The organism is Lachnoclostridium phytofermentans ISDg (assembly GCF_000018685.1).
In the GTDB taxonomy this organism is placed as follows: domain Bacteria; phylum Bacillota; class Clostridia; order Lachnospirales; family Lachnospiraceae; genus Lachnoclostridium; species Lachnoclostridium phytofermentans.
In genome coordinates, this window is sequence record NC_010001.1 from 1084387 (window position 1) to 1142057 (window position 57671).

General features: G+C 35.0%; 42 protein-coding genes (1 of these 42 running past the window's edge). 34 read left to right on the top strand and 8 right to left on the bottom strand.

All coding sequences use genetic code 11. The features are described 5' to 3' along the window. On the bottom strand, positions 1-1022 hold the 5' portion of the coding sequence (locus tag CPHY_RS04555) for an immunoglobulin-like domain-containing protein (RefSeq protein ID WP_012198881.1). It extends 265 nt beyond the left edge of the window; 1022 of the gene's 1287 nt are visible here — the first part of the coding sequence; the start codon lies at positions 1020-1022; its stop codon lies beyond the left edge, outside the window. Between the two features lie 712 nt (positions 1023-1734). On the opposite strand from CPHY_RS04555, the gene CPHY_RS04560 reads away from it, so the two are divergent. The 19 genes from CPHY_RS04560 (at position 1735) to CPHY_RS04650 (ending at position 31235) form a co-directional block, all read left to right on the top strand. Next, entirely contained in the window at positions 1735-2385 is a 651-nt protein-coding gene (locus CPHY_RS04560) for a response regulator transcription factor (protein ID WP_012198882.1), read from the top strand. 121 nt (positions 2386-2506) lie between these two features. Further along, positions 2507-3199 (top strand): hypothetical protein, encoded by a 693-nt coding sequence (locus CPHY_RS04565; RefSeq protein WP_012198883.1) that lies wholly within the window; start codon positions 2507-2509, stop codon positions 3197-3199. Positions 3200-3214: 15 nt separating this feature from the next. After that, positions 3215-4933 carry a sensor histidine kinase gene (locus tag CPHY_RS04570; protein WP_012198884.1) on the top strand — a complete coding sequence of 573 codons (1719 nt, stop codon included), beginning with the start codon at positions 3215-3217 and terminating at the stop codon, positions 4931-4933. Between the two features lie 278 nt (positions 4934-5211). Beyond that, entirely contained in the window at positions 5212-5661 is a 450-nt protein-coding gene (locus CPHY_RS04575; protein WP_012198885.1) for a MarR family winged helix-turn-helix transcriptional regulator, read from the top strand. A gap of 2 nt (positions 5662-5663) precedes the next feature. Then, entirely contained in the window at positions 5664-7931 is a 2268-nt protein-coding gene (locus CPHY_RS04580) for an ABC transporter ATP-binding protein (protein WP_012198886.1), read from the top strand. After that, a complete protein-coding gene (locus CPHY_RS04585; RefSeq protein ID WP_012198887.1) occupies positions 7928-9808 on the top strand; it encodes an ABC transporter ATP-binding protein in 1881 nt (626 codons plus the stop codon). Before CPHY_RS04580 ends, CPHY_RS04585 begins: the two co-directional genes overlap by 4 nt. 251 nt (positions 9809-10059) lie before the next feature. Then, positions 10060-12762 carry a GH36-type glycosyl hydrolase domain-containing protein gene (locus CPHY_RS04590; protein ID WP_012198888.1) on the top strand — a complete coding sequence of 901 codons (2703 nt, stop codon included), beginning with the start codon at positions 10060-10062 and terminating at the stop codon, positions 12760-12762. Between the two features lie 27 nt (positions 12763-12789). Next, positions 12790-12999, top strand: a complete 210-nt coding sequence (locus CPHY_RS21615) for a hypothetical protein (RefSeq protein ID WP_041703196.1) — start codon at positions 12790-12792, stop codon at positions 12997-12999. Positions 13000-13270: 271 nt separating this feature from the next. Next, entirely contained in the window at positions 13271-14608 is a 1338-nt protein-coding gene (locus CPHY_RS04600; protein WP_012198889.1) for a glycoside hydrolase family 30 protein, read from the top strand. A 147-nt stretch (positions 14609-14755) separates the two neighbouring features. After that, on the top strand, positions 14756-15382 hold the full coding sequence (locus tag CPHY_RS04605) for a hypothetical protein (RefSeq protein ID WP_012198890.1): 627 nt from the start codon (positions 14756-14758) through the stop codon (positions 15380-15382). 115 nt (positions 15383-15497) lie between these two features. Then, positions 15498-16439 carry an ABC transporter permease gene (locus tag CPHY_RS04610; RefSeq protein WP_012198891.1) on the top strand — a complete coding sequence of 314 codons (942 nt, stop codon included), beginning with the start codon at positions 15498-15500 and terminating at the stop codon, positions 16437-16439. Between the two features lie 11 nt (positions 16440-16450). Then, positions 16451-17359 (top strand): carbohydrate ABC transporter permease, encoded by a 909-nt coding sequence (locus CPHY_RS04615; RefSeq protein ID WP_012198892.1) that lies wholly within the window; start codon positions 16451-16453, stop codon positions 17357-17359. 22 nt (positions 17360-17381) lie between these two features. Further along, positions 17382-19088: a type 2 periplasmic-binding domain-containing protein gene (locus CPHY_RS04620; RefSeq protein ID WP_012198893.1), complete on the top strand. Its 1707-nt coding sequence runs from the start codon at positions 17382-17384 to the stop codon at positions 19086-19088. A gap of 190 nt (positions 19089-19278) precedes the next feature. Next, entirely contained in the window at positions 19279-21078 is a 1800-nt protein-coding gene (locus tag CPHY_RS04625; protein ID WP_012198894.1) for a sensor histidine kinase, read from the top strand. 15 nt (positions 21079-21093) lie between these two features. Further along, on the top strand, positions 21094-22605 hold the full coding sequence (locus tag CPHY_RS04630; protein WP_012198895.1) for a response regulator transcription factor: 1512 nt from the start codon (positions 21094-21096) through the stop codon (positions 22603-22605). 50 nt (positions 22606-22655) lie between these two features. Next, positions 22656-25748: a hypothetical protein gene (locus CPHY_RS04635; RefSeq protein ID WP_012198896.1), complete on the top strand. Its 3093-nt coding sequence runs from the start codon at positions 22656-22658 to the stop codon at positions 25746-25748. A 638-nt stretch (positions 25749-26386) separates the two neighbouring features. Beyond that, positions 26387-27535, top strand: a complete 1149-nt coding sequence (locus CPHY_RS04640; RefSeq protein ID WP_012198897.1) for a serine hydrolase domain-containing protein — start codon at positions 26387-26389, stop codon at positions 27533-27535. 433 nt (positions 27536-27968) lie between these two features. Further along, positions 27969-28679 (top strand): response regulator transcription factor, encoded by a 711-nt coding sequence (locus CPHY_RS04645; protein ID WP_012198898.1) that lies wholly within the window; start codon positions 27969-27971, stop codon positions 28677-28679. Between the two features lie 21 nt (positions 28680-28700). Continuing rightward, the gene (locus CPHY_RS04650) at positions 28701-31235 is read left to right on the top strand and encodes a sensor histidine kinase (RefSeq protein ID WP_012198899.1); all 2535 of its coding nucleotides are present in this window, start codon (positions 28701-28703) and stop codon (positions 31233-31235) included. Between the two features lie 237 nt (positions 31236-31472). On the opposite strand, the gene CPHY_RS04655 is transcribed toward CPHY_RS04650, so the two are convergent. After that, complete coding sequence (locus CPHY_RS04655; RefSeq protein WP_012198900.1) at positions 31473-32336, bottom strand: DegV family protein; 864 nt, start codon at positions 32334-32336, stop codon at positions 31473-31475. A 598-nt stretch (positions 32337-32934) separates the two neighbouring features. On the opposite strand from CPHY_RS04655, the gene scfA reads away from it, so the two are divergent. The 4 genes from scfA (at position 32935) to CPHY_RS04675 (ending at position 36488) form a co-directional block, all read left to right on the top strand. Next, positions 32935-33075, top strand: a complete 141-nt coding sequence (scfA, locus tag CPHY_RS04660) for a six-cysteine ranthipeptide SCIFF (RefSeq protein WP_012198901.1) — start codon at positions 32935-32937, stop codon at positions 33073-33075. A 369-nt stretch (positions 33076-33444) separates the two neighbouring features. Continuing rightward, the gene (scfB, locus tag CPHY_RS04665) at positions 33445-34857 is read left to right on the top strand and encodes a thioether cross-link-forming SCIFF peptide maturase (protein WP_041703986.1); all 1413 of its coding nucleotides are present in this window, start codon (positions 33445-33447) and stop codon (positions 34855-34857) included. A gap of 60 nt (positions 34858-34917) precedes the next feature. After that, the gene (locus CPHY_RS04670; RefSeq protein ID WP_012198903.1) at positions 34918-35538 is read left to right on the top strand and encodes a class I SAM-dependent methyltransferase; all 621 of its coding nucleotides are present in this window, start codon (positions 34918-34920) and stop codon (positions 35536-35538) included. Between the two features lie 311 nt (positions 35539-35849). Then, the gene (locus CPHY_RS04675; protein WP_012198904.1) at positions 35850-36488 is read left to right on the top strand and encodes an RCC1 domain-containing protein; all 639 of its coding nucleotides are present in this window, start codon (positions 35850-35852) and stop codon (positions 36486-36488) included. A gap of 301 nt (positions 36489-36789) precedes the next feature. On the opposite strand, the gene CPHY_RS04680 is transcribed toward CPHY_RS04675, so the two are convergent. Further along, positions 36790-39072, bottom strand: coding sequence for a glycoside hydrolase family 95 protein (locus CPHY_RS04680; RefSeq protein WP_012198905.1), 2283 nt, complete (start codon positions 39070-39072; stop codon positions 36790-36792). A gap of 347 nt (positions 39073-39419) precedes the next feature. On the opposite strand from CPHY_RS04680, the gene CPHY_RS04685 reads away from it, so the two are divergent. The 3 genes from CPHY_RS04685 to CPHY_RS04695 all read left to right on the top strand — a co-directional run bounded on the left by CPHY_RS04685 (position 39420) and on the right by CPHY_RS04695 (position 43896). Then, entirely contained in the window at positions 39420-41330 is a 1911-nt protein-coding gene (locus CPHY_RS04685) for a family 43 glycosylhydrolase (RefSeq protein WP_012198906.1), read from the top strand. Positions 41331-41569: 239 nt separating this feature from the next. Then, positions 41570-43348, top strand: a complete 1779-nt coding sequence (recJ, locus tag CPHY_RS04690) for a single-stranded-DNA-specific exonuclease RecJ (RefSeq protein ID WP_012198907.1) — start codon at positions 41570-41572, stop codon at positions 43346-43348. Positions 43349-43581: 233 nt separating this feature from the next. Further along, entirely contained in the window at positions 43582-43896 is a 315-nt protein-coding gene (locus CPHY_RS04695) for a hypothetical protein (RefSeq protein WP_012198908.1), read from the top strand. A gap of 124 nt (positions 43897-44020) precedes the next feature. Here the strand turns inward: CPHY_RS04695 and CPHY_RS04700 are convergent, their stop codons facing one another. Then, entirely contained in the window at positions 44021-44881 is an 861-nt protein-coding gene (locus CPHY_RS04700; RefSeq protein ID WP_012198909.1) for an ECF transporter S component, read from the bottom strand. 466 nt (positions 44882-45347) lie between these two features. Between CPHY_RS04700 and truA the strand changes: the two genes are divergently transcribed. From truA to CPHY_RS04725, 5 genes are all read left to right on the top strand, one after another. Next, on the top strand, positions 45348-46094 hold the full coding sequence (gene truA, locus CPHY_RS04705; protein WP_012198910.1) for a tRNA pseudouridine(38-40) synthase TruA: 747 nt from the start codon (positions 45348-45350) through the stop codon (positions 46092-46094). Positions 46095-46303: 209 nt separating this feature from the next. Beyond that, positions 46304-46702, top strand: coding sequence for an NUDIX domain-containing protein (locus tag CPHY_RS04710; RefSeq protein ID WP_012198911.1), 399 nt, complete (start codon positions 46304-46306; stop codon positions 46700-46702). A 75-nt stretch (positions 46703-46777) separates the two neighbouring features. Further along, complete coding sequence (locus tag CPHY_RS04715; RefSeq protein WP_012198912.1) at positions 46778-48058, top strand: dihydroorotase; 1281 nt, start codon at positions 46778-46780, stop codon at positions 48056-48058. A 261-nt stretch (positions 48059-48319) separates the two neighbouring features. Further along, a complete protein-coding gene (pyrF, locus tag CPHY_RS04720; protein WP_012198913.1) occupies positions 48320-49249 on the top strand; it encodes an orotidine-5'-phosphate decarboxylase in 930 nt (309 codons plus the stop codon). Between the two features lie 19 nt (positions 49250-49268). Next, complete coding sequence (locus CPHY_RS04725) at positions 49269-50624, top strand: MATE family efflux transporter (RefSeq protein WP_012198914.1); 1356 nt, start codon at positions 49269-49271, stop codon at positions 50622-50624. A gap of 329 nt (positions 50625-50953) precedes the next feature. On the opposite strand, the gene CPHY_RS04730 is transcribed toward CPHY_RS04725, so the two are convergent. Next, positions 50954-51565, bottom strand: coding sequence for a DedA family protein (locus CPHY_RS04730; RefSeq protein ID WP_012198915.1), 612 nt, complete (start codon positions 51563-51565; stop codon positions 50954-50956). Positions 51566-51717: 152 nt separating this feature from the next. Between CPHY_RS04730 and CPHY_RS04735 the strand changes: the two genes are divergently transcribed. Continuing rightward, positions 51718-52767 carry a competence protein CoiA gene (locus CPHY_RS04735; RefSeq protein ID WP_012198916.1) on the top strand — a complete coding sequence of 350 codons (1050 nt, stop codon included), beginning with the start codon at positions 51718-51720 and terminating at the stop codon, positions 52765-52767. 30 nt (positions 52768-52797) lie between these two features. Continuing rightward, positions 52798-53766: a glycoside hydrolase family 113 gene (locus CPHY_RS04740; RefSeq protein WP_012198917.1), complete on the top strand. Its 969-nt coding sequence runs from the start codon at positions 52798-52800 to the stop codon at positions 53764-53766. A gap of 138 nt (positions 53767-53904) precedes the next feature. On the opposite strand, the gene CPHY_RS04745 is transcribed toward CPHY_RS04740, so the two are convergent. From CPHY_RS04745 to CPHY_RS04755, 3 genes are all read right to left on the bottom strand, one after another. Beyond that, the gene (locus tag CPHY_RS04745) at positions 53905-54174 is read right to left on the bottom strand and encodes a hypothetical protein (protein WP_012198918.1); all 270 of its coding nucleotides are present in this window, start codon (positions 54172-54174) and stop codon (positions 53905-53907) included. A 42-nt stretch (positions 54175-54216) separates the two neighbouring features. Then, the gene (locus CPHY_RS04750; protein ID WP_012198919.1) at positions 54217-55434 is read right to left on the bottom strand and encodes a hypothetical protein; all 1218 of its coding nucleotides are present in this window, start codon (positions 55432-55434) and stop codon (positions 54217-54219) included. 153 nt (positions 55435-55587) lie between these two features. Next, a complete protein-coding gene (locus tag CPHY_RS04755) occupies positions 55588-56067 on the bottom strand; it encodes an S-ribosylhomocysteine lyase (protein ID WP_012198920.1) in 480 nt (159 codons plus the stop codon). A 225-nt stretch (positions 56068-56292) separates the two neighbouring features. Between CPHY_RS04755 and CPHY_RS21165 the strand changes: the two genes are divergently transcribed. Then, positions 56293-57534, top strand: coding sequence for an HAD-IA family hydrolase (locus CPHY_RS21165; RefSeq protein ID WP_081428497.1), 1242 nt, complete (start codon positions 56293-56295; stop codon positions 57532-57534). Positions 57535-57671 lie beyond the last annotated feature (137 nt).

Sequence of the window (57671 nt, forward strand, 5' to 3'; positions counted from 1 at the left end):
GATTGTTTTATAGTTATCGTATTCTTAACATAAGTTCCGAGGACTTCAAGATTAAATGTTTTCTTAACACTAATCCCAAAGAACGATAAAGTAGCTGTTAACTTTACTTTCGTATCATATAACGGCCTTGTAACAATTCCTTGAGAGTTGATGATGGATGGATGAGAGGATTGCCATGTTATAGTACATCCATATTTTCCTAATACAGGAAGTATAATATTTGAAATAACACTACTTGATTTATCATTATTTGAGAAGATAATGGAGAGTATATCGCGCTCGTCATCCAATAAATCTTTCTTATCTTTGGTTACCGTTAAAGTACATACTTTTAGTGGAGTAGAAGTATCGAAGTAATTTTCTGATGCTACGAAAATCTTTATTTGATAAGTACCTTTCGTTAAATTTAAATAGTTCGGATCAAAAGATATACTATTTAAATTAAAACTGGTTGCTTGCGGATTCACCTTGGTTTCAGAAATAACTTTGTTATTGTTTTTAAAAAGCTGTACGGTGACATTTGTTAATTTTGAAGTTGCATATATCATACCACTTAAATATACTTTTTCATTCTCTGTAACTACATAGTTATCACTAATGCCAGTTAAGTTGGGTACGATAATTTGAGTACCTTTTACAAGTACATAAAATTGCTTAACCCTTGTTTGATTGTTGTTGATTAAGATTGCTGTTAAGGTTACTATAGTGTCTGATCCAGTTGGCCTTGTAACTTTACCGTTGGAACTAATGATTGCTTCATTATCGGAATACCAGATTACAGTGGATTGATTCATACATACAGTTGGGAGAGTAATTGAGGAAGTAACGGAATTAGTATTATCATTCGCACTAAAAATTGGGTTTAATTGTTGATAATCTAGTTCTAGTTTATAGGCTGTGTCAGTAGCTACATCAAACTTACTAGTGGTTAGACTGCTTGCATAGACGGTATTGTGTGGGATACTAATCAGTATAGTAAGAAAAAGAATGAATAAATTCTTAAGTAATTTCTTTTGTTTCATGTCATACCTCCTAAATTATAATTCTAGCTTGAAATTAATCATATTGTAAATAATTGACAAAACAATGACATAGATGTGTCAAAGATAAGTTATTTTATGTAAAAATTACTAGTCGATTAATATTAATAGCCAAAAGTCATTTTCTGTTAGTCATGTGGCACTGGAAGTAAGAACGTCAACATGGTAGAATTATGTCATATTAAGTAATTAACTTGGTATTTCTAGTCGCATTATGTCGTGACTTTGTAATACAAAAGAGTGTCTGGTATAACATTCTATATAAAGTTATGATAAACAATTCGCCCCCTTAACCGAAGGTTTATCATAATCGCATATAGAATGATATGACAGGCATTTTTTATCTATAAAGATAAGATAGATCTTGAACTGCATATTTTTTTTGGATTTTGTTATGCAATATATATTAAAGATTAACTATTTTTTATGCATGTATAGTCTTATTGACCTAGATTATAAAATGTGCTAAATTTAATATATAATAATAAAAAAGTAAATATTGATACTTAATATTTTGATAATAATTTTATTTTTATACATTCAAGGAATAATTCGTGAAGCGTACTTTATTATTACGAGATTATGTAGTAAAATTTCATTATATAGTACTATCAGAGCATAAGGATGTAAAAGTTGCAAGAACCTAGTTAATCCTAGGCTTCTATTGCTTGGATTACTTAAGGGGTGAATTAAATTGATTAGAATAGCAATAGTTGAGGATCAAAGTCTATTAAGAGAAATGCTTGCCAAGGTATTGTCTCAAGAAGAGAGCTTTGTAGTTACTGGAAGTCTTGGTGACGGAAGAGATGTGATTAAACTTTGTGAAGAGACGAATCCAGATGTCATATTATTAGATATTAAAATGCCCAATATGGATGGCATTCATGCTCTTTCTAAAATAAAGGAACGGTTTCCAAAGATAAAATGTATCATGCTAACTACATTTGAAGAAGAGAAATTTATCTATCCAGCTCTAGCTTACGGGGCGGATGGTTATATACTAAAGGATATTAAACCTGATGTTTTAATACATATGATACAGTCTGTTTATGATGGACTGTTTGTTGTACATGACAGTATTAAAGAATATATATTGCTTCAAATGCAGAGAAGTAGTAATGAATATAAAAAGATTTCCTTAAGCACGAAAGAATTAGAATTTGATTCCACTGATTTGGATGTTTTAAAACTATTGACTAGGGGAAAGAGTAATAGTGAGATAGCTTCTGAGATTTGTTACTCCGAGGGAACGGTGAAAAATAGAATATCACGAATGTTAGAGATGACAGGAACGAAAGACAGAACACAACTGGCTATATTTGCATTACAAAGCAGCGTTATTTAAAAGCAGGTGAAGCTTCTGATGCTAAAGATTAATAGCATCTGATATATGATTTAGATCTAAATAAAAGAGAAAGTTATTTACAACTTTTTTTTTACTCTTAGAGAGGAGAGATATTATTATCATGGCTTTACGGCGTAAAAAAGGTCTATTTTATTTGTTCACGCAATTATCTTCTAATCTTACCATGCCAAGTGATTTGAGAAGCATTTTTATTTCGCTTGAGGAAGGTTTTTTTTTATTTAATTCTAAGGATGAAATCATAGAAGCAAATTCAAAGGGAAAGAAAATATATCAGTATAAGGATTTTAAATTGTATGACATAATTTTTTATCTGCTTCATAATCAAACACATGGAGAACGTGAAGAAATTTTAACAAATATAAAGAAACGAAAGGATGAAGTAACTTTTGAATGCTTATTAGAAGGTAGAGCGTACTTAGTTACGATTTTTTTTGTCAATAATATAAAAGATCTGCTATTATATACGAATGTTATTATACATGAAACTACGAACGAAAAACAATTAGAATTACAAAAGCAAAACGATACATTATTTCAATCCATTGAATTGTATAAAAAGCAATTACAGATTATAAATACATTAGAGGAAGAGAGAGCGCGCCTTCAATTACTCCAAACAATCCAAAATTCTATATTAGTAAGAGTAGAAGATGTGATGAATCAGGTCCATGAGCTACGTGAGGATGAGAATTTTGATGAGAAGACGTGGCAATTACAATTAAATAATCTTGCTGAAGAGATTCGTAAAATAATTTTGGAAGTGAGAACGTCTGTGGTAAATTTAAAGGTGTAAGAAAGGAGAGATGCAATGCTGCTTTTCGCACAGTATTCACAGGAAAAGTATCATACGATTTTATTCTTATTATTCTCTATCTTGCTATTATTTTGCTATACTATCTATATCTCCTTTAAAGTTTCAAAATCCATAATTCGTGATAAGTTTTATTTCTTTTTAGCTTCGTTATTTTTTTGGATGATTGCTAAAGCTTGCAGACTCGTTGTTACTGAAAATTCTTTAATCTGGTTAGTTATCATAATACAATATATTGGTTATTTTGGGTTTCAATATTCACTTTTTATATTCTCCTTAAATTTTTATGGTGGAGAAGAAATGGCTAGAAAAGCCCAGTGGGTTGCTGCTATTTTACCTATCCTAGGTCTTATCATTGTACTTACAAACCCAATTCATCATATGTTTTTTATTTCGCTAGATATCGATCATGAAAAACGTGGAATGTTTTATTACTTTTCATCCGTGATACATCATGTTTATATTATAGCCTCCATCTTTATATTGATTTGCGCGATGCACATTCGTATTTTTTGTAGAAGAAATAAAAAGATTCAAATTATATTACACATAACAGCAGCAATTTCAGTATTTTTTATGTTCTTATTTTGGTTGCAGACAGTAGGGATTTTGCCAAAGCTTAGCTTTTTGAAAATAGATGGTTTAGTTTTAAAAATCTGTTTAGCCTTCTTTCTTATTATTCTGCCAACACTTGGTTTTCAGTTTTTAGATATAAATCCGGTATCTTATCAGGTTTTATATCAAAAGTTTCCGCGGGGTATTGCCTTTATGAATAAGAAAGGAGTCATAAATACTCCGAATGAATTATTTGTACAAATGTTTCCCGTAATGAAGGATGGAATTTGTAACATCTCCTACTTCGTAGATAGTTTGCTAGAGATAGAACCTAAAGAGAAGGAACAATTGAAAGTATTTTTATTATCCGAATTATCAGACGAATATCTATTATCCTATAAAGATAGTAAGCTTGTAGTGAAAAAGTATCGGTCAAAATCGAATAGGTATTTGATTTATGTGGAAGATATCACTGATACGGTTGATACGATGCTAGAACTAGAGAAAAATAATAAATATTTAGCAATCATGAACCAGAACCTAAAGGAATCTATCAAGGCGAAGAAAGATTTAGTTTCAACAAGTGCAAAGGCAGCAGTTGCTCAAAATGTTCACGATATATTAGGGCATAGTTTAACGGTTGCTCTATGTACCACCGAGCTAGCTGTAAGAGACGGGTGTAGGGAAGATGCAATTGAAAAACTTGCAATGCTTGAGGAGTTATTATCGGAAAGTGTGCAAGATTTAAAAAATTCAATTCAAGGGAATGAGTTTGATTTTCAGCAGACAAGCTTAATTAAAGCAATTAAAAATTTAAGCAAATTAAAAATGCAATTAGAGATAACAACACAAGGTAGACCATATGAGCTTAACTCAGCACAAAATGAAGCTGTTATTCGAATATGTCAAGAAGCTGTAACAAATGCGATTAAGCATGGAGATGCGAAAACTGTTCATCTCATTCTGCGATACTATCAAAAATTTCTTGAAATCTACATAATTGATGATGGAAAGGGTTGTAATCAAGTAAAAGTAGGTTATGGTTTAAGCGGTATGGAGGGAAGAGTAAAGAAACTTGGTGGTTCCTTTGAGTTTGGTTCGGATGGAGAGAAGGGGTTCCATATTCATTTAGAAATTCCCATCATAAGAGCGGATAAATAAATTAAACTTGTAAATACTAAGGTAATCTAAAAAAAATATAAAATTAGAAAAAAATCTGTTGACGGCTCAACAAAATGGTGCTAGAATAGCAATCTGTTGAGCAGTCAACATTTTTAATTCTCAGAATATAGCGTTTATTAAATAAAATATTCTACTTAGGAAATTTTTCACGCTTCTGAAAATATAATGTTTTTATCGATTGCACTCTTTATTCATGAAAGAAAAAGTTTTCAAAGTATGCTTTTTCTTGTTTATATAGGGATGTTAGGAGGATTATTATGTATGATCATAAGTCAGAAAACTTCATCTGGTTTGATAAGGTTAAAAAAATGGCGCAAAGGAGACAACAAGAGGCCTTAAAACCTTATGGACTTTCTAGTATTCATGCCATGTATCTTGTGATATTGTTGGATCAACCAGATGGTTTGACATTCAAAGAACTTTGTGAAAAACTATGTGTGGATAAGGCGAACACCTCCAGAGCTGTAAATGTTCTAGAAGAAAAAGGATATGTTTTTAGAGACTATACTAGTGCTGGAGTTTTAAAATATAAGCTTATTTTAAGTGAGGAGGGAAAGAATATTGCACAGGAGGTAGGGCGTACGATGAAAAAATTTCATCGTCAGCTTGGTGAATCATTGACGGAAGAAGAGATAAAGACTGTGCGAAGGGTAATGTTTAAAATTGCGAAAGCAGTAGATGATATGGAAAATGACAAGGAGGAATAAGCATGAAATTAATAATGAGATACCTAAAACCCTTTGCAGGGATTGTGGTTCTTTGTATTGTGCTATTATTTGGGCAAGCGATGAGTGACTTAAGCTTACCAACCCTAATGAGTGAAATTGTAACGAATGGTATACAAAATGGTGGTGTTGAAGAACCAGCACCAAAGGCAATTAGTGAAAATGGAATGACCTTTATCACAACCTTTATGACAGAGGATAACAAACAACAATTTCTTAACGCTTATCAACTCATCGATAAGGATTCCGAAGATGCAAGCAAATATCGTAAAGATTATGAGCTATTAAATCAAGAATCCATATATGTAAGAAAGAGTTTAAGTAAAGAAGAATTAGAACCAATAGAAACTAGTTATGGTAAGGCTGCTTTAGCATTTGTAACCATGATTCAAAAGCAGATGGAACAACAGGATGGACAGACGAATGAAGCGACCACTTCAGATAATGCAAAAGAAAATTTTGCTGGAATGACAACAGATAAGCTTTATGAGCTTCTTCCTATGATTCAGGCTATGCCAAAAGAAGCTGTGGGAACATTTATACAGACTGCTTCGGATAGTGATTCTTTTCTTCATGCTCAGATGGGTGTTTTATTTACAAAAATGTTTTATGAAGAACTTGGTATGAATCTCAATCATATTCAAAGAACTTATATTATAGTTACTGGTTTAAAAATGCTTGCTATTACATTTGCTGGTGTTGTTGCTGCAATTGCAGTTGGATTTTTAGCTTCTAGAATGTCTGCTAGAGTGGCACAACGTATGAGAAGAGATGTCTTTTCTAAGGTAGAGAGTTTTTCAAGTGCCGAGTATGATAAATTCTCAACAGCATCTTTGATTACTAGAACTACAAACGATATACAGCAAGTTCAGATGCTAATTGGTATGGGTGTACGAATGATGTGCTATGCACCAATCATGGGTATCGGTGGTATTATCTTTGCAGTTAATAAATCTGTATCCTTAAGCTGGATTATAGCAGTGGCTGTTATTATTTTACTTGGTCTCATTGCAATTATCTTCTCCATTGCATTACCGAAGTTTAAATCATTACAAAAATTAATTGACCGACTTAACTTGGTTAGCCGTGAGAACTTAGGTGGTATGATGGTAATTCGTGCCTTTGGTAATGAAGGTTATGAAGAAAATCGTTTTGAAAAAGCAAATAGTGAGTTAAGTAAAACAAATCGTTTTGTGCAAAGAACAATGGCATTTATGATGCCAGCTATGATGCTTATAATGAACTGTGTCACCTTAGTTATTGTGTGGAGTGGTAGTCATGCAATTGCAGATTCTACTTTACAGATTGGTGATATGTTAGCATTTATGCAGTATGCAATGCAAATCATCATGGCATTTTTAATGATAGCAATGATGTTTATTATGGTACCAAGAGCTTCTGTTTCTGCAGTTCGTATTCGAGAAGTATTGGATACTAAACTTGAGATAAACGATAAAAAGAATACAGTTAGTTTAGTGGAAGACGCGAAGAAAAACGGAACCAATGTTAAGGGTAGGGTTGTATTCCGTGATGTATCCTTCCGTTATAATAACGCAGAGTCAGATGTATTAGAGAATATTAATTTTACTGCGAAACCAGGAGAAACAACAGCATTTATCGGTTCTACTGGTTCTGGTAAATCAACACTGATTAACTTAGTTCCTAGATTTTATGATGTTACAAAAGGAAGTATTGAAATCGATGGTGTTGACATTCGAGATTTAAAACAAGAAGAACTTAGAGATTTAATAGGATATGTTCCGCAAAAGGGTGTTTTATTTACTGGTGATATTGAATCTAATATTCGTTACGGTAAAGATCATGCCGAAATATCAGAAATAGAAAAAGCAATTGAGGTTGCTCAGGCGAAGGATTTTGTTGATTCTACAGAAGAAGGATTAAAAACCTCAATTGCACAAGGTGGTACCAATGTTAGTGGTGGACAGAAACAGCGTTTATCCATTGCAAGAGCATTAGTGAAGAAACCACCAATTTATATCTTCGACGATAGTTTTTCAGCATTAGACTTTAAGACAGATTCCGCACTTCGTGCTGCTTTAAAGAAATTCACATCTGATGCTACCGTATTAATTGTTGCACAGCGTGTTAGTACAATTATGACTGCAGAACAAATTATTGTGTTAGATGAAGGTAAAGTAGTTGGTATTGGTACACACAAAGAGCTTTTGGCTAATTGTAAAGAGTATCAAGAAATTGCGGAAAGCCAGTTATCAAAGGAGGAATTAGCATGAGTCAAGAATCAAACGTAACTCCTAAGGTACCGCAGCGCCAGAGAGGACCAATGGGTGGTGGTCCGATGGGCGGCATGGGAATGGGTGGTGAGAAGGCAAAGAACTTTAAGGGTAGTTTAAAAAAGTTAATGTCATATCTAGCACCGTTTCGTATACAAATTTTCGTTGTTATTGTGTTTGCAGCTATCTCCACGGTATTTACAATTGTAGGACCAAAGATATTAGCAAAAGCAACCGATGAATTAACGAGTGGTATCATGGGGAAAATCACTGGAAAAGGTGGAGAAATTGATTTTTCCTATATAGCGACTATCATGTTGTGGTTAGTATTTCTTTATGTAATAAGTGCCATATTCTCTTATATGCAAGGGCATTTAATGTCTGGAGTATCCACAAATATAGCTTATAATCTTAGAAATGCTATCATGAAGAAGATGAATAAGCTGCCATTTAGCTATTATAACAAGACCAGTCATGGAGAAGTATTATCAAGAATTACAAACGATGTAGATACCTTAAACATGACCTTAAATCAAAGTATTACCCAATTAATTACCTCAGTTACCTCTGTTTTAGGTGTATTAATTATGATGCTCTCTATCAGTTGGAAACTAACCATCATAGCGGTATTAATCTTGCCACTTTCTGTACTACTGATTATAGGGGTAGTAAAGAAATCTCAAAAATATTTTAAAGGTCAGCAAAAATACCTTGGACGTGTCAATGGACATATTGAAGAGATGTATGGTGGACACTTGGTAGTAAAAGCATTTAATGGAGAAGAAAAATCTCTTGAAAAGTTTGACCAAGAAAACGAAAAGCTTTATGAGAGTGCTTGGAAATCAAACTTCCTTTCAGGATTAATGATGCCAATCATGAATTTCGTAGGTAATCTTGGCTATGTATTAATATGTATTGTTGGTGCATCGATGGCAGCAGGTGGAACCATGACAATTGGTGGAATTCAAGCATTTATCCAATATGTTCGTTCCTTTACTCAGCCAATCTCACAGATTGCTAACATTTCAAATCAAATTCAACAGATGGTAGCAGCTGCAGAGCGTGTATTTGAATTCTTAGATGAAAACGAAGAAAGCAAAGATGTAGTAAAAGTTACTATGGACGATATTGATCTAAAGGGTGATGTAACCTTTGATCATGTACGCTTTGGTTATGAGGATACTGATCAAATAGTTATTAAAGATTTCTCTGTGAAGGTTAAAGCAGGACAGAAGGTTGCGATTGTTGGTCCAACAGGTGCTGGTAAAACAACGCTGGTTAAGTTGCTGATGAGGTTCCATGATATTAATAGTGGTGATATCTATGTAGATGGTTATAATACCAAAGACTTCTCTCGGTCTGATCTTCGTACGGAGTTCGGTATGGTTCTTCAGGATACTTGGTTATATAACGGAACCATTATGGATAACATCCGATATGGTAAGTTAGATGCAACAGATGAAGAAGTAATAAAAGCAGCGAAAGCTGCACAGGTTGACCACTTTGTTCGTACTTTACCAGATGGTTACCAGATGGTTTTAAACGAAGAGGCAAGCAATATATCACAAGGTCAGAAACAGCTATTAACTATAGCAAGAGCTATACTTGCAGATTCTAAGATTCTTATTTTAGATGAAGCCACAAGCTCTGTTGATACCAGAACAGAAGTATTGATTCAAAAGGCTATGGATAACTTAATGAAGGGTAGAACTAGCTTTATCATAGCTCACCGTCTCTCAACGATTCGAAATGCAGATATTATCCTTTGTATGAAGGATGGCGATATTGTTGAGCAGGGTAATCATGATGAACTTATGAAACTTGGCGGTTTCTATGCAAATCTATATAACAGCCAGTTTGAGAAGTTACCGGCATAAATGATATAATTATAACAAGGAGCTTTTGCAAAATAGATAAGAATTTATCTATGGAGCAAGAGCTCCATTTTTTATTACGAACGAAACATTGAAAAGAAAAATATTACTCCAAAAACTAAAAATATTACACCAAATAATAAAATTGTTGGATTTTTATTTCTAGAAAGAACTTTATAATAGATACAAGGGGACGATACCAACAAAAGTATGTTTCGATTTAGAATAACAGATATCTTGGAGGAGAGAGCAAAATGAGACAATATCATTACTTAAATGAATCTGCAGATTTTATTCTAGAAGATCCAGAATTAACAAGTTACCTCTACTTTCCGATTGCGAATGAAAACGGAGTAATGGCATCTGTTACACCATCCCTTCATGGAGATAATAAGATGGGACAGAATACTTATCTTTTAGCACCCGTAAGTGTAGAGGAATTACATAATAGTAAAGCATCAAGAAATTTCTGGTGTATCATGGAAGGGAAAAATCCTTGGTCTGTGGTTGGTAATTCAAGCAATCAACAGGCGAACCTATATAAAGAAGAGAAAGAGAAAACCTATTTAAGAGCAGGCATTATGTGGCAAGAGGTTGAGAGAATTTCTGCGGTTTATGGACTAAAAGCGAAAGTGCTATCGATAGTGCCTGCATCAGGAGAAACAGTTGAACTTATGAAGGTAACGATAGAGAACATTGGTGTTGATAGTGTAACATTTACACCAATAGCAGCGATTCCATTATATGCACGATCTGCAGATAACTATAGAGACCATCGTCATGTTACTTCGTTATTACACCGGATTCATACTACAGACTATGGTGTGATAGTGAATCCTACGCTTACATTTGATGAGCGTGGGCATAAGAAAAATGAGGTGATTTATGGAGTATTAGGTACTGCCAGAGGGGCTAATCCTCCTGTATCTTTTTATCCTACCGTGGAAGGATTTATTGGAGAAGGTGGAAGCCTAGAACAACCAAGAGCTTTTTATTCAAAGAATTTAATACCGATGGCAGCAGGTGAATCCGTTGCAGGGTATGAAGCACTTGGTGGACTTGTATTTGAGAATGTAACCTTAAAGGGTGGAGAAGAAGCCTCTTATACCATTGCGATGGGATATGGTAACACCGAGGAGGATTTTAAAAAGGAGGCTAAGAAGTTCCTTCTATCAGATAAGGCTTTTGATGATGAAGTTCAATATACAAAAAATTATTGGAATCAAAAGATTAATATTCATTATCGTACAGGAAATCAGGAATTTGATTATTTTATGTACTGGGTTAATTTTCAACCGATGCTTCGAAGAATCTATGGTTGTTCCTTTCTACCACATCACGACTACGGAAAAGGCGGGAGAGGATGGCGTGATCTTTGGCAGGACTGCTTAGCACTACTTATGATGAACCCTTCCGGAGTCCGAGGTATGTTACATGATAATTTCTCAGGAATACGTATGGATGGTACGAATGCTACTATCATAGGGACTAAACAGGGAGAGTTTATAGCAGACCGTAATAATATTACAAGGGTCTGGATGGACCATGGGGTTTGGCCTTTACTAACGACCAATTTGTACATAAATCATAGTGGAGATATTCGTTTCTTATTAGAGGAAATAACCTACTTTAAGGATATGCAGGCGGTAAGAGGAGAAGAAAAGGATACAAAATATGACGAAGGTCTTGGAAAAAGAGTTAAGACCATTCAGGGGGAACAATACCAAGGAACAATATTAGAACACCTATTACTGCAAAATTTAACGGCATTTTACGATGTTGGTGAACACAATCACATCCGTTTACGTGGTGCGGATTGGAATGACGCGCTTGATATGGCAAAGGAACGTGGAGAAAGTGTGGCATTCACAGCTGCCTATGCGTTAAATCTTATGACACTAGCCGAGCTTTTAGAAAAGCTTGAGGAACATGGAGTTACAAGTGTATTACTAGCAAAAGAAATGCAAATTTTATTAACAGAGGATATTACTTGCTTTAACGATATAGAGCGTAAAAAGGATATTCTTTATACGTATTGTAAACAAGTGAAGGAGAGTGTGAGTGGACAAAAAGTAGAGGTATTCGTAACCAACTTAGTTCGTAATTTAAAGAATAAGTCTGAATGGATAAAAGATCACATTCGTAACGAAGAATGGTTAACCAATGCAGAGGGATTTCATTGGTTTAATGGTTATTATGATAATCATGGGCAGAGAGTAGAAGGTGATTTTGCACAGGGAGTACGTATGATACTAACTAGTCAAGTTTTTACGATTATGTCTGGGGTTGCAACAAAGGAGCAAGTAAAAGATGTAATTCGTGCAGCAGACCACTATCTATATGAAGAAAAGATGGGAGGCTATCGATTAAATACTGACTTTAACGAAGTGAAACTTGATTTAGGTAGAATGTTTGGGTTTGCTTATGGACAAAAAGAAAATGGAGCGGTATTTTGTCATATGGCAATCATGTATGCCAACGCTTTATATCAAAGAGGTTTCATAAAAGAGGGATATCATGTGATAGATAGTTTATTCCGTCATTGTAATGATTTCTCTGTAAGTAGAATATATCCTGGAATTCCAGAATATATCGCAGAAAATGGTCGTGCACTATATCATTATCTGACAGGCTCAGCAAGCTGGCTATTACTCACGGTACTTACAGAAATGTTTGGTATCAAAGGAAGATATGGTGATTTATACTTTGAACCAAAGCTATTATTAGAGCAATTTAGGCAGGATGGAACAGCAAAGGTTGAATTTATATTTGCAGAGAAATCCTTTGAAGTTACCTATCAAAACAGTAAGAGATTAGAAGTATCAGAGTATCAAGTTTCTAAGATTATACTAGATGGAATGGTTTACGAGTCAAAGGATTTAAGATGTATAAGACGAAGCGATATACTTAAACTTTCCAATAATCAAATGCACTTAATTACGGTCGTATTATGTTAGTGGGTGAGAGTAACACTATGAAAAAGAATGCATAGAAAAGAATGCTATGAAAAAGAATGCATAGTAAAAGAATGCATAGAAAAAGAATGCTATGAAAAAGAATGTATAGAAAAAGAATGCAAAGAAAAAGAATGCTATGAAAAAGAATGTCATGAAAAAGAACGCATAAAAGTGATTGACTTGCATTTACGAAAATATCCTGAAAAAATCACTATAAACATCGAAGATATGATATAATATTTGTAACATTATACTAAAAATTTAATAGTTCCAGTTTCTGCACATTAAAATTCATTTACCTAAATATTTAAACTTATTAACTAAAAAAATGACACCATATTAGAAATAAAGATATGATACAGAGGTGTGATTTTCGTTATGATATAAAGGGGTTTGTAAATTGTAGACTTTATAAATAGTTACGTTACAAATACCCTTTTCTTTATTTCGCTATTAAGAAAATTAAAAACAATTATTCATAACATCGAAGAGAAGGAGATATGTAGGTATGAGAATTAGGACAGTAACTACAGATTATCATAAGAATCTATTTTTACTAGAATCAGAGAGATTCATTGCAACTGAAGTAGGATGTAATCAAGTTGTTGCCATATATCCAGAATTGACCTACCAGACCATTCGAGGATTTGGCGGCGCTTTTACGGAGTCTTCCGGCTATAATTTTTCAAAGCTTAGCAAAGAAAAGAAAAACATTGTTCTGAATGCTTATTTTGGTAAGGATGGAATTCATTATACCTTAGGAAGAACTCATATCAATAGCTGTGATTTTTCACTTTCTAACTATTCTTATCTTGAAGAAGATGAGGACATCAATCAAAAGTTTAACCGTGATCGAGACAGAGAATACATTGTCCCAATGATAAAAGCTGCAATCGAACTTAGTGAAGACAATATTACTTTCCTAGCATCCCCTTGGTCGCCTCCTTCGTTTATGAAGACAAACCTCGATATGAATCATGGCGGGGAATTAAAAGAGGAATATAAAAGAGATTGGGCAAAATACATAGCAGCTTATATAAAGGACTGTAAAAAAGATGGAATTACGATTTCCATGCTTACTGTACAAAATGAACCGGAAGCAACTCAGGTTTGGGATTCCTGCCGCTACAGCGCAACGCAGGAAATGGAATTTGTCAGAGATTATCTGGGACCAATCTTAGCAGAAGAAGGTTTAAGTGACGTAAAAATCTATGTTTGGGACCACAACAAAGAACTATTGTATGAGCGTGCAAAGGTAATCCTTTCTGATAAAAATGCAAGAGAATATATAAGCGGAGTTGCGTTTCATTGGTATACCGGGGATCATTTTGAAGCTCTTGATTTAGTAAGAGAACATTTTCCAGAACAAGAACTATTATTCACAGAAGGTTGTGTTGAGTATGGAAGATTTTTTGATTCCTCCGAGGTTTGGAAGGCAGAAATGTATGCTCATGATATCTTAGGTAACCTAAATCATGGGATGCATGGATATATGGACTGGAATCTATTACTTGATGATAAAGGTGGACCAAATCATGTAGGAAACTTCTGTCAAGCTCCAATCATGTGCAATGCAGAGGAGGATAGTATACAGTTTAATCTTTCTTACTATTACATAGGTCACTTTAGTAAATACATTATGCCTGGTGCTAAACGTATTGCTTATACTAAGTATTCGGATTTAGTAGAGGTAGCAGCATTTATTAATCCAAATAAAGAACGGGTTGTTGTTTTACTTAATAAATCAGAGAAAGAGGTAACAGTAGTACTAAAGGAGAATGGAATTGGTCAGGAAATTAAGGTGAATTCTCATAGTATTGTTTCAGTGATTTGTTCAGAAGAGTAATTTAACCTCATCAGGGAAGTATTGGATTGCGAATTTCCGATTTGATAACTTTGGAGTTTATAAAAGATCTTATGGTAAAGTGTCTGATGTGGATGGAGTGTAAGAAAGCCCTATGTTTGCAGATTAAGGAAAGGCAAGGTTTTGAAAATGAATCATTACAAAAAGTTAATAGTCCTTCTACTTAGTTGTCTCCTATTTGCCCTTAGCAGTTGTAGCAAAACTATATCCCTTACAGCTGATTCAACTGTAGTTTCTGTGGGAGAAACAACCATAACATTAGATGAAATGATGTATCATGTTCTCCTTGCTAAGATGCAAGGAGAACTCTATGCCTCATTTTTAGGAGAGAAAGATTTTTGGACGAAAGAATATGAGCCCTCTGTAACAATGGCAGATCAGATGAAACAATATGCATTAGATAATGCAATCAAATATGAAATTCTTTACGAGATGGCGGAAAATAAAGATTATTCCTTAACAGAAGAAGAACTATCAGTAAGTGAAGCTCAGGCAGAGGATATTGAAAAAACAATACCAGAAGAGGAGTTAAAATCTTTAGGTTTAACGAACGAGTTAATAGAAAAAATACAAAGGAAGATATCGCTTTCAACAAAATATTATGAGGACTATCTTCTTACCCTATCAGCAGATGAGAAAGAAGCGAAGCTACGCTTTGAAGAAAAATTTGAAGAGCTAAAAAAAGAGTATCAAGTGAAGGTAAATAATAGTATTTGGGAAAAAGTAGATATAACAAATCCTTCGATACCAGGGTAATAGCGAATATAAAAGTGCTCAGACTAAAAAAATGACACCTTTTCAAAATACGGTTCCTTATAAACAAAGTCGATGGTCTTTATAATAAAGATAAACAAGAAACGGAGGACTGACCATGACAGAGAAGAGTGTACAAGAGAAAAGAAAAAAATCGGTAACCATGCGTAGATTAATGAATCAGAAATATCTTCAGCTTATGGTTATCCCGGGAATTATATGGATGTTAATCTTCAATTATATTCCTATGGGTGGTATCATAATCGCTTTTAAAAAATTTAAAATAACGAAATCTATTGCAGAAGCACCTTGGGTGGGGTTGAAATATTTCGAGGAATTCTTTCAGGATTCCAATTTTAGTAACATTATGGTAAATACACTTGGAATTAGTTTATTAAAATTAATTATAGGATTTCCGCTCCCAATCATCTTTGCTTTATTAATTAATGAAATAAGAAATCTTAAATTTAAGAAAATAACTCAAACTATTTCTTATTTACCACACTTTTTATCATGGGTTGTACTCGGCGGAATTTTGACAACTTGGCTAAATAGTACAGGTGTTATAAATGTATTATTTCAGGCATTACATATTACAAGTGGACCAGTTTCCTATCTTGGTGATCCAAAATATTTTTGGGGAGTAGCGTTAGTCTCGGATAGTTGGAAGGAGCTAGGATGGTCAGCAATCATATATTTAGCTGCCATTTCTTCGGTAGATCAACAGCTCTATGAAGCTGCAACGGTAGATGGAGCAACGAAGATACAAAAGATATTTAAGATTACATTGCCTTCGATTAAAGGAACCATTGCCATCATGTTGATTTTACAGGTTTCTGGATTATTAAATGCTAATTTTGATCAGATTATGATACTAAAAAATCAGATTAATATTTCCAGAAGTCAAGTAATCGATACTTATGTATATCAAGTTGGTATGTCACTTGGCAAATATTCGTATGCAACAGCAGTTAGCCTGTTTAAGTCAGTTATCGCTTTATTTCTTTTATTAATTGCGAACTTTTCCAGCAAGAGACTGCTTGGCAGGTCATTATACTAGGAGGTTGCAGCATGAAAAGAAGCGTATCATCTAAAATCAAACGATCCAAAGGAACTTTAATCTTCGATATCCTAAATACGATATTAATGCTTTTTATCTGCTTTGTATGCATCTATCCTATTTGGTATGTCATTGTTAATTCCTTTAATGATGCAAATGATGCATTAATGGGAGGCATCTATTGGTGGCCAAGACAGTTCTCCTTACAAAATTATAAGACAGTGTTCAGTGACAACAGTGTATTGCAAGCATTTAAGATAACAATTGCAAAGACTTTAATTGGTACCACAGTCAATGTACTATTTACTGCTATGGTAGCTTATCCTCTTTCAAAAAAATATCTGATTGGAAGAAAGTTTTACATGGCAATCGGAACAATTACGATGTTCTTCTCCGGAGGCTTAATACCAACGTTCCTTCTATTCAAGGGGCTTGGATTATTAAATAATTTCTGGGTTTATGTTATTCCAGCAGCGTTTAACTTTTTTAATCTACTCATAATGATTAACTTCTTTCGAGAGATTCCAGATGCTTTAGAGGAATCTGCAAAAATTGACGGCGCCAATGATTTTACTATCTTTCGTAAGGTAATTCTTCCGTTATCAAAACCTGTATTAGCAACCATTGCTTTGTTTGCAGGAGTTGGACAATGGAATGATTACTTTGGAGGATTAATGTATATTACAGATAACCGTTCCTTAGAACCAATTCAGACATATCTTTATCGACTGGTAGCACAGGTACAGTCATCGCAGATGGCGAGTTCAATCTCAGCCTCTAATATCAGTGCGAAGGACAGTACTTCAACCGCGATAAAATTGGCTGCCATGGTTATCACAACATTGCCTATATGCTGTGTTTATCCATTCCTTCAAAAATATTTTATAAAAGGAATGATGATAGGTGCAGTTAAGGAATAAAATATAAAGGGAGGATTTTTCAATGAAAATGGGTAGCAAAAAATGTATTGCGCTTCTACTTTGTTTCATCATGCTGTTTTCTCTCGCTGCTTGCGGTAAAGGGAAAACAACCGATACAACAGTAGGGGCTACAACGGGACCAACAAAAGCAGTAGTACCTACAGATGGAACGAAAGAAGGAACGAAAGAAGGAACAAAGGATAATAACAATCAGGGAGAAGTAGTTCCTGGTTGGCAGACAAACGCATCCGATAAGGTTGATTTAACATGGTACATAAACTTTTCTTGGTTTACTACTCCTTGGGGTGAGAACTTAATATCCAAGACGATTACAGAAGAAACTGGCTGTAACATTAATTTTGTCGTTCCAGCAGGTAACGAAGCTGAGAAACTAAATTCTTTGATTGCATCAGATTCTTTACCAGATTTATTAACGATTGGTTGGTGGGAAGGCCAAGTAAATCAGATGATCGAAGATGGAATGGTTTATGCTTTAGACGAACTAGCAACGAAGTATGACCCATACTGGTTTGAAGTAGCAGATAAAGGTCGTGTTGGCTGGTTTACAAAAGAAGATGGACACGTTTACGGATATCCAAACTCTTCTTTCTCTCCACAAGATTATGAAAAATATGATAACATCTCTTCCAATCAGACCTTCCTTGTAAGAAAGGATATGTATGAAGCAATTGGAAGTCCAGATATGACAACACCGGAAGGTTTTATTGCAGCAGTAAAAGCAGCAGCGGCTAAGTACCCAGAAGTGAATGGACAGCCAATCATTCCAGTAGGTGCACATGAATTTATTTCAACTGGTAATAATTCTTTTGACCTGTATTTATCTAACTTCTTGGCAACCCCTTATGAAAAAGATGGTAAGTACTACGATAGATATAGCGATCCTGAATTAGTTCGTTGGTTAAAAGCTTTTCGCGAATTAGGTGCAGAAGGATATCTAAAAGAAGATATCTTCGTTGACAAGAGAGCTCAAATGGAAGAAAAGATTGCTCAGGGACGTTACTTCTGTATGTTATATCAGAGAACTGATTTAGCAGATCAAGAGAAGGTATTATACAAGAATGATCCAAACAGTATTTATATCGCAATCGATGGACCAAAGAATTCCAAAGGAGATGCTTACACCTTACCAGGAACCGGTATCAATGGTTGGTGTGTAACTATGATATCTAAGAAGTGTCAGCGTCCAGATCGTGCGATCCAATTATGCTCTTACTTAATGAGTGAGCATGGGCAGCATATGACTTGGTTAGGTGTAGAAGGTGTTACTTGGGATTATGTAAATGGTAAAGAAACAATGAAACCAGAAGTGAAAGAAATTTTAACAACTGATCGTAGTGCTTACGATAAACAGTATGGTGCAGATTCCTGTTACTGGATGTTCCAAGACAATGCAATGTCATTAAAATGGGCGGTGGAAACACCAGAACCTCTAGGACAGATGGAACGCTGGACCTTCCCATATGTTATATCAGTATCCCAGTATGATGTTAGCTTAGCAGCAGATTCTGATGAATTCGATATTCAGAGTAATGTAGATAATGAATGGGGTGTTGTATTACCTCGACTATTATTAGCGAAGACAGAAGCAGACTTTGATACTATCTGGAATGCATTTATTCAGAAGAAAAAAGATTTCGGTTTTGATAAAGTTCTAGCAACGAAGACTGAGATGATGAAGGAAGCAAAAGTGAAATTAGGAGTTAACTAATTAGAGTAAAATATTTTTATCAAATTATTTGATATAGTGTAAGGAAAAACAGCCTGTTTTAAGAAATAACTACAGGTTGTTTTTCCTATATCAAGTTTTAGCTAGTGACTGTATGTCACACTTTTTTATGGGGCCGAATTTTTACATAAACATAACATGCACAAGCTAAAGTGCAGGAATAGGTGTTGCTATGAGAAAACTAAGAAAGCTTTTTTCAGCTATGAAATTAAATCATAAAATAACTATATTAATTATTGGAACCATAGTAATTCCTATGGTTATTTTATCTGTCCTTCTTTTTCAAAATATGAGGGAATCTGTCATAAAAGAAAAAGTTAAAAATGTTGAAATCAGCATTAATCAAAGTTATAACCATATTCAAAAAAATGTGGAGCTATGTCATATGTCAACACAGGTTATCTTAAACAGCGAAGGCTTTTGGGATAAATTAATAGAGTTTCAGAATTCCGAAGATGTCGACAAGAATGAAATCATAAAATTCTCAAAGAACGATGTTCGGAATATTGAACGACTGGTAAACAGTAACCCATATCTTTATCAGATAAGAATCTACATTGGAACTAAAAAAGTACCGGAAATGATGCCGGTTCTTTATTATATGGATCGACTTGAGGTTTTCGATTGGTATGATGAAAATGATACGCGAAAGATTTTCTGGAATTTTGATTATGATGGCACTATTTTTCCTTACTATGTATTAAAACCCTCAAAACATATCGTATCACTTACAACACGTGTTATAGCTACCAAGAAAAAAGTAGATGCCCTGATTGAAGTTGCAACGAAGATGGATGTTATATTTCCGGATATATATGAAGCGAACGAAGAACAATGGACTTGCTTTGTAGATGAACATGGAACTTACTTTTATGGAGAAGGGGACTCAAATCAAAAGTGGTTAGAATTTGCGGAGGGTGTATTTAAAACAATCCAAAAGGATACCAAGGAGTCTTATTATCACAATATGTATCTTGATAAAGAACCAGTCGTAGTTGGGTACATACCGTTAGAACAGTTTAATGGTCATCTGCTAAAGATTGTATCTTTAAAAAAGGCATTCAGGGATATCAATGACAAAAGAAATGTATTTCTCGTTGGTTTTTCTGGAGCTGTAGCAATTTTAATCGTTGCAGCGAACTTCTTGGTTAAATTGGTACTTCGCGATTTTTATCGGGTAATTCATACCGTTACGAAGGTAAAAGAAGGTGATTTAGCGATACGAGTTCCAGTCTGCTCCTCGAACGAAATAGGACAATTAAGCGGTCAAATTAATGATATGATGGACACCATAACCGATTTGATGGAGGGGCAATTAAAAAGAGAACTTTTAGTAAAAGACAGTGAGATTAGAGCACTACAAAATCAAATCAATGCTCATTTTATCTATAACGTATTGGAATCGATTAAAATGATGGCTGAGATAGAAGAACGATATGATATTTCAGATGCAGTTACCTCACTTGGAAAGTTACTACGATATAGTATGAAATGGGTATCAAAGAATGTAACGGTAAGAGAAGAAGTTGACTATATAAAAAATTATTTGGCGCTCATAAATCTTCGGTTTGATTATGAAATCTATTTAAGTATCAATATGCCAGATATCATTTGGAGTCAAGAGATACCAAAGATGTCATTACAACCAATTATTGAGAATGCAATCTACCATGGAATTGAAGAAATTGCGGAGGATACGAGTATCTATATGAAGGGCATCCTATTTGAGGATTATTGTACGATAGAAATTACGGACTCAGGCAAGGGAATGACAGAGGAAGAAGTAAGAAAACTTCAGCGTAAAATTTCTGGAGAGATTGAAACTAGTGGAAGTTCCGGGAATGGGATAGGGCTAAAGAATGTACAAGATCGTATCAAAATCAGTTTTGGAGAACCATACGGAATCAGCGTAGCATCAAGGAAGGACTGTTATACAAAGGTTATCGTTAAGATACCATTGATCCTATCATAGGGAGGAGGGAATTCCATGAAGAAGCTTTTGATTGTAGAGGATGAAAAAATGATCAGGCAGGGCATAAAAAGTATCGCAATGCGTGCACCTGTTCCAATCGAAGAAATTTTAGAATGTAAAAATGGGGAAGAAGCATATGAAGTAGTAAAAAATGAGGTAATCGATGTCATGATTACTGATATTCGCATGCCCGGAAAAGATGGAATAACTTTAGTAAAAGAAATTCAAGTTTTACCTCATATACCTAAAATAGTCGTAATTAGCGGGTATGATGATTTTAATTATGCAGTTGAATTACTGCGTTGCGGAGCTAAGGATTATTTATTAAAACCAATTGAGCGTGAAAAAATATTCGATGTGTTAATAAAATTAGAAAAGGAACTGTGTGAAGAGAAGGAAGAAGCAGAAAAAAGGAATCTTGTATGGCAGCAGCAGTTACGTTATTGCATGTTAGGAGAAGCAAGTTTAGATAGTTGTAAGGTAACCTTTGAAGAATTCTTACAAAATGAAAAATATCTTTTATGCTGTACGAATATATGGAGAGAAGATTGGCTAGAGGAAACGAATATTTTAGGATTAACGAAGATGCAACATCAGAATATCTATATAATGAGGGTCTCGCAAAAGCAGCTTGTACAAAAAGTTTTTTGTGAAGATTATGTCGGATTTAGCGAAGAACATGCACAATTTGAAGAATTAAAGATTGCTTTCAAAGAAGCATTATGTGCAAGAAAGCAATCCTTTTATCAGGAGAGTCACCAGATTGACTATAAAGATTGTAGTAATAATCTAATTAAGATTAAGGAGAAGGAAAAGCAGAGAGAAGAAAATGAAACTAATTCTTCTAGAGATTCAGTTATTGAACTGACACAAAATGAGATTGACCAATATGTTCAATTGTTTGGAACAAGCAAGTGGGAACAAAATGATAAATTCATCAAGAATCTTTACTACAATGTGAAATGTGGAAAGATTGCACCGGAAGACTTTGAGCATACGATGCAATGTTTTGTCAAAGGAATTGAGGATAATTACCAAAGCGTTATAGATTTTAGCGATACCAGAGTTCTACATCATAAAAGTATCTATGAATATGATTCAGGCTCAAAATATTTAGAAAATTTAATGGAGTGGCTGGTTGAACTTCATGAAAGAATTCTATCTGAATTTTCTGATTTTAAGAATAAGCAGAAGATTCAAACAGCTTTGATTTATATTAAGGAAAATTATAATAAAGATTTAAATATGGCAGTGGTATCTAATTACATATCAATGAATTATTCTTTATTTTCTTTTACTTTTAAACAATATACAGGAACTTATTTTGTCCAATATTTAAAGGATCTTCGGATTGCAAAAGCGAAAGAATTGCTAGAGAAGACTGAGAAAAAAATAGTGGAAATCAGTAATGAAGTCGGATATGAAAATGAAAAACATTTCATGAAGATATTCAAGAATCACTGTGGAGTGTCCCCATCGGAATTTCGAAAAAACTCTTATGTGGGGAAAGCAAAACCGGTGCATTAACGGCTTAAAATTAGCAAGAACCTCGGATATACAAGATTGGAGGAGAAAATATGTTTGACAACAAAGGAAGATTTGTCATAAAAAATTACTTGAAAGAGAGTACTTTTGCAAGTTTCTTACCTGGAATTAGCGGGAAATACGGAATTCCAATTTGGTGTTTTTATGTGAACCGGGGACAGGCGGTTACAAGTTTTGGAGTTCTAGATAAGGATCATTCCATTATGGAATTTTATCCTGCTCATCAGGCTTATCAGATGACGAAAACCAATGGATTTCGTACATTTTTAAAGATTGACCACTCCTATACAGAAGCATTCTCTGATGCGGAACGAGAACATGCGATGTACATCGGAATGAATGAATTAGTATTAGAGGATAGAATTGATGATAAGATATGTGTTACTGTTACCTACTTTACTCTTCCAAATGTTGCTCTAGGTGGATTAGTTCGAAAAGTGACTGTTAAGAACATTGGTAATACGGAGCATATGGTGGAATTACTAGATGGAATGCCTTCTCTAATTCCTTATGGAGTAAGTCTTAATTCTATGAAAGAGATGGGGCAGACAACCAAAGCATGGATGCAGGTTGAGAATTTATCAGAGCGTTTACCATTTTTTAAAGTGAGAGCCAGTATGGAGGATTCCGCCTGTGTACAGGAAGTAATTGGAGGTCATTTTTCCTTTGCTTATGATGGCGAAGAGTTTTTACCGGTACTGGTTGATCCCTATGTAGTTTTTGATTACGATACTTCTCTTACGAATGCAATTGGCTTTCGAGAGGGAGAATTAAATGATTTGCTTGGGAAGAACCAGGTAGTAACAAATAATCTTCCTTGTAGCTTTTTTGCAAAGCAGAAATTATTAATGCAGGGAGAAGAATTTACAATTCACGAAGTAATTGGGCAAGCTCAGAGTATTAAGATAGTTAGAGATTTTGCTGCTCGCTGTGAGACAAAAGGATATTTTAAAAAGAAATACGAAGAGGCAATCTCCTTAACAGACGAACTTTGTAAGGGAATTGAGACAAAAACTGCATCGCCTGCGTTTGATGCCTATTGTAAACAAACATACCTAGATAATATCTTACGTGGTGGTTATCCAATCAAGTTAGGAAAGGATAAAATATTTTATCTTTATTCTAGAAAACATGGAGATATCGAGAGAGACTATAACTTCTTTAGTATGCTACCTGAGTACTATTCACAAGGAAATGCAAATTTTAGGGATGTTAACCAAAACAGACGTTGTGATGTGTTGTTTTCACCGTATGTTGAAAAAGAGTGTATTAAAACCTTTTATAACCTAATTCAAATGGATGGTTATAATCCACTTGCTGTACAAAAAGCTACGTTTTATGTTCCAATTGATAAAATAGAAGAGGCCATCTCAATGCTACCAATGAAGGAAAAGGAAAATGGTTACAACTTCTTTCAAAACTCTTTTACTCCGGGAAGTTTCTTAGGATTTCTAGAACAACATGGTTGTTCAGATAGGAAAACGCTAGAGGATACTTTAGCGTTTGTAATGGAGTTATCCGAAAATGAAATCGCAGCTTCCTTTGGAGAAGGATACTGGGTAGATCATTGGACTTATAATTTGGATTTGATAGAAGCTTACCTTTTAATCTACCCAGAAAGGGAAGAAGAGTTATTTTATAAAGATAATACCTATACATATTTTGAATCGAAGGCAATCGTAAAAAGAAGACAAAACCGTTATGTGGAGACTAAAAATGGACTTCGCCAATATCAATCATTAGATAAGTTAAGTAAAAAAGATGTGGAGCATAAGCAATTACGTTGCGAATATGGAAAAGGACCTGTGTATGAAACCTCCTTAATTGAAAAACTTCTATTATTAGTCTCTATAAAATTTGCGACCCTTGATAGTGAAGGAATGGGAATTGAGATGGAAGCAGGGAAACCTGGATGGTATGATGCCCTAAATGGTTTGCCGGGAATCTTTGGTTCTTCTATGTGTGAGACAATAGAACTGGAAAGAATGATTTCGTTTGTTTTAAATATTGTGAAACGTTACCCTAATAATATTCCAGTAGCTTTGGAAATAAAAGAACTGATGGAAAAACTTTATGAAGTATCAAGTAGAGATATCACTTCCATGGAGGTATGGAATTTAAAGAATAATATCAAGGAAGACTATAGAGAAAAAACGAAATTAGGTGTTGAGGGTACAAAAGAGATTTTATCGGTAGAAGATATCAGAGCTATGCTTACTTCTTGGTCTTTCACAGTAAAGAATGGTATAAAGAAAGCAGTAGAACTTGGAAAAGGAATCTGTCCTACATATTTTTACTATAAGGTAAAAGAGTATGAAAAGACGGAGGATGGAATATTCGTCAAAGCGTTTGAACTTATTACTATGCCTTATTTCTTAGAAGGTCCAGTACGTTTTTTAAAGTTAGAACATAGCAAAGAGGAAAAGAAGGCTTTATATAATGTTGTAAAATCGAGTAATCTGTATGATCGTAAGCTTAAGATGTATAAGGTGAATGAATCACTACATACAGCATCGTTTGAAATAGGTCGTTCCACCGCATTTACACCGGGTTGGCTTGAAAATGAATCTATCTGGCTTCATATGGAATATAAATACTACTTAGAGTTATTAAAATCTGGACTATATGAAGAATATTTTGAAGATTTTAAGAATGGGCTAATTCCTTTTCTTGATGAAAAGATGTATGGAAGAAGTATCTTAGAGAATTCTTCTTTCTTGGCAAGTAGTGCAAATCCGGATGAAAAGATTCACGGGAAGGGATTTGTAGCAAGACTTAGTGGTTCAACCGCTGAATTTATTCATATGTGGCAGATCATGATGTTTGGCCATAAGCCATTTCGCTTTGAGCAGGATGAACTTCATCTGGCATTAGAACCAATCCTTCCGGAGTATTTAATTGGTGAAGATGGTGTAGTAGAGGCAACACTTCTTGGTACGATACCAATAAGTTATAAGCTATCAAAGAAGAAAGCATTAATACCTGGAACTTATCAAGTAGAAAGCTATACCTTACAGTATCAAAGTGGTGAAACAGCACAGATTTTAGATTCCAAGCTTCCAAGCAAAGAATCGTTTGATGTTAGAGAAGGAAGAGTAAAAAGCATCTGCGTTTCTATTCGATAGAAGAGCATGTACAGGGAGTAGGTTAATAATTTGTACTTAATTCATAGTATAATTAGCTAACCCAATCGAATGAAACAAGAAAAAGTAAATCACGGACTTTTCTTTGCCATGAATAAAATGAAATAGGATAACAAAAAGGGGTTAGGTATACCTTTTTTGTTGTCCTATTTTTCTTATATTGTTGTGTAGTTTGGTTTATACTTTTAAATATGGTGATATTCTATGTGAATTCATTAATTCATATATTGCAACATTCCTTTAAAATTCAAAAAAGCATACATAACGAAGCTTTAACTTGTAATTTCCCCTAAATTATTTATAATATAGTTTATCGGAATTTTGCGCTGCAAGTTTCGATAAAAAGCGCATTTTATGCTTTATGTGCTGCAATTCTAACGAAAAGATTTGAAAGGGGGCATAAACGTTGCTTCAAATTTATAAAACCATGGAAGGTACGTTAAAGCAGTTAGAAGACTTTGAAGAAAATGTATGGGTGAATTTAACAAACCCTTCCCCCGAGGAGATAGCATTTTAAAATATACCTTTTTCTGCATTTTTGAAAAAAGTCGAGCACAAGTTTACTTTAAATCCTCAAGAAAACTTCAACTATGCGAAAAGCCGCATGATAGGGAGGTCATATGAATACTAAGTGTTTAGAGCAATTGACAGAAATTTTGGAAAGTGAAGTTTCAAGTGGTAAGCTAAAAGGGTGTTCCCTCTTAGTACAACACAAAAATGAGAGAGTGTTTCAACATTCCTTTGGTACGGATCAATGTGATTCCATCTACCGTATCTTTTCTATGACAAAGCCAGTTACTGCAATCGCAACCATGATATTGTATGAACGAGGATTACTTGATTTATTTGATCCGATATCGAAGTATCTAAAAGGGTTTTGTAATCAGACCGTTCTTGATACAGAGGGGGAGAGACCTGTAAAGAAAGAGGTAACCATACAACATCTCCTTAATATGACATCTGGCATTGTGTATCCTGAAAAGCTGTATCCTGCTGGTGCTAAATTTGAAGAGCTTGTAGAACAATTTAAAAAAGATAATACGCATCCGACCACTATACAAATATCCAACTTGGTAGGTCAAGCACCATTAGCCTTTGAGCCTGGTCAGGAATGGGCATATGGCGCATCTGCTGATGTACTAGGCGGTATTGTGGAAACTATTAGTGGTATGAGGTATGGAGATTTTTTAAAGAAAGAGATATTTGAACCACTTGGTATGAAAGATACCGGGTTTTATTTAGAGGACGATAAAAAAGAACGACTTGTTCCTATGTATAAGAAAGATGCAGATGGTAACTTAGTGGAGATAACCAAAGATGATTTAACAAATCATTTTGTAGTAAACCCAGATTCAAAACCATCTTATGAATTAGGTGGCGCAGGACTTTATTCCACAGTAGAGGACTACAGTAAATTTGCTGGAATGCTACTTAGTTATGGTACTTATAAAGGGGTAAGAATACTTGGAAGAAAAACCATTGAATTTATATCTCAAAATCAATTGACTAGTAATCAACAAAAATCTATTTGGTTTGATAGTATGTATGGCTATGGTTATGGTAACTTGATGCGGATAATGATGGATCAAAGCCTAGCAGGTAGCAATGGAAGTATTGGAGAATACGGTTGGGACGGGCTACCTGGAACCTATTTTATGGTAGATCCAACAGAGGAATTAACACTTATCTATATGCAACAGAATTTACATGGAGCTGACCAAAGCCTAAGGAGAAAGATGCGTCAGATTGTTTATGGTTCGCTCCTCTAAGTACTATTAATAACTTATACAATCGCATTTTATAAAACACTCAATATAAACTTTCCTTCATTAATTCGTGTGAAATACTCTTTATTTCACACAAATTTAAGGGAGATACATAGAAAGCCAACACTGTTTTACTTGCCTTTATTTTTAAGTTATTCTATTGTTTACTTAATTCTTTGGTAAACTATAGATAAGAGCTTCTATTAAGGCAAGGAAAGCTATGTGTTGGCTTAATTTTTAATCAAAATACTAAAAATATTAAGAAATTCTTTCGTTTTACAACAAGGTGTTTTATCGACTTATCTAGTATGATAAGCTTAATGAGTAATCGAAAGGGTATAACAGTACCACATCTGCAGGTAGAGGTGGAAGGTTATGGGGCTAGATTTTATGAGATAGAAAGAAATTCGTTAGATTAGAATTGGAGGAATAGAACATGGAATCATATCACGTTTTAATCGTTGAAGATGATAGAGAAATACTAGAAGGAATAGGAATCTATTTAAGAAATCAAGGCTACACCGTATTTCAGGCTGAAAACGGTAAAAAGGGGTTGGAAATTATGCAAAATGAAACCATCCACCTTGCGATTGTAGATATTATGATGCCTGTTATGGATGGTATCACCATGACCATGAAGTTAAGAGAAAATTTTGATTTTCCTGTTATTATGCTATCTGCAAAATCTGAGGAAATTGATAAAGTGACAGGACTAAATATTGGTGCAGATGATTATGTGACAAAACCCTTCACGCCAATGGAGTTAATGGCTAGAGTTAATTCACATCTCCGTCGTTATTCGAGATATCTAAAGGCGGTAGATTCCAAGGAAGAGAAAGAACCTGAGAATTATTATGTTGTAGGGGGACTGGAATTAAATGAAGATACGGTAGAGGTATCTGTAGATGGAAGAGCTGTGAAGTTAACACCGATTGAGTTTAAGATTTTACTACTCTTAATAAAAAATCCAGGTAGAGTATTCTCACCGGATGAAATCTATGAGCGAGTATGGAATGAAAAACCAATCACTACCGACACCATTATGGTACACGTTAGAAGAATTAGAGAAAAAATTGAAATTAATCCTAAAGAACCAAAATATCTAAAGGTTGTATGGGGAGTTGGCTATAAAATCGAGAAATATTAGAAATATCAGTGGAGGTATGTAATGGACTCAATAAATAATAAAGAAAGTGAAGAACAAGTAACACAGGCAAATGGTAAATCTCCGTTACTTGGAAATGTTATCGGTGTCTTATTAGTGATTGTTTTACTGCTTGGAGTAAGCATCACTGCTGTAGATGTTGTAAAGCAGCTCTGGGAAAATAGAAAAGAACAGATGGAAGACATTCGTTTTGATGCTCTGTTAGAATCGGGTTATGGTCTTTACTTAAGCGTCATGGAACAGAGAAATAATACTTATTCGGTAGAACCTATCGAAATATATCTTCCAAAACTAAAACAGTTAAGAGAAGAATATAGAATAAAGCAAGAAGAGATAGAGAAGAATCAAAAATTAGATCAGAAAGAAAGTTCAAATAGTAAAGATGGTTCAAATAATAAAGAAAGCTCAATTAATAAAGAAGATATCAATAATAAAGAAGGTTCCAACAAAGTAGACTTAAGTGAGGGCAATGACTCTAAAACCAATGAAGATTTAACGGATAGAACACAACAGGATGTTTATATTGATGAATCCTTCGACGATTATCCAGAGGATTATTTTGATTACAATACAGAAGAATATACGAATAATGAAATTTCAGAATATGATTTTCATGGAAATGAAATATATAGTTTTAATGAGAATATCTATGCCTTAAGAAATAATCTATATTATAGCCACTCCATCGATTTTGCAATCATTGATAGAAACAATAATCGCTATCGAGAAATCTCAGGCGATGAAGATTTATTAACCTATTTATTAGAAAGTACCACTGTCGACTCTGCGATGGAAGAGAAATTAAAGGATACCTATGCTGGATATCTTGTGGTTGAGTATGATAGTAAAGGGATTGCTTCGATTCAAAAATCCTATGAAATTGATGCAGAAAAAGTATCGGGCATTCTTAAGAATGTAAGATTAGAAAATAATTCTTCTTACCTTTATCGTGACAAAACGTATCTTGATCTAAAGCCAGAAGATATTTCGTTCGTTGAGCCGACGAATGTTACTATGGTTTATGCAATAGAAAAGAATTATCAGGGGTTATTTGATTATCAATATAATTTTTTTGTGAATTATAATGGAAGTCAGATGCATGGATTAGTTATATTAATATGCGTAGCGATTGGTGTTGTGGTTTTATTTGGAATTATCCTTTTTTGTATTCGCCCATTAGGGATTGGAAATGGTATCTTAAGTAGAATACCTCTTGAAATTAACGCGTTATTTATTATTGGAATTGCATTTGCGACAATTGGGATAGCTTATCTTAGTTCGTATTATCCAAGCGGCATTATTGAAGATTATCTTGAGAATGTTAACTTCTCTCCTTTTTTTGCAAGACTGTTAACCAATATTGCAATGTATGGAGGTTGGTTTCTTTATCTTGGAAGTATCTTTTTAGTACTGATATCCGTCCTACAAGTATTTCGTAAAGGTTTGAAACGTTATCTAATAGAAAATGCGTTATTCATTCGTTTCTTTACATTTATAAATCGTAAAATTGGACGTATGGTAAAGTCGATTCTTTCAGTAAAATCAAGTGATGCTGTGAATAAAACAGTATTAAAATATGTTTTAGTTAACTTTTTAGTTATCTTAATTATGTGTAGTATCTGGTTTTTTGGTATCCCGGTACTTGTACTATACTCGATTCTCTTATATTATTTTATGAAAAAATATCTGACAGATTTAAAAGATAAGCATGACTATCTACTTTATGTTACTCATCAGATGGCACAAGGTAACCTTGAAGTACCAATTGAAAATGATATAGGTTTATTGAAACCACTTGGTGATGAGCTTAGCAAAATACAACATGGATTTAAAAGAGCGGTTGATGAAGAGGTAAAAAGCCAGAATATGAGAACAGAATTAATCACGAATGTCTCACATGATTTAAAGACACCATTAACGGCAATTATCACTTATATAAATTTGTTAAAGGAAGATAACCTAACAAAGGAACAACAGATGGAGTATATTGATACCCTTGACCGTAAGTCGTTACGTTTAAAGCAATTAATTGAAGATTTATTCGAAGTTAGTAAAATTAACAGTAATAATATAACCTTAAATCCGGTGGAAGTTGATTTAGTAGAATTAATAAAGCAGGTTCAATTTGAACTAAGTGATCGTTTTGAAGAGACCGGAATCGATGTTCGTGTTCAGTTTCCAGAAGAGAAAGTTATCTTGAAGCTTGATAGTCAAAAGACATATCGAATATTTGAAAATCTATTTGTAAATGTAATAAAGTACGCAATGCCCGGGACAAGAGCATATCTTACCGTACAATTACAGGAGGCTTCCGTTCAGATAACATTAAAAAATATTTCTGCGTCAGAACTTAATCTAACGCCAGAAGAAATTAGTGAGCGATTTATTCGAGGAGATAAATCAAGAAATACGGAAGGTTCTGGCTTAGGGCTTGCAATTGTAAAAAGCTTTGTAGAAATTCAAGGTGGACAAATCCAGATTGTTATGGATGGTGATTTATTTAAGGTGATAATTCGATTTGCTAGAAGTAATAGATAATTAGTAGGTAATTTAATTTTACCTTAAACAAGAAAAAAACTTTGCATACTTTTCCATGTCATAAATAATAATGCCAACTTTAAGTCTTATCTACATTTTTATAGATAAGATCTAAAGTTGGCATCGATTTTTTATTAGAAATTGCTTTTCAATTTTCTATATATTTAAATATCTCCGAGGTATGTGTACCTTGCGATGAATTATGTTCTTAGCAACGCGCTTGGGAGCATTCAGTACTTACTTCTCACTACCTACAAAGAATAGTGCAACAGTTCCAGGACCAGCATGTGTTCCAATGGTTGGACAGATGTAATTTACCATGAAATTTGTGATTCCAAGTCGTTCCTTAATTAAATCTGCAACGAAATTTGCATCTTCAATGCAATCGCCATGACTAATGAATACAACGTCATTTTCATATCCTTTAGATCTTTGTTCCATATTATCAACCAAGGTGGTTAAAGCCTTTTTACGACCTCTAACATTCGTAAGTGGAATTAAATGACCTTCGTTATCCACATGAAGTACTGGTTTTACATTGATTAAAGTACCAATGATTGCAGTGGTTTTGGATACACGTCCTCCACGATGTAGGTGAAATAGATTATCTACTGTGAATTGGTGACAGATATGATTTTTATTTTCTTCAATAAAGTTAACAACTTCGTCTAATGATTTTCCAGCTTCTTTTAATTGAACTGCTTTATATACCAAAAGTCCTTGTCCCATGGAGGCACAACAAGAATCAACGACTACAATTTTAGCATCAGGGTTTTCATCGCATACTTCACGAGCAGTCACTGTAGCATTACTACAACTTCCGCTAAGAGCAGAAGAAAAACTAATATGAAGAACATCGACACCGGACTTTACTTGCTTTGTAAAAGATTCTAAAATAAATTCTGGATTAGAAGCCATAGTTGTTGGCATAAGACCATTTCTCATTCTATCATAAAAATCTTTTTGATCAAGATTCTTATCACCACCGTAAATCTCTCCATCTAGATTATAGTATAATGGATGTATAAAGATATTATGTTCCTTCACGTATTCTAACGGAAGATCTGCAGTAGAATCAGTAGAAATAATAAAATCTCTCATAATGAATTCTCCTTTATATAAAATATTACTTTATTTATTGGTTACAGTATTTTTAGACATAATATAACTCAATACTGTAATATACCCCTAAAAACTTATAATCTTGCAAAAAAATAAAAATCTTTTTAGTATTGTTTTAGTTTTCTATAACAATATTTAGATTTAGTTTAGACTATTTACGTATACAGTTCTTGTTATTCATGACAAAGAAGGGGCATCGAAACGTGTTTTTTTAGTATTGCATATTAACATTAGAATCAGATTACGATTCATTTTAGTAAACGTTAAAATTTACTTAAATTTGCTCGTTGCAGAAAAAATATCTGCACCGAAACAAAATAAAAAACTACATTGTATTAAATAAAATAACAAGTGGTTTTTAATACCATATAACGTATTATACCATTCTGCTTTGGACAGTTCAAGTAAGAACGAAAATAAAATAGTAGTAATTCACTATTAAGAAAATTTTATTGTCGGAAAATCACAGGAACAAAAATACCGTTTGTCAGAAAATTTCATATGTCTTAAAAAAACACTTTGCTATTTTACCAAACTATGATATAATATGATAAGTTAATTTTTAGGAGGCTACATAATGAAGCACATTAAGACTTTAAACACAAAGAATCTAAAAGATACGATGAAAAACGGCGGATGCGGCGAGTGCCAGACTTCTTGTCAATCTGCTTGTAAAACATCTTGTACAGTAGGAAATCAGAGCTGCGAGCATAAATAATAACAGTCCTGATGCCATATCCGATAAGGACAGTATTTCGCTGTCATTATGGAATAAAAATGGAAAAGTGATGAATTAATAAGCAGCGCGTATGTCGCTGCTTATTCCATGTTAAGGACATATAAGACTAGGAGTGGTTCATTGTATAAATGAATCAGTCCTGGCCTTATATGAGGTTGTTTTGCTTTAACTTATTCATAATTAGTGACTTGCAAGCTTAACATAATCATTATGATAGAAAGTTTATATAAGTACTTTTTATTATTTTAAGGTCCTTTGTTTTTTTGACATAAATGAAATGGCATAAGACATATGATGGAAGAAGAGGCTTTGTCCTTATTAGGACTTACATTGAAAGGAGTAACAAAAGTGGTTCACCAGTACAAAAATAATGGATACAACATAGTACTTGACGTGAATAGCGGAATGGTACATGTTGTAGATGATCTTGCATATGATATTATTGCTCTTTATAAAGAGGAGAGCAAAGAGAATATTGTTGATATGATGTGGGATAAATACAGCAAAGAGAATAACTTTGACGTTTTAGCGGAGGATTATCCTGGGCTTACGAAAGATTCCTTAAAACAAGAAATCAGCAATATTTATGATGAAGTAACAAAGATGAAGGAAGATGGTAATTTATTTACCGAAGATATTTATGAAAATTATATCGGAAGCTTCAAAAAAAGAGAAACAGTTGTAAAAGCGTTATGTCTTCATATCGCACACGATTGTAATCTTGCTTGCCGCTACTGCTTTGCAGAGGAAGGCGAGTACCACGGAAGACGTGCTTTAATGAGTTATGAAGTTGGAAAGCAAGCCCTTGATTTCTTAATTGCTAATTCTGGTAGTCGTAAGAACTTAGAAGTAGACTTTTTTGGTGGAGAGCCATTAATGAACTTCCAGGTAGTAAAAGATTTAGTAGCATACGGAAGAAGTCAGGAAGAAATTCATAATAAAAAATTCCGTTTTACATTAACAACAAACGGTGTTTTATTAAATGATGACATTATAGAATTTGCTAACAAAGAAATGAGTAATGTAGTACTTAGTATCGACGGAAGAAGAGAAGTCAATGATACCATGCGTCCTTTCCGTAACGGAAAAGGTAGCTATGACCTCATTATCCCTAAGTTTAAGAAATTTGCAGACAGCAGAAATCAAACGAATTATTATGTTCGTGGTACCTTTACGCACAATAATTTAGATTTCTCTGAAGACGTTAAACACTTAGCTGAGCTTGGATTTGAACAAATTTCAGTAGAGCCTGTAGTAGCACAAGATGGCGAAACCTATGCAATTACAGTCGAAGACCTCCCAATCTTAATGGAGGAATACGATAAATTAGCGAAATACATTATTGAAAGAAGAAAAGCAGGACACTGGTTTAACTTCTTCCATTTCATGATTGACTTAAGCGGCGGACCATGTGTTGCGAAACGTTTGTCTGGCTGTGGTTCAGGAACAGAATACCTTGCGGTTACACCATGGGGTGATTTATATCCATGTCATCAGTTCGTAGGGGAAGAAGAATACTTAATGGGTACTGTATTCGATGGTGTGAAAGCTACCGATATAAGAGAAGAGTTTAAGAGCTGCAATGTATACTCCAAAGAAAAATGTAAGAATTGTTTTGCAAAATTCTACTGCAGCGGCGGATGCTCTGCAAATTCTTTTAAATTCCATGGTAATATCAATGATACTTATGATATCGGTTGTGAGTTACAAAGAAAACGTGTAGAATGTGCAATTATGATTAAGGCTGCTGAGGCGGAATAAGAATAATATACCTATTTCTTTGTATGTTTATCATGATGCTTATGTGGAGGGTATCAATTCGTGAATGTCGTAAAATCAACCGTAGAACACTATGATTTATTAATAGAGTCAGATAACGATCCAGTTCATGATCCTAGTTTGCTGCAGGAGTATATGAACAGATGGGACGGCGACAAATTCTTAAGTGAATTAAAGCTTAACCAAACACTTTCTGTTTTAGAAATCGGTGTCGGAACGGGCAGGCTTGCGTTAAGAGTACTAAAGCTTGGTTGTAAACGGTTTATTGGAATTGATTTATCACAAAAGACAATTGATAGAGCCAAAGATAATCTAAGAGATTATTCTAACTACACCCTCATAGTCGGAGACTATCTGGATGATTGCCTTGATTGTAAAGTTGATTTGATTTATAGTTCACTAACATTTTTTCATGTGAAAGAGAAGGCAGCAGCAATTAAGAAAACGAATGAGTTACTAAATCCAGGTGGCAGATTTGTAGTGTCGATAGAAAAGGATACTCAAGAGTATTTTGACTATGGCGACTATAAAGTTAAGATGTATCCGGATAATAGAAAACATATAATCGGACTATTAGAAAGCTATGAATTTACCATTGAGAACATTTCAGAAGTAGATTTTGCTTATATAATATCGGCGGTTAAAGAAAACGATATTTCTTAATAAAAATAAGCTTAATAGATAGGTGCATCGGTAGAAGTCATTAGTTGACTAGCTCGGATGCACTTTCTGTTATAAAAGATACAATATATCAAGCTCTTCATTTAAAATGCTTTGGCTAGGTTCTTTTAGAACTCACTTAGATACTTGGGCAGAACTATTATTATTGATTTAATTGATTTGGGCCATGTCTACTTTAAAAGTAACAGTTACTATTTACCTATGGTTGGATAAAAAGAATAAGTAAGATTGACATAGATTTTCTATTATGGGATAATAAATTGGAAGGGAATGTAAATGTTTCTTAACGAAAGATGTCGAAAGGGAATCTTTTCTACGATAGCTTGCAATATCTTTTAACACTCAACAAGGAAGAACCTTTTGTCTACATCAATGAAAATATAAGTTATTTAGGTTTCCGAGCATTGCTGCAAAACGGTGATATCCTTTATCAGGGATTAGGTGAATACAATCGTTATCAAATGAAAGAGGAATCTCCCGTATTTCTATCAGGTTCATATATTCTGACAGATCAAGGGAACGTTTATTATCTGAAGACAGACATAGATGGCGATAGTGATATTATGAATATAGATTTGAAGTGCGTGTATAACGGTGGAGACATAGCTGTGATAAATGCTAGTGAAACAGCTGCACGGTGTCTGGGCTTACGGAAGAATGGAAGAGTGATTTCGTGGAGTGATATTGCACCGCTGGAGGTTACGGATTGGAAAAATGTGATTGCTATAGAGCAAGGCTTCAATTACGCAGTGGGACTTACAGCCAAAGGGAAAGTATTGTATGTCGATTACAGTGCAAGTAGCACCGAAGCAGTTACGAAAGTATTGGTATCATGGACAGAGGTCGTTCAGATAGCTACGTATTCCGATACTATTGTAGGACTTAGACAGGACGGCAGTTGCCTCTTTTTGGATATTGCAGCATATAAGTAGCAGGAAGAGAGAATGAAAAGATATAGCACAGGGAATATCTAATGTCGGAATTTGAAATCAAAGAATAAGTACAAGGAATTACATTAACTAAGAGTTAAAATACAAAAGTGCATCGGAAGAAGTCATTAGTTGACTAACTCCGATGCACTTTTAGCTATAAGAAATACAAGATACAAGTTTTTCATATGAAATGTTTTAGCTAGGTTCTAGCTTCCAAAACCTTTGGAACCAAAATCAAACTAATGATTATTTAAAAAGCCGCCTATTGTCAAAAACTCTAATGCACTTTTTGAAGCCTTGATTATTCCATTATTAAGGAAAATATATTACAATCCACGTCATTTTCACCCTTAGTCAAGTTAATTTTCACGAGTTTATTCCTATAATTTAATAGAATGCTCCGTGGCTCTTTTGACGTAAGAACAACCGACTTTAATTCTCCATTTGTATAGGATAAGTCAGCGGTTAGCCCATAGGTCGCTTTATACCCTAGGAATGTCACATCCTTAATCTCATCAGGAAAGGCAGGTAGCAAAAATAAGGTGTTATTTCTATACTGAAATATCATCTCACAAAGCCCCGAAATGCTGCCAAAGTTACCATCAATCTGAAATGGTGGATGATTATCGAACAGATTTGGCAGAGTACTTCCAGTAAGAAGTGCTTTGACATTTTGATAAGCTAAATCACCATTACCTAATCTTGCCCAGAAATTGATAATCCAAGCACGGCTCCAACCGGTATGCCCACCACCGTGTTCTAACCTTCTTTCAAGCGTCTTCTTAGCAGCTTCTGAAAGCTTAGGAGTTTGTTCCGGAGTAATTTGATTACCAGGAAATAATCCAAATAAATGAGATATATGGCGATGGCCTAATTCTAATTCCTCATATTCTTCATTCCATTCCTTAATGGTGCCATTGCTATGTACTCTTGTCTCAGGTAATCGGCTAAGACAGTCTTTTACTGACTTGGTGAGCTTCTCATTCAGAGCTATTGGAACTTCTTTATTCTCGGTAGAATTCTTTGCATCTAACAGGGTATGATATGCATCAATATAATGATGGAATAACTCTCTCATAATTTGATGATCCATCGTACATCCAGCGCAGAGGTATCCGATTCGTCCATTTGGATGGCGGTATTTATTTTCCGGACTGGCAGTTGGAGATAGAATCAACTTACCATTCTCATCTTCAGTCAAAAATTCAGTTAGGAATAGGCAGGCATCTGAGAGAACCGGAAACATATTGATTAAGAAATTGATGTCTTTTGTATACTCATAATGCTCCCAGATATGAAGGCAAAGCCATGCACCGCCTAGTACCCAGTAGGTCCCAGGAAGCCAGTAATCCTGTGGTGCACAATCACCCCATAGATCCGTATTATGATGAGCAACAAATCCATGGCAGCCATACATCTTTTCTGCGGTAACTTTACCATTTTGGTGCATACGTTTTAATAAATCAAAGAGTGGAAGATGAAGCTCTGGTAAGTTAAGTTTCTCAGCAAACCAATAATTCATCTCCGTATTAATATTAATGGTGAATTTACCACCCCAAGGTGGTGTCATACTGTTATTCCAGATACCTTGAAGATTCGCTGGAAGAGTGCCTGGCCTACTACAGCTTATGAGTAGGTATCTCCCAAAATGAAAGTAATCTTCTAACAGTTTAAGATCACTATGCCCCATTCTCATTCTTTCAAGACGTTTGGCGGTATCCAAAGTAGCAACGTCAGCTTCTTCCTCTGCAGATGGAGTTAAAATCAAATCGTTTCGCTTAAAAAAGCTCTGGTAATCTTTCTTGTGGGAACGTTTTAGTTCGTCAAATTGTAATGACTTCACATCCATAAGATGAGATTTTACATCATTTGTATAGTTTTCACTACGATAAGCAGTTCTGATATCAAAAAATAAGGTTACTGTTGTAGCTTCCGATACAACAAGGTGTGCTCCAATGGTTTTTATCTTACCATCACAGGAAGCTGCTGTAAGGCGGTTGCAAAACGGAATTCCTCCACGGTAAGTTAGAACTATTGAGTCTCCATTCTCACAGTATAAACGATCCATGAAATGAGGTCTTGATAAAAGAATGCTTAGATTTAACTTTCTAGGTCCCTTGCTGGTGAATCGCATTACAAAAACATCAGCTGGTGTACTGATGAGATGTTCCCGTATAAAAGTAGTTCCTTCAAAATCATAGGAAACAGTTACGGTTGCTTCTGATAGATTTAATTGCCTTTTATAATTTGTTACTTCGCTATGCCCGGTCGTTATATGTATTTCCCCTGCAGTCTGGTAACAACGCATATTATCAGGGGTTCCACTAAGTGAATGTAAAGTAGCGTTTTGTGCTTCCTCTAAATTACCGTCTGCAATCAGTGATCGAATGATTGGCAGATTCTTTTTTGCGTCTGGGTTATTTCGATCCATTGCATACCCAGACCAGATACTATCTTCATTTACTTGAATAATTTCGTGCTCTGGTTTTCCATAAATCATTGCGCCAAGTCTACCATTACCAAGAGGCAAGGCTTCATCCCAGTCTTTCGCTGGGTCTTGATACCAAAGGATATGTCTTTGCATATGAGTATTTGCTCCTTCCCTTATCTATTCTCCCTATGTAATACATTGAAATTTTTTATGACTTATCTTTGGTTGGTATGCTTTTCTCATCTAATTCGAGCTCGGGAAAAGTTCGCGAAGTTCTTTTACTTTTCATGACAATTGAAATGGGTTTTAATCCAATTTTACATTACTTATAGGTTATAACAAAAAGAGATGGAAATCAATAACAATTGGTGACAAGATATCTACATATTATGGGCTTGAAAGCAAAAAAATCTGTATTATTTTGATTTTATTCATGTTACACTGATGTAGTAACTAAAAAGAACGACAGCAAAGCAAATACGTTGCTAAGGAGTAGAAGAATGAAATTACGCGAGGCAATATTAAACAGAGATTTAGATGTTGTGAAGGATCTATTAGTAAAGGATCCAAATTCAATTGAGGATAAAACTGGAGGAGTATGGTTACCATTTTTGGCAGCATCTCTAGGAGATTTAGAAATTGTACGGTATATTGTAGAATATTCCAGAGCAAGTTTTAATGAAACAGATGAATTAAACAGAAACGTTCTTCATTATGGTGTTGAATCAGGTAACATTTCCGTTGTTCGTTACCTAGTAGAAAGAGTTGGAATGTCACCGGTTTCTGGAGATATCAACCTAGTAACACCATATGAAATAGCATACGAAAATAAAAATAAAGAAATTCTTACTTACTTTGAAGAAGTTTGTGGAGCACCATATGAACAGATGTATCATAACCCAATTCGTACCGGTATGCATCCAGATCCATCAATCATTTGTGTGGGAGATGACTTTTATATGGTTAACTCCTCCTTTATATTCTTCCCTTGTATTCCAATCTCTCATTCCAAGGACTTAATTCATTGGAAAGTCATTGGACATGCAATTACAAACCCAGAGTGGGCGTACTTAGATGAACTAGAAGGTGGCCGTGGATATTGGGCACCAGACATTTCTTATTATGAAGGAAAATATTATATTACTGCAACCTATCGTTTAAATGACACTGGAACTGTCTATAGAAAACAAATGGTTGTTTCTTCGGATAAACCAGAAGGTCCATATTGTGAACCAGTATTTCTTGATGAGGATGGTATTGATCCATCTATCTTTACGGATGACGATGGAAGACGCTATATGTTATTAAATCGTGGAGCAAGAATATTTGAGATTAGTAAAGATGGAAAAAAACAGCTTTCCGAAGCTACCCTTTTATATTATGGGCATCAAAAGAGAGCACCGGAAGGATCGCATTTACTTAAAAAGGACGGTTGGTATTACCTTTTCCAAGCAGAAGGTGGGACCGGTCTAGGTCATCGTATCTCTGTTGCCAGATCCAAAGAACTATTTGGTGTATACACCCCATGCCCTTACAATCCGATTATGAGACAGCAGGATGAAAAGGGAGCAATCAAACGTTGTGGTCACGGAAAACCTGTGAAAACTCCAAATGGTGAGTGGTATATGGTTTACTTATGTGGCAGACAGTTAGAGGGTGAATATAGCTTACTTGGACGTGAAACAGCACTCGATCCAATTACTTGGACAGCAGATGGTTGGCCACTTGTAAATAATCTGGAAGGACCTAGTGTCCTACAAAAACTACCAAACTTAACTCCATATATTCCTGAACCGGAGTCGGATGATTTTAAGAATGGTATATTAAGCAGTTTATGGGTATCTCAACGCGTACCAGAGGAGAATGCGTATACATTTGGCAATGGATACTTAAAGATACAGGGAAGTAAAAAAGATTTAGATACGACAGAGTCAAGAAATATTTTATTACGCAGACAACAAGATTTTCACTTTACGTTTGAGGTAACAGTAGGTGATATAAACCTTAACATTGGACAGGATTATGGTTTAACCTGTTATTATGATGAAAATACGTATCTTAAATACGGTCTCTTCGAAACAAAAGAAGGTTTATTCTTACAGGTAGTGGAACACATTGATGAGGAGACAAAGATAAGCCTATCAACAAAGGTTACAAAAGGAGAGTACAGTCTTCGCATTGTGACAGAAGGGCTTAAGAGAAGCTTTTATTATCAGAGCATAGTTGATCAGGAGGAAACTAATTGGCATTCCCTTGGTCAGCTTGATCGAGTTTATTATCTATGTGATGAAGGTATCAATCGAGGAAAACGCTTTACCGGTGCTATGGTAGGTATGTATGCTCACGCTGGTGAGAACTCCTCCTTAACTGGTGAATTTAAAGACATTGTATATCAAGGTATGGACCGATAAGAAGCATTTAGTTAATAATTTTCATAAGAGAGAGGCATTCGCAGAACTTATTAATTGTGGATGCCTCTTTTCGCGTTAATCTTGCAAAATAATACATGTTTTGATATGATAACTTATCAGAAGTTTGTTTATAAACTTTTGATAGAAGGTACGAAATTTTAAAGAAGTGTATATTTATGACAAGGAAAAGTTCGCTAAGTGACTTTTACTTGCTTAAGCTATAATGAATGGAGAAAAAAATGAAAGAAAAGTGGATGTTGGAGGCAAAGCGTGCTGATTTTGAAGCATTGGCAAATCGTCTTGCTATCAGTCCGGTTTTGGCACGTATTATTGTGAATCGTGGTCTTTCTGAAGAAGACGAAATGCAACGTTATCTATCTTGCGATTTAACTGAGATGTATTCAGGGCTTATGATGAAGGGAATGGAACAAGCGCGCAACCTTATTATAACAGCAGTTGAAGAAAATCAATTAATTGCTATAGGTACGGATTTTGATAATGATGGAATCTTATCTGGACATAGTTTGTCAACTGCCTTGAAAAGGATTGGAGGGAGAGTAGTTGTCTATGCACCTGATCGAATTTCTGAAGGATATGGCTTAAATAGACGTATCGTTTTGGAGGCGTATGAAGCAGGTAGTCGCTTGATTATAACTTGTGATAACGGGATTGCAGTTTTTGATGCAATTGATTATGCCAAGGAACTAGGAATGACGGTCGTGGTAACTGATCATCATGAAGTTGCTTTTGAAGAGGATGAGAATGGTAGTAGAACATTTTTACTTCCGAATGCCGACGTTGTGGTAAATCCGAAGCAAGAGGGTTGTCCTTATCCTTTTAAGGGGTTGTGTGGCGCTGGTGTCGTATATAAGTTAATTGAGTTACTGTATGAGTATTACAGCGTACCAAAAGAGGAACTTTATGATTTATTAGAGTTTATTGCTATAGCAACCGTTGCTGACGTTATGGATTTGGTTTCAGAAAATCGACTGATAGTAAAACATGGACTGAAGTTATTAAGTCAGTCAAAAAACTTAGGAATACGAGCTCTTATCGAAGAATGTGGTTTAGAACAAAAGCGAATTAGTGCTTATCATATAGGATTTGTGATTGGACCGTGTTTTAATGCGGCTGGAAGACTAGATACGGTTGCTGTTGCACTTGATTTATTAGATGCCAAAACAACGGAAGAAGCAAAACAATTAGCAGTATCCTTAAAGAAATTAAACGATAGCCGTAAGGATATGACGTTACAAGGTGTAGAACAGGCGATTGAACGTATTGAAACTTCAGATTTAATTCATGACAAAGTTTTAGTTGTGAAGTTAAGAGATACTCATGAAAGCTTGGTTGGAATTATCGCTGGACGTCTCAGAGAGCGTTATAACAAACCAGCACTTGTTTTTGTTGATGTAGAACAAGGTGTGAAAGGCTCTGGTCGTTCCATTGAAAGCTATAATATGTTCGAAGAACTATTAAAGTGTAAGGACTTATTAACAAAGTTTGGTGGCCATCCTATGGCAGCAGGGCTTTCGTTAAAAGCAGAAAATCTCGAAACTTTAAGAGCTAGATTAAATCAAAATACTACCCTTTCAGAGGAAGACTTGATTCCTATTGTTCGAATCGATATCCCACTTCCGATTGGTTATCTTAATGAAGCTTTTTTAGAAGAATTAGAGAAGCTTGAACCATTTGGAAAAGGAAATATTAAACCGGTGTTTGCAGAACAACACTTTAAAATACGCCAAGCTCGAATTCTAGGAAAGAATCAGAATGTGTTAAAACTTAATATTATCAATTCCGAGGGATTTGCGATGGATGCCTTGTATTTTGGGGATATCACTGAATTCAATGAGTTTGCCGAAATGGAATACGGAAAAGAAGAAGTAAGAAAGATGTATCTTGGGCAATATAATGAGGTAGACTTAGCATTTACGTATTATCCTACACTTAATGAATATATGGGAAATCGTACTGTACAAGTAATTATTCAAAATTATTGTCGAATAAAAAGATAACATTGATTTATTAGAAAACTAAAAGAAAGTATTGATTTAACAAGTCATAAGAAAAAAGATAACATGATTTAATAAGTAATGTGAAAAGATAACATGATTTTATAAGTAATGTGAAAAATAACATAACATTGATTTAACAAGTCATTAAAAAATAAAATGATAACATCGATTTAATGTAATATGAATAAACAAGCTATCGACATGATATAACATATATAGGAATGAGGTAAAGTATGAACGAAGAATTACAAAACAGAGATATGGATTTACGTGAATTATTTGTAGCACAAAAATATGAGGCAATTATAGAAATCCTTAATTCTATGGAAGATGAGGATGTGTATGAAATTACAACTACAAATTGGGGTGTAGTAAAGAAATATAATGAAATGGATCGTGTTGATTTATTACGTCAACATATTACATTCGTAGCATATACCAGCTTATTAGTGGAATATGCAGGACAAAGAACATTACTTCCAGAAGACGATTTTAAAGTAAAGTATAATTTATTTGAAGAAATCTTTGCGAAGTTACAGGTTGAGTAAATCTTTGCGAAGTTTTAGGTTGAGTAAATCGTAATTTGGTATAAAAAGTAGCAGGCATCTCTAGGAAATCAATTTCCTAAAGGTACCTGCTTTTTTATTTTTTTATTAAGTTAGCAATCTCTAACTATTTGCTTGCCTTTTTTGTTTCTTTTCTAAGAAACATATGAGCACTAATCAAAGCTGGACGTAGAGCATTATAAAGAAGTACTGCCATGATTGCTGAAGTAACTGCATTTACAAAGGTTGTTACTGCAGTCATTTTAGCCCAGTTAATCGCTAAGTCACCTTGTACTCCAAGGATGATTTTTTTATAAAAGTAACCAACGATAGGGTCAGCGATTACGTTAAAGCCTAATCCTGCAACAGAAGCAACGATGGAAGCGGTTAAAATCTTTGATTTTTTATTTAAGGTACTGATATGAAAAATCTGATGTGCAACAAAGCCAGCAATCAATCCAATACATAGTTTTAAGAAAAATGTCTGAGGTGCTACGGTAAAATATTTACCACTCATCAAATCAGCAAGGGATAGCCCGACTGCACCAGCAAGACCACCCCAGGAGCCACCAAGTAAAAGAGCTGCAACAACAACAAAGGCATTACCAAAATGAAATGCAGTGCTTCCAGGACCTACTGGGATATCAATACGGAAGTAGCTAAACCCAATATAAGCTAATGCAGCAAAAAGGGCAGCTTGGGCAAGTGTAATAACATTCATTGATGATTTTGTAGCTGTGATGGCTGGTTTTCTTAACTGAAAGGCACCATTTACAAGAATGACGATTCCAAAAAGTAAGGCAATCAATCCGAAGATTAGTAATTTATCAGTGGAGCTTACTTCAGTGGTTTCTTTTGAAAAATATCCGTAGAGAATTGCCACAACGGATGCAATGGTTAGGATAGCTCCTATGATTAATGTAATAGGTCTGCTTTGGTTTAAATTGGATTCTACATTTTTTTGATTCATTGTCTTTATAGAGCTCATATATCTCTCTCCCTATTATTTATGAAGTTTATTCTTTATATGGTTTACTTAAACCATTCCTTAGTTCTGATCAGCTTAAACGTATGTTATCATTAAACTGGATGCATGAAAATGTCCAGTTTAAATGTTTTTAACCATACCAGATGATTGGAATCTAATTTAAAGAATGCAAACTCATTGTTACATCATGGTCTTAAAAACTTCAGAAGATATATCTTTGAAACACACTAAAATTACTTTGAAAGCAAATTAAAATATGATACAATAGTACTAGAATTAGTTGGGATTACTCACCTAAATTTGATATTTCATACTCATTTGGTGAATCCTAGAGATAGAATGAAGAATAGGTTAAAACATAAAAGAGGTGAAGTAGCACGTTATGTGCCTTCCTCTATTGTTAATGCCACCAATATTGTTTGTGAAGGCAAGAGAAAATAAAGATAGCATAGAAATGAGGAAATGTATGAGAAATATTCAATTAATAATAGAATACGATGGCTCTCGATATGATGGCTGGCAAAAGCAGGCTGGAAATCAGAAGTCTATAACGATTCAGGATAAGTTAGAAGATGTTTTAAATAAAATGGAGAACGAAACCGTCACGGTCATTGGAGCAGCTAGAACCGAGGCCGGGGTACATGCTTACAAGCAGGTTGCTAGCTTTATGACAAATTCAAAGCTAAAGGTTTATGAAATTAAGCAATATCTGAATCGCTTTTTACCAAGAGATATTGCTGTCCTAGAGGCATTAGAAGTACCAGAGAGGTTCCATGCAAGTTTTAACGCAGGATCCTTTGAGTATGAATATAAAATATCCATTGGAGAAGTACCTTCTGTATTTGAACGCAAATATAATTATTATTGCTTTAAACGTCCAGACATTGCTAAGATGAAGGAAGCAGCCAAATATCTAGTTGGGAAGCATGATTTCAAAGCTTTTTCAGATAATAAAAGGATGAAAAAATCTACCGAGAGAGAAATTTATTCTTTAGAAATCTATGGGGATGAGAAAGAAATAGTAATAACGGTTCATGGTGATGATTTTTGGCCACATATGGTACGAATTATGGTAGGAACCTTACTTGACGTGGGTCTATCAAAAATTGAACCAATGGATATAAAAAGAATTTTAGAGAGCAAAGACAGGGATAAAGCTGGCGAGACCATAGAAGCGAAAGGTCTATTTTTAACAGAAGTGCATTATAAATAATAATAAAGAAACAATTCAGCAAGTTACCATAGGGTTAAATTAAAGTGGAAATTCTGCTGCATTAACACCGAAGGGGTAAACACCAAAAAGGTTAACATCGAAGGGGTGAATTCCGAAGAAGGTGTATACCCAAAGGGTGAATTCCGAAGAAGGTAAATACCCAAAGGGTGAACACCCCAAAAAAGGTGTAATACATTAGGAGGCGCTGTATGGAAAAGTATAATATCGTAGTTAAGGGACTTGTAAAAAATGAAGGGAAATATGCCATTGTACAACGTTGGTATGATGACAGAATTCAAGATCCATATCGTTGGGGCTTTGTTGATGGTCAGATTGAATTCGGAGAATCACCAGATAAAGCGGTGGTAAGACTGATACGAGAACAATTAGGCATTGATTCTGTAATGGATCGTGTCTTATATACTTGGACTTACATGGTGGGTGATACCTTTTGTATTGGAATCTGCTACGAATGCTTTGCGTTACAAACAGAGACCATACTCTCAGAAGATTTGCAAAAGATGATGTGGGCTGAGCCAAAGCAATTTGCAAAATATATTGATAATCAGGACATCATCCATGATTTAAGAATGGTGATGGAATTTTAAATATGCATACGCGCTGTGGCGCGCAGATGTAGATGCAAACTTCGAATGTGCAAGAAGAAATGCAGAAGGAGCAGGATGAAAGTATTGATAAAAAACGGGTTTATACTGGACCCGGCAACAAAAACAGAAGGCAGATATGATTTATTAATAGAGAACAAAATAATAAGTAAGGTAGCAGAAAATATCGAAGAGCCAGAAGCGACTGTGATTGATGCTAGTGGAAAATATGTAATGCCTGGATTTATAGATCTACATGTTCATCTTAGAGAGCCTGGGTTTGAGCATAAGGAGACGATTAAGACAGGTGCAATGGCAGCTGCAGCAGGTGGATACACAACAATTTGTCCTATGCCTAATACGAATCCAGCCATCGATTCAAAAGCTATGGTTGAATTGTTAAATCAGAAAGCAAAGTCAGATGCAAAGATTCATATTATACCGGTTGGTGCAGTTACCGTAGGGCAGATGGGAAAAGAGTTAGCTGATATTGATGGTATGGCGAAAGCTGGTGCTCTTGCATTTAGCGAAGACGGGAAATCCGTTATGGATGTTTTATTATATGTCGAAGGGTTAAAGGCAGTAAAGGATGCTGGGTGCATTATGTTTGCGCATTGTGAAGATAAACAGTTAGTGCGAAATGGTGCTATGAATGCAGGGAAAAAGGCGGAAGAATTAAATCTACGTGGAATTACAAATGCTGTCGAGGATGTGATTACTGCGCGAGATATCTTCTTAGCAGGAGAAACTGGAGCGAAGCTTCACCTATGTCACTGCTCCACCAAAGCTTCCGTGGCATTAGTCAAGATGGCAAAGGAACTTGGTATTGATGTAACTGCAGAAGTTTGCCCTCACCATTTTATTTTAAGCGATGAGGATATCCCTGGTGATGACGCAAATTATAAGATGAATCCTCCACTTCGTAGCAAAGAAGATATCCAGGCGTTAAAAGAAGGGTTAAAAAATAATGTTATGGAAGTAATCTCTACTGATCACGCACCTCATGGAGAAGAGGAGAAGAAAAATTCTATGTCAAAAGCTCCGTTTGGTATTGTTGGATCCGAAACAGCTTTTAGCTTAACTTATACAGAGTTAGTGCAGACTGGTTATTTAACACCGATGCAAATGGTGGAGAAGATGAGTTACAATCCTGCAAGAATTCTTGGAATAGAGAAAGGAAGCTTAGAACCTGGCAAGATGGCGGATATTGTAATCGCTGATTTTGATAAGGAGTATGAGATTGATGCTACAAAATTCTATTCCAAAGGGAAAAATACACCGTTTCATGGAAGAAAGGTTTGTGGTAAGGTAATGTATACCATAGCAGCCGGAGCGGTCGTTTATCAGGTAGAAGAATAATTTTAAAGAAAATGATGCAGTTATTTTCATATATAGAAATAAGATATAAGTATATCACGAATTAACCATATAATATCGCTATAGTTAGAACCACCTTTTTAGGATACTTATTCTAGAGGCGGTTTTATTATTGGTTTTTCATAGAGGCGGTGTTATTATTTGGTTTTCATAAGACGTTTTTTATTATTTGGTTTTCTATTGCAGTCAAGTACTTTTTATGCTATACTCTTCCATTGAAAAATAAACCTTGGAGGATTCGATATGATACAAAAACTCATAAGCAAAATAGAACAGAACAATGCACCTATCGTTGTAGGTTTAGACCCAATGTTAAGTTATATCCCAAAGCATGTTTTAGAGAAAGCATATGCTGAGTTTGGTGAAACACTTGAGGGTGCAGCAGAAGCAATTTGGCAGTTTAACAAGGCAATCGTAGATACAACCTACGACTTAATTCCAGCTGTGAAACCTCAGATTGCTATGTATGAGCAATTTGGAATTCCAGGGATGATTGCATTTAAGAAGACTGTTGATTACTGTAAGGAAAAGGACCTTGTAGTAATAGGTGATATTAAAAGAGGTGATATTGGTTCTACTTCCGCGGCTTATGCTACTGGACACCTTGGTAAAGTTACAGTAGGCAGCAAATCTTTTTATGGCTTTGATGAGGATTTTGTAACAGTGAACCCATATCTCGGTTCTGATGGAATTACACCATTTCTTGATGTATGTAAGGAAGAAAACAAAGGTTTATTTATTTTAGTGAAAACCTCAAATCCATCCAGTGGTGAATTTCAAGATCAGCTTATTGATGGTAAACCACTCTATGAATTAGTTGGCAAAAAGGTTGCTGAGTGGGGCGAGATGTGTATGGGTGAAAAGTATAGTTATATCGGTGCTGTTGTCGGAGCAACTTATCCTGAGATGGGAAAGGTTCTTCGTAAATTAATGCCTAAGACATATATATTAGTACCAGGTTATGGTGCACAAGGTGGAAAAGCTTCTGATCTGGCTCCTTACTTTAATGAGGATGGCTTAGGAGCAATTATCAATTCTTCCCGTGGAATAATCGCAGCTTACAAGCAGTCCGCTTATGAAAGTTTTGGTGCTGCAAATTTTGCTGATGCTTCACGACAGGCGGTAATTGATATGAGAGAAGATATTAACCAGGCATTATCTCATAAAGAATAGATAGAGTACAGGGGAAACGATGAGTAATAAAACATATATAAATGATATGACTGAGGGGAGCCCTACAAGGCTATTGGTACACTTTGCTGTACCAATGCTAATTGGTAATTTATTTCAACAGCTCTATAGTATGGTGGATTCCATTGTAGTGGGTAATGTCAATGGTGACAGTGCACTTGCTGCTGTAGGCGCAACCTGGGCCCTAAACTTTTTAATAATATCCCTTACAATGGGGTTGGCAGCAGGAATCGGGATTATCATTTCCCAATATTTTGGAGCAAAAGATGAGGAAAATGTCAGACGTTCTTTTGCAACAGCAACTTACCTAATTCTTATCGTCTCTGCTATCATGGGATTACTAGGATTTTTCTTTAGCAAGCAACTTCTAATAAAGTTAGATACGCCAGTAGAGATTCTAGATGATGCTAATATTTATCTTAAGATAACATGTATTGGAATCCTCGGTAATGCTGGATACAATGGTATGGCAGCAGTTATGAGAGCATTAGGAGATTCGAAAACACCACTTCGTTACCTTGTGGTGGCTTGTGTGGTAAATATAGTTCTAGATCTTCTTTTTGTCATTGGATTTGATTGGGGAGTTGCGGGAGCAGCGATTGCTACGATTATAGCACAAGCAGTATCAGGAATAGGATGTGTCATATCCGGATTTCGTAAAATACCATTAATTCGTATGCCAATCAAAGAATTTAAGATTGATAAAGTTATTATGAAAAAATGTATCTATCTTGGAATTCCTGCTGCATTACAGAACTCCTTTGTTGCTATCTCAACGATCGTATTACAACGTGTAACAAATCAATACGGAAAAACGGTAGTAGCGGCAGCGACAGCTGCACAACGTATTGAACAGCTAGTCCTAATGCCTGGCATGTCTCTAGGTTTATCAGTAGCTTCCTATACAGGACAAAACATTGGTGCGATGCGTATTGACCGAGTTAAAAAAGGATTTTGGTCTGCAACAAAAATAATTGTTGTATTTAGCTTAATCATGATGCCTTGTATGTATTTTTTTGGCGGGGCTGTGATGAAGCTATTTACGAATGTGAGCGAAGTCGCAGAAATTGGACAAAAGGCGGTTCGCGTTACTTGTATGTTCTATATTCCGGTAGGTATGATTTATGTTTCCCGTAATGTATTAAGTGGTGCTGGTGATATGAAGATTCCGATGATTATGGGAATTTCTGAAGTCCTATGCCGTGTTATCTTTGCCAGTGTATTAACAAAAATTCCAGCGATTGATTATATGGGAATCTGGTGGGCTACTGGACTTAATTGGTTTATAACAGGAGCAATCGGTACGATACGATATGCTTCTGGTAAGTGGAAGAATAAATCTGTCGTTGTACATTAATTATTGTTCATAATAAAAAAAAGAGGAACGCATCTTTTGCGCATTCCGTCGTTAATACATGAAAGAAAAAGCTCGCCAAGCGAGCTTTTTCTTATTAAAGAGCACCCAGCAGGGATGCATAATCCTATTACCTTAATTTATTATATATATTTACTATAGATATATACATATACCCTAGAAAGATTTAAGTTAGGATTTTACTTTATTAATTTCTTGTAATTGACTATTATTATTTTTCTTAATTACTTATCAACATCTAAGCTCATTTTGCTTAATTTCTTGTAGACGTTGATTATTATAGCTCCTACTATTTTCTGTAACGTCTATTATTACTTTTCTTTAATTTCTTGCATACGTTTTTTCTTACGAATCTTTCGGGCTATCAAAAATAAAATTACTAACAGAAGTACCGGAATCAGAATATCTTTGTATTTTGCATAATATGTAACAGTATTGGACCAATTACTGCGAAGGACATATCCAATACCGATTAACAAGGAATTCCATAAAGTAATACCTATGATAGAGAATAAGGCGAATACGGGATAGGGCTGTTTCACTGCTCCTGCTACAAACGCTATGTAAGTACGGATAATTGGAACCATTCGTCCAAAGCAAACGACATAGGGACCATAGCGATCAAAACGCTGGTAGGAGGCATCGATGCTTTTCTTCGTTTTTGGAAACTTCGTCGTAAGTTTTTCTAAGATACAATGTCCACCGATTCTACCAACGAAGTAACAGAAACTTGTTCCAATAATTCCAGCACATACGCTAACTGGAAGCATAAGAAAGAATGGTATATTTTGAAGAGATGCAACAGCACCAGAAAAAGGTAAGACAATCTCGCTAGAGATTGGAAAGCAACCGTATTCAAGTAGAATAATAAGAAACATGGCAAAAAGTCCATTTTCATAGATAAAACGGACAACAGAATCCATAAGTCCCTCCATAAGAAATCTGTTTTTTGTAGTTTATGTGAAATGAAAGTCTTTCAGAACAAGGAAATTTATCATCTTGTGATGAAAAGTTTAATATGATACAATCCAAATAAGAATAAGAAACGTGAAAATTAGATGAATGGGGTCATCTTATGGATATTTGTCTATATAATGGTACTGAGATTTGTACATATGATTTAAAAGATGAATCAGGGATATATTATCAAGATATTGTGATGGAGTGGAAACGAAGAGCAGCTGAGAGAAAGTTAATATGTGTTGATTGTGGCAGTCCAGTATACTTAGCAGCTGGGTTAATAAAAGAACCTTATTTTGCTCATTATGATATTGTTTCCTGTGCATATGGGAAGAGAATGGAGTCGCAGGAACTTATGCGCGGGAAACGACTCCTGTATCATATGTTAAAAAGAAGTTTTCCTACGAAAGAAATACATATTAGACATCGCTTACCCAATGGTTTATATGCTACGTGTTATGTAAAGAATGGAGAGGGTTATGATATAGCAATTGATTATCGCTTACAGACACTTCCAATCAAAGAACTTGATTTAAGAGTACAGTATTATGACGAACAAGAAATTATTCCAGTATTTTTATTAGGTATTAGACAGGATAAAAAAGAAGGTCAGTTATCATGGTATCAGACTTATATCCAAAATCTTAGTGGATGCTGCGCTTTTCTGGATACCGAAGAAGAGAAACTAATAATGAAGCATCACATTACCTATATAGAGAATGGGAAACGAAAGAGTAAAGTATATCAAAAAAGTTATAACATTCATAATTTATCACTTGCGGAAGATGGTAGATTTTTATGTGACTTTTATGAGGATTGTGAGAGTATAAAGGTAGAACTTAATGAAAAGGAGGAGAGGGAGCAGAAGCGACGTAGAGATATTAGAGAAAAAGAGAGAAGATATCACGAGGAGCAGATAAGACGGGAGAGTGTTCTTTTAGCAGAACAGGAAAGAAAGAAGCAACAGAATAATCTAAAATTACAAGAATATCAAGAGTGGTGTAAACAAGAAAAACTTCTAAAAATTGACTTTCATACCGTAACATTACCAGAAGGTATACGAAGGGATGTGTTATTAAACTGTATCGAAATGATGAAAAATGATCAGGAAGAAATGATATCAAAAAGATATTTGGACTATATTTATAAGCTTATTAAGGAATAATTTTGATACGAATAATATGGGGGGAGTAGTATGGAGATTAAAGGATACACTTATGGCTATATGGCAAAGAGAGGTGCTTATCAAAGTGAAGCGGCTAAAGAATCACAAGAAGCTATGTTTGATCTTGGCGTAAACTGGATGTGCTTAGCATTTCCTCTTATGCAGGATACCTATCAGTCAACTGAAATTCGATTTGATTATCGATATGACATCACAGAAAAAGATATTGTGGTAGCGATAAGACGAGCCAAGGATCGTAATATAAAGGTTTGTCTAAAACCTATGGTAAATTGTAAAGATCATATATGGAGAGCTTATATTGATTTCCCAGACGAAGATTTTTTAGGAAAGGATTCTTATTGGAAACAATGGTTTGAATCTTATACAGCTTTTTTATTGCATTACGCAGAAATCGCACAAGATACAGGCTGCGAGATGTTTTGTATTGGTTGTGAGATGCTTGGAACAGAAAGAAAAGAAGAGTACTGGCGAGAGCTAATTAAAAAGATTCGTGAAGTCTATGAAGGACCAATTACATATAATACCAACCATGGTAGGGAGGATAAGGTTAGCTGGTTTGATGCTCTTGACTATATTGGTACTTCTGCCTACTATCCAGTTGCAAGAGCAGGTGGAGCCCTAAAGAAAAGTATGGTAAATGAGTGGAGTAAGATTCGTGATAATCTTAGAACACTTAGCGAGAAGTTAAATAAAAAAATTATATTTATGGAAATTGGTTGCCGTAGTGCGAAAGGTTGTGCCACAATGCCATGGGATTTCATGCATATGGAGCTTGAAAGAGATGAAGAAGAGCAAGCAGCATTTTATGAATCCTGCTTAGAAGTTTTCTTTGATGAACCGTGGTTTTGCGGAATATTTTGGTGGGATTGGAGTACTGAAATCTATAGTACCGAGGAAGAAGCAAAGAAAGATGTTGGATTTAATATCCATAGAAAAAAGGCGGAAGATGTAATAAAGAAGTGGTATCAAAAAGAATAGATTTATTTCATGATGCAAATAAATAGTTCTTTTCCCTGATGAGAAATCCATGCCATAAAAATAGAAAGTTCAAAGTACGAGCTTTCTATTTTTATGTATTTATAAATTTAAGGAGTTAAGCATAATAAGATATCAACACTACCTATTAGGCATCATCTTTTTTAACATTTCTAATTTCATCTTATCTGCTGGTGACATATTCGCTGTCAGTAAGTCCGTTATAACATTGACCTCCTGTGGTGTAAAATCCATGCTCATGGCTTTAAGCTTTGAGTTTGCTTTCATAAGATTAGGTAAAGCTCTCTCCATTGATAGACCTTGTGATTCTTTTATTAATTCAAGCATAACTTGCTTCTTATAAGGGTGCATGTTACGTAGAGATTCGTTATTCATCCAATCAGTATTCATATTTTTACCTCATTTCTTTTTTACTAATCTTACAACTTAAATTTAAGTTGGCATAAACATCCCGGATTCAAACATCTTCTTCATAGTGTCAAAGGTGTTTTTTTGCTCTGGAGGCACCATACTAGCAAGCATATCAAACATCTGTTGATTATTTTGTCTAGCTGGTGAATGATTACCCGATTGCCCGGACTGAGTATTTGATGCCGCAGAAACATTCTGTGCTTGTTTTGGTGAATTACCTTTTCTAGCTGCTTCAGCAGCTGATCTTGTAGCGCGATAAGGTGCATTGTTCGTATAATATGGGGCACTTGTAACATCTCTATTCATATTTCCCATATCATATGGTGGTAGATTGACTGGAGGGGGAACATTGTAATTTGGCCAATTTGTTTGCACATTACCAGATGTAGGGGAATTTCCAGGCATTTGCATATTAGAGGCCTCAGAAACTGTTTGGCCTGCTGTATTTGTAGTTGCATCAGGTGGTGGGCCTTGACCATACATGGCTTGGTAGAGTAGATCATACGGAGTAGGAGAGGTGCTTTCATAATAGGAGTTATCATAATTCATAGAAGATGGTGGTGGAGCTGACGCATTTGGTGGAGGATAACCCTGTGAATTGTAATCTTGTGAAGGAGCATTTTGTGTTGGGGAACCTGATGTTGCTCCTGCAAATGGTGAACCACTCATCGTATTCATCATATTCATCATATTCATTATGTTTGGTAAATTATTCATCATATCCTGCATGTTATTCATTCCTTGCATGTTATTCATTCCTTGCATATTATTCATTCCTGGCATATTCATCATCCCTGACATATTTTGATACATATCCATAACGCGTTTCATACTAAATATATTAAGTACATTATCAACAAGCGATATTTCTGGTGGTGTACAGTATGGACGGATACTTCTTAGTATTCCCTCAAAGTTAATAGACCCCTCTCCTTTTCCTGAGCCAAAAAGCCCCTGTAATCCTGGGAAAAGTCCCTGTAGTCCTGGAAGGCCGGTAGCACTAACTGTATCATCTTTCGTATCTGCCTTCTTCCTACCAAACAGACCTAGTCCTCCCTGTTGTCTAAAGGTACGAATCATATCCATAAAATCGTTGAATTTTATAAATAGATCCGCAGTTTTTCTTGTGCCAGCATCAAGGTATGGAGCAGCTGCTTGAATCATTTTGGAAGTACGACTTTGCCCAGAAAAAGAGGTAATGTTATCAGGGCTTTTCTCAGCCTGATTCGTCTCCTCCATAAGAACTCCTCCTTGTTGTCCGATTATGCAAGAAATTGTTGTATAGAGTTTTAATAGGGTTATATTTGCCATCTTGCCTATAACAATATATTCTAAAGGTCATAAAAATAGACCGCAGGTTCTTACATGGTGTAAGATGCGGTCTATAAAAATCTAATTCGGGTATTCTAGCTGTTCTTCCGTTATAGAATCAAGTACTTCAGTAAGATAACGTTTGGCAAGGAATTTTGCCATTGGTAAATTCATATCGAGATAATTTCCACAATGAATTGCTGCTGCACCAGGAATCTCGCCTTCAAACTCGCTTATAAATGTAAATAGTTCCTTCATCAAAGGAATGATTTCTGCGGAAGTATAATCACCTGATAGTAATAGATAAAAACCAGTTCGGCAACCCATTGGCCCAAAATAGATTATTTTACTACCAAATACCGCATGGTTTCTTAAAAAAGTAGCGGCTAGATGTTCTATGGCATGCATCTCTGCGGTATTCATTACAGGTTCAAAGTTCGGACGTGTCATACGAAGATCGAAAGTAGTAATAATAGCATCACCAGCACTGTCTTTTCTAGAAACATAGACACCAGGCAGCAATTTTAAATGATCAATTGTAAAACTTGCAATAGGTTTCATATTTCTTATAAATGCATCCTTTTCGATACATTTATCCTCCTTTATTATCTTTGCATTGAATTATACCATAGTAATCTCCAGATAGAAAGAAAAAATCAGCAAGAAGAGAAGCAAAAAAATCGGCAAGAAGGGAAATAAAAAGTAGTAAGAAGAGAAACAACATGGATTTTTTTATGTAAATCGTATATAATCAAAACCATAATGTGATAGGATTGGAGAATTCATATGATAAAAAATATTATTTTTGATATTGGTCAGGTGCTTGCAGAATTTCGTTGGCGTGACTATATTGACGAACTTACAATCAAAGAAGAGTATAAAGAAAGATTGGCAAAGGCAACGGTATTATCTCCCTATTGGAATGAAGTGGATCGAGGTGTTTTATCAAAAGAAGAGATTATGAAACGATGTATTTCAATCGATCCTGAAATAGAAAAAGAAATCAAATTATTTTTTGATGATACAAGTCAGTTAGTCGAAGAGTTTGAGTATTCCGAAGAACTGGTGAAAGATCTTAAGAGTCAGGGGTATCACATTTATATTTTATCAAACTATGGCCGAGAGAATTTTTCTTATGTAAAGAATGTATTTCGTTTCCTAAAACATGTAGATGGGGCAGTAATATCCTATGAGGAGCAGCATATAAAACCAGAGCCTCAAATCTATGAAGCATTAATATCCCGTTATGGAATCGTTCCAGAAGAATCGGTATTTTTAGATGATTTAGCAGGTAATCTTGAAGGTGCAAAAACATTCCACTTTCATACAATTTGCTTTCACTCTTTGTGGCAAGCAAAAAAAGAGCTCAGAAACTTGGGAGTTATGGTAGAAGAGAGAGAATTTGATAGTATCATCTTTGATTTGGATGGTACCATGTGGGATTCCACAGAGAATGCTGCGATTGTGTGGAAGGAAATAGCGAAGAAGGATAGTCGTATCACGGATGAGGTCACAGGTCCTAAGTTAAAGGCATTATATGGTTTACCATTAGAAGATATCGCAAGAGGATTATTTTTAAGTGTTCCGGAGGACGTAGCTATAGAGACAATGGAAAAGTGTGTCGTAGCACAGTGCCCTTATTTGGCGGAACATGGTGGAATTCTTTTAGGTAAGATTGAAGAAACCTTAAAAGAACTTTCAAAAAAATACCGTTTGTTTATTGTTAGTAATTGTAAGAGTGGCTATATTGAAGCGTTTTTAGAAGCGCATAAGTTAGGACAGTATTTTGATGATTTTGAGTGCCCCGGTGGTACTGGAAAATTAAAAGCAGATAATATTCGCATTGTGATGAAACGTAATCAATTGAGAAATCCAATCTATGTTGGGGATACAGGCGGGGATGGAGACGCTGCACATCAAGCAAAGATTCCTTTTGTATATGCGCGCTATGGATTTGGAGAAGCAACGGAGTATGAATATGTTATAGATTCCTTTGATCAATTAACTACATTACGAATGACTGAATAGTTAAAAAATAGAAAAGTAGTCTAGTTAATGGAATGATATCTTGATTAAAACTTACAGTGGGAGCGAAGCTAAAAGAAATGCGATAAGTTTGTGCTGCGCCAAACTTGAGCCATTAGCTATTCCTAAAAGATAGTCGC

Excerpts from the sequence above, each read along its gene's own strand:
- CPHY_RS04565 (WP_012198883.1), top strand. The coding sequence starts at position 2,507 with ATGGCTTTACGGCGTAAAAAAGGTCTATTTTATTTGTTCACGCAATTA.
- CPHY_RS04570 (WP_012198884.1), top strand. The coding sequence starts at position 3,215 with ATGCTGCTTTTCGCACAGTATTCACAGGAAAAGTATCATACGATTTTA.
- CPHY_RS04575 (WP_012198885.1), top strand. The coding sequence starts at position 5,212 with ATGTATGATCATAAGTCAGAAAACTTCATCTGGTTTGATAAGGTTAAA.
- CPHY_RS04580 (WP_012198886.1), top strand. The coding sequence starts at position 5,664 with ATGAAATTAATAATGAGATACCTAAAACCCTTTGCAGGGATTGTGGTT.
- CPHY_RS04585 (WP_012198887.1), top strand. The coding sequence starts at position 7,928 with ATGAGTCAAGAATCAAACGTAACTCCTAAGGTACCGCAGCGCCAGAGA.
- CPHY_RS04590 (WP_012198888.1), top strand. The coding sequence starts at position 10,060 with ATGAGACAATATCATTACTTAAATGAATCTGCAGATTTTATTCTAGAA.
- CPHY_RS21615 (WP_041703196.1), top strand. The coding sequence starts at position 12,790 with ATGCATAGAAAAGAATGCTATGAAAAAGAATGCATAGTAAAAGAATGC.
- CPHY_RS04600 (WP_012198889.1), top strand. The coding sequence starts at position 13,271 with ATGAGAATTAGGACAGTAACTACAGATTATCATAAGAATCTATTTTTA.
- CPHY_RS04605 (WP_012198890.1), top strand. The coding sequence starts at position 14,756 with ATGAATCATTACAAAAAGTTAATAGTCCTTCTACTTAGTTGTCTCCTA.
- CPHY_RS04610 (WP_012198891.1), top strand. The coding sequence starts at position 15,498 with ATGACAGAGAAGAGTGTACAAGAGAAAAGAAAAAAATCGGTAACCATG.
- CPHY_RS04615 (WP_012198892.1), top strand. The coding sequence starts at position 16,451 with ATGAAAAGAAGCGTATCATCTAAAATCAAACGATCCAAAGGAACTTTA.
- CPHY_RS04620 (WP_012198893.1), top strand. The coding sequence starts at position 17,382 with ATGAAAATGGGTAGCAAAAAATGTATTGCGCTTCTACTTTGTTTCATC.
- CPHY_RS04625 (WP_012198894.1), top strand. The coding sequence starts at position 19,279 with ATGAGAAAACTAAGAAAGCTTTTTTCAGCTATGAAATTAAATCATAAA.
- CPHY_RS04630 (WP_012198895.1), top strand. The coding sequence starts at position 21,094 with ATGAAGAAGCTTTTGATTGTAGAGGATGAAAAAATGATCAGGCAGGGC.
- CPHY_RS04635 (WP_012198896.1), top strand. The coding sequence starts at position 22,656 with ATGTTTGACAACAAAGGAAGATTTGTCATAAAAAATTACTTGAAAGAG.
- CPHY_RS04640 (WP_012198897.1), top strand. The coding sequence starts at position 26,387 with ATGAATACTAAGTGTTTAGAGCAATTGACAGAAATTTTGGAAAGTGAA.
- CPHY_RS04645 (WP_012198898.1), top strand. The coding sequence starts at position 27,969 with ATGGAATCATATCACGTTTTAATCGTTGAAGATGATAGAGAAATACTA.
- CPHY_RS04650 (WP_012198899.1), top strand. The coding sequence starts at position 28,701 with ATGGACTCAATAAATAATAAAGAAAGTGAAGAACAAGTAACACAGGCA.
- CPHY_RS04655 (WP_012198900.1), bottom strand. The coding sequence starts at position 32,336 with ATGAGAGATTTTATTATTTCTACTGATTCTACTGCAGATCTTCCGTTA.
- scfA (WP_012198901.1), top strand. The coding sequence starts at position 32,935 with ATGAAGCACATTAAGACTTTAAACACAAAGAATCTAAAAGATACGATG.
- CPHY_RS04675 (WP_012198904.1), top strand. The coding sequence starts at position 35,850 with ATGTCGAAAGGGAATCTTTTCTACGATAGCTTGCAATATCTTTTAACA.
- CPHY_RS04680 (WP_012198905.1), bottom strand. The coding sequence starts at position 39,072 with ATGCAAAGACATATCCTTTGGTATCAAGACCCAGCGAAAGACTGGGAT.
- CPHY_RS04685 (WP_012198906.1), top strand. The coding sequence starts at position 39,420 with ATGAAATTACGCGAGGCAATATTAAACAGAGATTTAGATGTTGTGAAG.
- recJ (WP_012198907.1), top strand. The coding sequence starts at position 41,570 with ATGAAAGAAAAGTGGATGTTGGAGGCAAAGCGTGCTGATTTTGAAGCA.
- CPHY_RS04695 (WP_012198908.1), top strand. The coding sequence starts at position 43,582 with ATGAACGAAGAATTACAAAACAGAGATATGGATTTACGTGAATTATTT.
- CPHY_RS04700 (WP_012198909.1), bottom strand. The coding sequence starts at position 44,881 with ATGAGCTCTATAAAGACAATGAATCAAAAAAATGTAGAATCCAATTTA.
- truA (WP_012198910.1), top strand. The coding sequence starts at position 45,348 with ATGAGAAATATTCAATTAATAATAGAATACGATGGCTCTCGATATGAT.
- CPHY_RS04710 (WP_012198911.1), top strand. The coding sequence starts at position 46,304 with ATGGAAAAGTATAATATCGTAGTTAAGGGACTTGTAAAAAATGAAGGG.
- CPHY_RS04715 (WP_012198912.1), top strand. The coding sequence starts at position 46,778 with ATGAAAGTATTGATAAAAAACGGGTTTATACTGGACCCGGCAACAAAA.
- pyrF (WP_012198913.1), top strand. The coding sequence starts at position 48,320 with ATGATACAAAAACTCATAAGCAAAATAGAACAGAACAATGCACCTATC.
- CPHY_RS04725 (WP_012198914.1), top strand. The coding sequence starts at position 49,269 with ATGAGTAATAAAACATATATAAATGATATGACTGAGGGGAGCCCTACA.
- CPHY_RS04730 (WP_012198915.1), bottom strand. The coding sequence starts at position 51,565 with ATGGATTCTGTTGTCCGTTTTATCTATGAAAATGGACTTTTTGCCATG.
- CPHY_RS04735 (WP_012198916.1), top strand. The coding sequence starts at position 51,718 with ATGGATATTTGTCTATATAATGGTACTGAGATTTGTACATATGATTTA.
- CPHY_RS04740 (WP_012198917.1), top strand. The coding sequence starts at position 52,798 with ATGGAGATTAAAGGATACACTTATGGCTATATGGCAAAGAGAGGTGCT.
- CPHY_RS04745 (WP_012198918.1), bottom strand. The coding sequence starts at position 54,174 with ATGAATACTGATTGGATGAATAACGAATCTCTACGTAACATGCACCCT.
- CPHY_RS04750 (WP_012198919.1), bottom strand. The coding sequence starts at position 55,434 with ATGGAGGAGACGAATCAGGCTGAGAAAAGCCCTGATAACATTACCTCT.
- CPHY_RS04755 (WP_012198920.1), bottom strand. The coding sequence starts at position 56,067 with ATGAAACCTATTGCAAGTTTTACAATTGATCATTTAAAATTGCTGCCT.
- CPHY_RS21165 (WP_081428497.1), top strand. The coding sequence starts at position 56,293 with ATGATAAAAAATATTATTTTTGATATTGGTCAGGTGCTTGCAGAATTT.